The following is a 52,142-nucleotide window of genomic DNA, read 5'->3' as shown; positions in this document are numbered from 1 at the left end:
GACATCGAGCCGCTCCGCGTGCCGCGGGAGGGGCTCGATGTCCTCGCGCAGCATATCGTCGCCATGCTGGCGGCAGGCGACGGATGGGACGTGGCGCGGCTCGAGCGGCTGCTGGCGCGCAGCGACAGCTACTGCGGCCTGCCGCGCGAGAAGCTGGCGGCGGTGCTGGACATGCTCGCCGGCCATTACCCGTTCGTGCGCCCGCTCATCGCCTGGGACCGCGCCAGCGGCCGCCTCGAGCGGCTGCCGGCGGCTTCCATGGCGGCCCTTCTCGGAGCGGGCACGATCCCGCAAAGCACCGCCTATCCTGTGCATCACCATGAATCCGGCGTCCACCTCGGCGAGCTGGACGAAGAGTACATTCACGAATCCCAGGTCGGCGACGTGTTCCAGCTCGGCACATCGTCGTGGCGCATTCAGCGCATTCAGGCCGACCGCGTGTACGTCGCCGAAACGTCCAATCGCTTCAGCGAAATCCCGTTCTGGCGCGGCGAAGGCGCCGGCCGTTCGCTGGAGCTGAGCCGCGACGTCGGAAGGCTGTGGCGCGAGCTGGACGAGCTGCTCGAAGCGGAGACGGCGGACGAAGCGCGCAGCGCTGCAGCGGACGCGCCGCGAGCTGCCGGCGAAGCCGAACTTGCCGCCGGAGCCGGCGGCGCCATAACGCGCGCAGACGGACTGCCGCCCCTCGCCCCCGGCGAACCGCTGCGCTCCGCCTGCCGACCGGCGCGCCGCGTCATGGCTTGGCGAAACCTGCTTCATGGAGGAGGAAGCCGCCGCCCAGCTCATCCGGCTGGCGCGCGCCCAGCGGGCGCACACGCCGCTGCCGACGGACAGGAACGTCGTCCTGGAGCAGTACACCGACGAGCAAAGCCGCGTCCGCATCGTGCTGCACAGCTTGTTCGGCCGCACCGTAAACCGGACCTGGCTGCTGGCGATCGAACGCAAATTGGCGCTGCTTGGCATAACTCCCGTTCATAAGAACGCCAAAGACAACGGCATCGAGCTCGTTTTCCGCTACGGCGAGCGTATCCGCGAAGCGCGCAGCGCCGTCGTGGGGATGACGGCCGCGGAAGCGAGGGAGCTCGTCGCGGCGGCAGCCGCAGGCTCGCCGTATTTCGCCGCCGCGTTCCGCGAGCTGGCGGAGACGTCGCTACTGCTCAGCCGCAGCTTCACTCGCGTGCCGGCCTTCGTCAAGCGGCTGCGCGCCGAAGAGCTGCTCAAGGACGCTCTCCCGTTCAAGGAGCGGTTCCCCCTTATCGCCGAGGCGGTGCGCGTCAGTCTGGAACGAAAGCTTGATGTGCCGGGCATGGAAGAACTGCTGACCGGTCTCGAGACCGGCAGCGTCGCCTGGTCGATTTGCGAAACGGCCTACCCGTCGCCGATGACGGCGCAATACGAATACGATTATGTGCATGCCAACATGTACGATTCCGACGCCGTCCCGCGCGACGTGCAGCTCGAGCTGCTCGGGATCAGCCGCAAGCTGGCCGAGGAAGCTTTTGGCCCGGCGGCCTCCCCTCCTCTCGACCCGGACGTCGTCGCCGCAGAGCGCGCCCGCGCGGGCGAACCGCAGGCTGAGCTCGCCCACCCCGGCGATTTGATACGGCTGCTGAAAGAGCGCGGCGATTACAGCCGCGCCGAGCTGCTGCCTCTGCTCGGCGCGAAACGTACCGACGAATGGCTGCGCAGCGTGACCGCGGACGGCTCCGCGGCGGCCGTCAGCTTCAGCGGCGGCGAGGCCCGCTACGTGTGCAGCGATGAGCTCGCTCTCTATGAAGCGCTGCCGTCCGATGCGAATGCCGTCATGTTCGTTCTGAAACGATATGCGGACACTCGTTTTTCGTTCCGGGCGGACGACATCGCGCAGCGCTATCCGCTTACCCGGCAGCAGGCGGAAGCTTGGATCGGCGAAGCGGAGCGGCTCGAGCTCATCCAGCCCGCGCCATTCGCCGACAGCGCAGCCGAGCGGCTGTGGATGAGCGCCAAAACAGCCGCGCGCCTGATCCGCTTCTCGCTGCGGACGTTCCGCGCTTCGCGCGAAGGCTTGAACGCCGAGCGCTATGCCTCGGCTCTGCTGGAGCTGCACCGCGTAAGCGGCCCTGCCGCCGAAGGCGCCGCACGGAGCGGAGCGGCCGCCGCCGCAGACGATCCCGCCGCGCAGCTCAAAGAAGCGCTGCGGCCGCTGCAAGGCTGGTTCGCGCCCGTCGGCCAGTGGGAAGCTCTGCTGCTGCCCGCCCGCCTGCCCGGCTACCGGAAGGAGCATCTCGACCTGCTCTGCGCTTCGGGAGAGCTGCTGTGGGTCGGGCGCAAAGCGGATGGCGATAAGGAAGGCAGCGTCGCTTTTTTCCTCGCGGAGGACAAGGAGCTGTATCAGCCGCTCCTAAACCGCCAGCCGGCCGAGTCCAGCGCCCGTCCCGAGCTGCTGCGGCTGCTGCAAACGCGCGGCGCCAGCTTCCTGACGAAGCTGAGCATGGACACCGGGCTCGCGCCGTCCGCACTGCTCTCGCAGCTGCTGGAGCTCGTCTGGGAAGGGCGCGTCGCCAACGATCAATTCGCGCCGCTGCGAATCGCCGCGGAGCGTTCTCCCAAGCAAGCCGACCAGTTTCGCTCCGGACTAGGCCGCTGGTATGCACTGCCTGACGGCGCGGATGCCGGCGGCGCAGCCTCACTCCAAGCGGAAAGCAGTCCGGAAACGCCATCCGTTTCGTCCGCAGCGCAGCCTTACGAAGCATCCGCCCTGCGCTGGGCACGCCATCTGCTGGACAGCTACGGCATCGTCTCCAAGCCGCTCGTAGCGGTCCTTTGCCCTTTCTCGTGGGAGACGATGTCCGGCGTGCTGAAGCAGCTCGAGCTGCTCGGCCATGTCGTCCGCGGCCTGTTTATCCGCGAGCTGGAATCGGTCCAGTTCGCGCGCCAAGCTTCTTGTCCGCACTTGCCGATAAGTCCACAGTTGCTGCCTCTTCCGGCACCGCTGCGCCGACGCTGCTCTCGGCCTGCGATCCTGCCAACGGTTACGGCTGGCTGCTGCCGTGGCCCGCGCCGGGCAAGCTCGCCGGCTTCGCCCGCAAGCCCGGCAACTGGCTCGTCAGGCAGCGCGGCCGGTGGACGTTATGGCTGGAGAACGGCGGCCGCCGCATCGCCGCGCCAGAGCTGCCCGGCGTTCCCGCCGCTGCGGCGCCGGAACCCGAGCTGAAGGAGATTTTGCAGCAATGCATGAAGCGCCAAAGCTTGCGCAAAATCGTCATCGCACGTGGGACGGCCGGCCGATCGCCGATACGCCGCAAGCCTCCGCGCTGCAAGCGCTCGGCGCGGAGCGCGACCGGTCGAGCTTCGTGCTGTGGCCGAGCCAGCTCGGCTGAATCCGGGGCACACCATCGCCCGAAATAAGCGGGAACAGGCGGCTTGTGCACGCCCGCACCGGCGCACGTTTCCGCGCATCGCAAAAAGCAGCTCCGCCCAGCGCACTTTACGCGGGCGGAGCTGCTTTTTGCCAATTGGGCGTTGATCTGTTGTTAAACGGTGCCGGTCGCGCCCATTCCCGGGTCACATCGCATTTGTGCTGCTTAGGCGAACCCGGCGCGGAAGCCTGTAGGCAGTCTATGCCCTCGAGCATCTTCGCGACCTTTTGGCGCACGATGTTGGCTTGCTTGAACACTTCCGCGCTACCTGCAATAAAGCCCATGTTCGCTGAACAAAGACTGTATGGACGCTGATTTTCAGCAAAATGAAAATGCCGGCCGTTATCGCCTCCAAGGACGCTCTAGGCGAATTTTCGTCGTTATTCACGGAACACCCGGTCCTCATATGTTCATTCCGTCATATCGGCGCCTATCAGCGCCCCGCAAGACGCTGCATAGCGAAACCGGTTCTTTAAACGCCATTTGCCAAGCTGGTGCCGGTCTGATCCATTCACCGTAATCGCGCCTGCGTGTTCCTTCACATCGCCAACCGCCTGCCTGCAACGCTCCACGCCCGGAAGGAGAACCGGATTACGCCATCCTACTACGGCACGAGCGCTTTTCTCCCTGCAGAGAGAGACAGCCAAGCGCCAAGCGTAAGCAGAGCCTTTGCGTCCGTCGCCTTTACCCAAAAAACGCGTCGTCCTCTTCCTGCGCATCCGCGCTTACATACGTTTCTTCGCCGGCCTCGAGACAGCTCCAGGCCCCGGCCTCGTCGCCTTCCCTATCGAACGCAACATCTCTTTCGAACGGCTGCATACGGCGTCCCCTCCTCATGAAAATGATTCCGCTGCCCGCTCCACGCGGACCGCGCAAAGCTTGAACTCCGGCATCCGGCTCGTCGGGTCGAGAGCGTCGTTCGTCAGCTTGTTGACGCTCAGCTCCTCGCCCCAATGGAACGGCACGAACACGGTGCGCGGCTGGATGCCCTCCGTCACTTTTACGGCGAAGACGAGCGAGCCGCGCCGGCTCGTAATCCGCACCCGGTCGCCTACGCCGAGGCCAATGCGCTTCGCCAGCCAAGGGTGAATTTCCGCCACCGGCTCCGGCGCTTTTTTCATCAGCCCCGGCGTGCGCCGCGTTTGGACACCGCTCAAATAGTGGTTGCCGAGCCGCCCGGTCGTCAAAATGTACGGGTAATCGGCGTCAATCGGCTCGGCCGGCAGCTTCGGCGTAATGCCGGACAGCTTCGCTTTGCCGTCCGGATGCGCGAACCGCTTCGTGAACATGCGAGGCTTGCCCGGATGGTCCGGCGCCGGACACGGCCAGAACACCCCTTGCTCGCGTTTCAGCCGCTCGTACGTGATGCCGCCGTAATCCGCTTTGCCGCCCGCGCTCGCCCTGGCCAGTTCATTGAATACGTCCTCGATGCCGCCGTAGCGAAAATGCTCCCCGCGCCCGAGCGCTTCCGCGAGCTCGCATATGAGCTCGTAATCGAGCCTCGCCTCGCCTGGCGTCGGCAGCGCCCGGGCGCGGTGAAAGACGCGCCCTTCGACGTTCGTCAGCGTGCCTTCCCCTTCGAGGAACGACGAGCCCGGCAGCAGCCAATGCGCCAGCTTCGCCGTCTCCGTCTCGAACAGGTCGACGACGACGAGCAGCTCCAGCTTGCGCAGCGCCCGCTCCACGAAAGATGCGTTAGGGCTCGATACGACGGGGTTCGAGCCGAGCACGATCATCGCTTTGATCTCTCCTTCGTCGATCTTTTGCAGCATCTCGTAGGCCGACACGCCTTTGCCCGGCAGCTCGTCGGGAGCGATCCCCCATACCGACGCGACATGAGCGCGCGCTTCCGGATCTTCAATCGATCGATACCCCGGCAGCTGGTCCGCTTTCTGGCCGTGCTCCCGGCCGCCTTGCCCATTCGCCTGCCCGGTGACGGCGCCGAAGCCGCACCCCGCTGCCGACGTTGCCCGTCAGCAGCGCCAGATTGATGTAATTGAGCGTATTTTCCACGCCGTTCGACTGCTGCTCCAGCCCGCGCGCCGTCATCACGATGCCGCGCTGCGCTTTGGCGAAGCCGCGCGCGATCGTGCGCGTCACCGCCTCGAGCACGCCGGTCAGCTCCTCCACATAGGACGGCGTGTACGGCTTCACCGCTTCCGCGAGCTGCGCGAAGCCGTGCGTGCGCTCCTCCGTGAACTTGCGGTCGTACAGCCCCTCCTGCACGATGACATGCAGCAGCCCGTTCACAAACACCGAGTCAAAACCAGGCTGCAGCCGCACATGTATGTCGGCGAGCTTCGACGTCATCGTGTTGCGGGGGTCGATCGTCACGATGATTGCTCCGTTCTTTTTCGCCTCCAGCAAGTACGGCACCATGGTCGGCTGGCATTCGGCGATATTCGTTCCGGCGAGAATGATGTAGGAAGCAAGCGGGATATCGGACAGCGGAAACGTCATGCCGCGGTCGAGCCCGAACGCCCGGCTTGCCGCCGCCGCAGCCGACGACATGCAGTATCGTCCGTTGTAATCGATATATTTCGAACGCAGCGCGACGCGGGTAAACTTGCCAAGCAAATAACAGACCTCGTTCGTCAGCGAACCGCCGCCATATACGGAGACGGCGTCGCGCCCGTACTGCGCCTGGATACGCTGAATCTCGGCGGCGATGCCGCCGATCGCCTCGCTCCAGCCCGCTTGCCTCCAGCCGCCTCCGCTGCGGGCGAGCGGCGCTAGCACCCGCTCCTCATGCAGCACGTGATCGAGCGCGTTCAGCCCTTTCTGGCACAAACGCCCCGTCGCCACCGGAAAATGCTGGCTCGGCTTGACCGTCAGGCCCGCTCCCTTCTCGCCAGGCACGAGCTCGATTCCGCACTGCATGCTGCAGAAGCAGCAATGGGAGGAGGCCGCCGTCACAGGCAGCGCATTCGTCAGTGTGCTCATAGGTCCTCCTCCGTTACATTCGTCGTAGTTTCTATACCCTCCACATGGCCCGCATTTCCGGCCCGGCAAGCACGCCGTCCGCTTATACGAACGCACGTTAACACTAATGCCAATGCCCCGCGCCGACGAAGCCAATCCGTCCGCGCGACAGCGAAGCCGGTCCGTTCACCCGCCTATGATTCACGAGCCGGTTAAGCCGCGCCGCTCCAGCACCGTTTCCCAGCTGCCGAACGTGCGTGCCGCAGGCAGACCCCCCGCCTCGCTCCAGGCTAATGCGCCTCGCCCGGCACGGCGATATGCACCCGGCCGTTTTCGACCTTCGCTTCGTACGTGCGCACGCAGCCGTCGTCGGGCTTCTGCACTTCGCCGCTCGGCACGTGGATTTTGCGGTCGTGCATCGGACAGAACACGAACTCGCCCGATACGATGCCTTCCGCGAGCACGCCGTCCTTATGCGGGCACCTGTTATGGACGGCATGCACTTTGCCGCTCGTCAGCCGAAACAGCGCCAGCTCCAGCGCGCCGATGCGCACCGTTTTGCCCGTGCCGGCCGGCAACTCATCGTAAGACGCCACATCGACCCAGCGAACCTCGGTTTCCGCCAAATTTTCTGCACTTCTGTTCATCGCAAGTCGCCCTCCCGTTCAGTTCGCTTCCACCACGTCGTACAAGTCGCGCTTGATCGCATCGCTTGCGATCGCTTCCTTCCACGGATCCTTCGTTACCGACAGAGCGACGTCGATCCGCTCGCGCAGCTCCTTGCGGCGCGCTTCGTCCTGCACCACCTCGCGGATATGCTCGATGCCGAGGCGGCTTACCCATTCCGACGTGCGCTCGCCATAGTTGCCCGTTTCGCGGTAATATTGCAAATACGCTTCCGTGTACTCGATCACTTCCGCTTCCGTCTTGACCGTCGCCAGAAGGTCGCCGGCACGCACCTTGACGCCGCCGTTGCCGCCAGCGTACAGCTCCCAGCCGCCGTCGACGGAAACGACGCCGAGATCCTTGATGCCGGATTCCGCGCAGTTGCGGGGGCAGCCGGACACGGCCATCTTCACTTTCGCCGGCGTATTCAGCCGTTCAAAACGTTTCTCGAGGGCAATGCCCATCCCCATCGAATCGCCGGTGCCGAAGCGGCAGTAATCTTCGCCGACGCACGTCTTCACCGTGCGGATCGCTTTGCCGTAAGCGTAGCCTGACGGCATGTCGAGGTCGGCCCACATCGCCGTCAAATCTTCTTTTTTCACGCCGAGCAAATCGATCCGCTGCCCTCCGGTCAGCTTCACGGTCGGCACCTGGTATTTCTCCGCCACCTCGGCGATTTTTTTCAGCTCCGACGGCGTCGTCACGCCTCCGTACATGCGCGGCACGACGGAGTACGTGCCGTCCTTCTGAATGTTGGCGTGCATCCGTTCGTTGACGAAACGGGACGTGCGGTCGTCGCGGTAAGAGATCGGGTTGATCATGCCGAGATAGTAATTGAGCGCCGGCCGGCATTTGGAGCAGCCTTCGTCCGTTTTCCAGCCGAGCACGTTCATCACTTCCCGCACATGGGTCAGCCCTTGCTCGCGGATCGCCGCTACGACATCGCCATGCGACAGATCGATGCAGCCGCAAATCGTTTCCTTCGCCGGAGCGCCGGTGAACGCGTCGCCGAGCGTCAGCGCCAGCAAATCTTTGACGAGCGGCTTGCAGCCGCCGCACGAACGGGACGCGCCCGTGCAGTTTTTCACTTCCTCGGCGCTCGTCAGTCCCTGCTCCTTGATGGCGCTGCAGATCGCGCCTTTGCTGACGCCGTTGCAGCCGCAGACGATCGCGTCGTCGCTCATGTCGGTCGCGCCGCCGCCAGCCCCGGCTTCCGCTGCGGAATCGCGCAAGATCGCCGTTTTCTCCATGCCGGACACGTCCGTGCCGCTGCGAATCATCTGCATGAGGCGCGTGCCGTCGGCCGTATCGCCGAACAGCACGGCACCGATAATTTTGTTGTCCTTGATAACGACCTTTTTATAAATGCCGGAAAACTCGTCGTGAACGCGGATCGCCTTCGTGCCCTCCTGATCCTGGAACTGCCCGCCGGAAAACACGTCGACACCCGAAACTTTCAGCTTCGTATACACGACGGAACCTTCGTACGGCGCCGACTCGACACCGGCGAGCTTCTTCGCCAGCACCGCTCCTTGCTCGTACAGCGGAGCGACGAGCCCGTAAGCGACGCCGCGATGCATCGCGCATTCGCCGACGGCGTATATGCCGGGGATGCTCGTTTCCAGGTAATCGTTCACGACGATGCCCGGATTCGTCTCCAGCCCGATTTGCTGCGCCAGCGCCACGTTCGGGCGGATGCCGACGGCCATGACGATCAGGTCGGCGTCCGTTTTCGTGCCGTCCTTGAATTTGAGCCCCGTGACCCGCTTGTCGCCGAGTATTTCCGCCGACTGCTTTTCGAGCAAGAAGTTCATGCCTTGCGCTTCCAGCGCTTCCTGCAGCATTTTCGAAGCGGTCCGGTCGAGCTGACGCTCCATAATCGTGTCGACGATATGCACGACGTCAACTTTCATGCCGAGGTTCAGGAAGCCGCGCGCCGCCTCGAGGCCGAGCAGCCCGCCGCCGATGACGACCGCCTTCTTGTAGCGCTTGGACGCCTCGATCATCCGCTCGCAATCGGCGATCGTCCGGTACGCCATGACGCCATCCTTGTCGGCTCCCGACAGCGGGATCATGAACGGATTCGAGCCTGTCGCCAAAATCAGCTTGTCGTACGGCACCGTTACGCCCTTGTCGCTCGTCACCGTTTTCGCCGCCGTATCGACGGCCGTCACCTTGTGGCCGGCGTGCAGCGTGATATGGTTTTGCTCGTACCATTCGTACGTATTGAGGAAAATGTCTTCGACTTGCGAGTCGCCCGCCAGCACATACGACAGCAAAATCCGGTTGTAGTTCGGATAAGGCTCCGCGCCGAAAATCGTAATGTCGTACTTGTTCGGCGCGAGCTTCAGCAAATGCTCGATCGTGCCCACGCCGGCCATGCCGTTGCCGATGAGAACAAGCTTCTCTTTGTTGGTCATAGTAGTTCCTTCCCTTCTTCAGCTTGTTGGGCGTTTACGCCTTGGTCGCGTCCGGGTTCATATTGCCGCCGGAATGCAAGTTTGCCGCAGAGGCCGCGAGCTGGCTCACTTTGCCGCCGGCGCCGATCCATTTGCGCTTCCACTCCCGCTGCGCGACCGAGATGATAACGACGCAGCAGAGCGCAATAGCGCTCAAAATCAGGAAGCCCGGCGTGAATGAGCCCGTCGACTGCTTCAGGTTGCCGAGAATTTTCGGCAGGATATAGCCGCCGAGACCGCCGGCCGCGCCGACGATGCCGGTAATGATGCCGACTTCTTGCGGAAAACGTTGCGGCACGAGCTGGAACACCGCCCCGTTGCCCGCTCCCATGCACATCATGCCGACGAACAGCAGCGCTGTCGTCAGCCCTAGCGCCGGCAGCGTGGAGACGCCGGCAAGCATCAGGCCGATGACCGCATACAGCACCATCAGCATCCGGATGCCGCCCAGCTTATCGGACAGCCAGCCGCCGACCGGGCGGAAAAAGCTCCCGGCGATAATGCAAATTGTCGCGAAGTCGGCCGCCGTCACCGCGCCCAGCTTATACTGCGTGTTGAAGAAAATCGTCAAATAGCCCGCCATGCCGGAAAAACCGCCGAACGTCACCATATAAAAGAGACAGAACAGCCACGTATCTTTCTGGCTCAGCACCCGGCCGTAATCGGCGAACGTCTTCGGCGCGGGCTGGTTCGGGCTGTCCTTGGCCATGAACAGGAAAATGAGGAATACGATCGCGAGCGGGATGAGCGCCAAGGAGAACACGACGTGCCAGTCGCCGTAATGCTGTGCGAGCCGGTTCGCAAACAGCGTGCTGAAAATCGTGCCGCTGTTGCCGGCACCGGCGATGCCGAGCGCAAGGCCTTGATATTGCGGCGGGTACCAGCGGCTTGCGAGCGGCAAGGCGGCGGCGAAGCTGGCGCCGGCGATGCCGAGCATGAGGGCGACGAAATACATGTCGCTGAGCGAATTCGCAAATTGCCAGCCGAATATAAGCGGGACGACGGTCAGCACCATGCCGAGAATTCCCGTTTTTTTCGAGCCGATGCGGTCTGTCAAGTAACCTAACACAAGTCGCAAGATGGAGCCGCCGAGGGCCGGCAGCGCCACGAGGTTGGCTTTTTGTGCGGCGTCGAGATTGAAGTCTTTGGCGATAAGCACCGCCAGCGGGCCGAGCATGACCCAAATCATGAAGCTCATGTCAAAGTACAAAAACGCGCTGACAAGCGACCCTTTGTGCCCGCTTTGCAAAAACGACTTCCGATCCACCATTTCTCCCAGCTCCTTTTTTTCTAAAATGAAACAGAAAAAGCCCATCTGATTACGCAAGACCGCCGCAGCGCGATCGTCGTAAACAGACAGGCTTCATTGCCGTGTTGACACAACAGTGTGTCGACGTTTCAGGTTTGGGAAGAGCTCACTCCCTTGTGAGCCTCGTTACGGTCATTATATGCGGGAACGTTGTTTGTGTCAATAAACATAACACAAATTTTGATTTTGGCTCGTGTCAAATCGGTAATCGACAATTCTTAAGTCGTCGTGTTATATTTATTGTTATAAAACATAACATGAGCAGTGAAATTTATGCGGCGCCATGCCATGCTCCGTTTCATTTTGCTTGTGGGGGTTGTGACATGATCCAAACGTTTTTGCTCGTTGACGAATATCGGGACGTGCGCACGCGCTTCGCCCCGGCTCCCGCCGACTCCGATGGCGAAGACGCCGCCGGACCTGACTCCGGCGCCGCGGAGACGGTACCGGAGAAGAAGCTGCGCGATTTGGGGCTGCGCGTCATCGCCGCTTCCGCGGAGCCGCGCGAGTTCGCCGCACAGCTCGAGGCCGCGGATGCCGCGCTGCTCTCCGTGCCGGCCGAAGGACTCGCCGCGTGGCGCAAAAAAGTGCTCGCCTTGCGCCCTGTGCCGGTGCTGCTTTGGTGCGACGACTTGACATTCCCGAGCCAGGAGTGCAAGCTCGATGTAGAACTGGACGGCTTGCTGTCGGCAAACATGTCCGCTATCGATTTGCACGCCTCGCTGCTGATCGGCTTCAACCATTTTCTGCAGCGGCGCGAATGGCTGCAGGAGCGGGAGCAGCTCCTGTCGCGCCTCGAGGAACGCAAGTGGATCGATCAGGCGAAAGGCATTTTGTGCGAGATTAAAGGGATATCCGAAGCCGAAGCTTACGATTTCCTGCGCAAGCAGGCGATGAACGAACGCAAGCGGATGGTCGACGTCGCCACGTCGATCGTGAAAGTGTATCAGCTGCTGCAGGATCAGAACAGCAAGGGAGGGCGCAAAAGATGATCAATCTGTTGAAAGAAGTCGGCCGGGGCAAGCGCGGCGCCCGCGATCTCACGTACGAGGAAGCGCGCCGGGCGGCTGAGCTGATCGTAACCGGCGGGGCTACGCCGGCGCAGATCGGGGCGTTCCTCGTGGCGGAACGCATCAAAATGGAGTCGCTTGACGAGCTGCGCGCCTTCATCGATGCGCTGCGCGAGCGCGCCCAGCTGCACCGGATGGCGGGCGGCTTCGACTGCGCCGGCCCGTACGACGGGCGGACGCGCTCGTTCATGGCGACGCTGCCGACCGCTTTCGTGCTGGCGGCAAACGGCCTGCCGGCGACGCTGCACGGCAGCGCCGCGCTGCCGCCGAAGTGGGGCGTAACGCTGCCGGACGTGCTTCGCGAGCTCGGAGCCGCCGTGGAAGCGGCCGCCGCCGACACGCTCGCAGCCGCCGCAGATGTGTCCGGCTTCCTGTACGTGCCGTCCGAAGCGTGGTGCCCGCCGCTGGCCGAGCTGCGCGGCATCCGCGAGGAGCTCGGTCTGCGCACCGTGTTCAACACGGCGGAAAAGCTGCTGCGCTATTCGGATGCGCCGTATATGGCGGCAGGCGTGTTCCACGGCACCGTTTTCGAGAAAGTGGCAAAGCTCGTTATGGATCTCGGCGTAGAGCGCGGCATCATCGTGCAGGGAATGGAAGGGTCGGAAGACCTCGGCGTCGACAAGCGGACGCGCACGTATTTGATCCACGGCGGAGCGAGCGAGCTGTTCATCGTCGATCCGGAGCTTTACGAGCTGCAGGTCGAAGTGCCGGACGCAGAGTGGACGGCGGCCCGCCAAGCGGAGATGACGTTGTCCGTGCTGCGCGGGCAAGCGGAGCTGCCTTATTGGAACATGGTGCTGCTCAACAGCGCGGTGCGGCTTTGGATTGGGGAGAAGGTCGGCTCGATCGAGGAAGGCATATACCGTGCGCGCGCGGCGCTCGACGAAGGCAAGGCGCTCGCGGCGTTTGACCGCTGGAAAGCGGCACTCGCCGGCGCAGCGGTATAAGCGGCGGGGCGCGGTGGGAAGGCGACGTAAGTGAGCGAGACGGTGGTAGGTGCGCCGCGGCGCGGAGCCGCACCACAGGCGTGGCGACGTGAGCAGTGGGTGCGGTGTGTGACCGCAATCATGGTGCGGCGGGGTACACGGGCGAGAAGGCGCGACGTTGGCGCGGTGGCGTAAACGAGCGCAGCGATATATGCAGCGAATGCGAAAATGGGACATGGCCCGGCAAGCGGGACATGTCCCATTTTTTGTCGCTATCGGCAGGATGTGCCCCGCTCTTCCCCGCCTCCGAAACGCCCGCCCACAAAAATAACGGAACCAGATTCCGCTATTCGCCCAAACCGGAGCGATTTCCCCGACATAACGTACTTCTGTTCCGCTATCGGTGTCAAATCACCGGTCATATGAGGCTGATAGACGCTTTCGCAAGCAAATAACGGATTGCTGTTCCGCTAGTTTTGGGAAATAACGGGAAATGCCCACTATAACGGAACGTCGTTCCGCTATGGCCTGCAAGAGCGATTCCTGTTACCCGAATGAGCATTCATGCAACAACCGGAACTTCGGGCGTTTTCGCTGGACTGGTTTTCCATGCGCATATTCGTTCGGAGACTATCGACGGAGAGCCGCACTCAAACGGACCGAGAATCCTTTATTCGGTCTTTCTTTCCTGCTATGGGGGTTGAAGCGGACAGAGAATCTGCTATTTGGCGCTTCAATCGGGCAACGAGGCAGTATTCCCCGAAATAACGTCTCCTGTGTCCGCCTCGACGAAAAAAACGCCGTTTTGTCACAGATAACGAACCTGTAGTCCATTCACTCACATGACCAGTGGATTGTGCGACGGCAACCTGTAGTCTTTAGGAACGATATACTGGAACTGGAGCGCCTCCAAAGCAATCCTCAAACTACGCCCACTACGCCTCGTAAGCTCTCCGCACCGCGACCCGGTACGCTTGCGGCGATACCCCTTTGTGCTTTTTGAACAGCTGGCAAAAGTACGACGTGCTGAGCCCGCCGACCTCCCGCCCGATGTCCTGCACCGGCAAGTCCGTATTGGCCAGCAGGGCGCAAGCTTCGCGAATGCGGCGGGCGGCGATGTATTCGGACAATGTCGAGCCGGTATGGCTTTTGAACAAATGCGAAATATGGTAAGGCGACAAATGCAGCTCGGCGGCCATCGCCTCGAGCTCGAACGGCTGCGCGTACCGCTCCTCCAGCCAGTCGAGAATGCGCTCGACGTGACGGGACGCTTTCGCGGCGCCGCCCGCGGCTTCCTCGGCCGGAGGGAATACGTGCAGCTGCAAATGGCGCAGCAGCGCAAGCAAAAACAGCGCCCGCTCCTCTTCCTGCGGATCCCCGGCCGCCTGCCGCCGGGCTTCGTCGAAGCTGGCCAGCAGTTGCGGCAGTCGGTCGTCGCCACCGAGCTCGAACGCTTGCTGCGTCAGTGCCCCTTTCCAGATGCGCCGCAGAAAAGACTGCAGCTTCGGGAACGGAGCGGTATAAGAATCGGCGATGCGCGGATCGAAAGTAAGATTCGAACGGACGTAACGGACGCCTGCCTGCGCCGGAACCTCCACTTTATGCAGCTGATAAGGCTGAAAGCAGAACAGCATGCCAGGGCGCAGCGGATAACTGCGGCGCTCCATCGTGACGGAGCCGCAGCCTTCGTGCACGTACAGCAGTTCCACGCCTTGATGGGCGTGAAATCTGACCCAGTGCTCGCCTTTCGTTTCGCCGCGATATGACATCGCGAACGCATGCGGTCCCAAATCCATCGGCTGAATGAGATTCATGTTCTCTCCTCGCAGCTACCGTTATCGCCATATAGCTTCATTTTAACACAACAAAGCCGCTTGGAGACCGGATGCGTCAATTCAACTCGCGCAATTCGTTTAAATTCGGTTTATATTTATAACGTATCCTGTTGTTCCGAAGGAAGGTGATGAACCGTGTTCAAGCTGTTCAAGTTTTTGAAGCCATACTCCGCCTCTATAGGCGTCGTGTTGGCGCTTATGTTTTTGCAGTCCCTCTCTCAGCTGTATCTCCCTACATTAATGTCCGACATCATCGACACCGGCGTCATTCACGGCGATATCCCGTATATTGCGAAAGTCGGAGCGTTCATGCTCGTTGTCGCCGCAGCCGGCACCGTTTGCAACGTCCTGGCCGGCTATGCGTCGGCCCGCACGACGACGGGCTTCGGCACACTGCTTCGCGGCCGCTTGTTTTCGCAGGTGGAGCGCTTTACGCTGCACGAATTCGACAACATCGGCACGGCTTCGCTCATTACCCGCACGACCAACGACATCACGCAAGTGCAGCAAGTTTTATTCATGATGCTGCGCATGTTCGTCAGCGCGCCGATGATGTGCATCGGCGGCATCGTGATGGCCGTTTCCAAGGACGCGGCGCTGTCGCTCGTGCTGGTGGCGGTCATTCCCGTCATTGCCGGGGCTTTCTTTTTGATTGCCGGCAAAGGCGTGCCGCTGTTTAAAATGCTGCAAACCAAGCTGGACCGGCTCAATCTCGTATTGCGCGAAAATTTGACGGGGATCCGCGTCATCCGCGCCTTTAACCGGACGGACCACGAGCGGGAACGGTTCCACGAAGCCAATCGGGATCTGACCGCCACGGCGGTGAAGGTGACCCAAATTATGTCGTCCATGATGCCTGTTATGATGCTGGTGATGAACGTTGCCACCATCGCCATTATGTGGTTTGGCAGCATTCGCGTCGACCAGAACCATATCCAAATCGGCGATTTGATGGCGTTCATCCAGTACGGCATGCAAATTATGTTTTCGATGATGATGTTTTCCATGATTTTAATGATGATTCCGCGCGCGTCGGTTTCCGCCGACAGAATCAACGCGGTGCTGAATACCGTGCCGGAAATCGAAGACCGGGCGGATGCGAAGACGGCGGAGAAGCAGCTGGGCTTTCTGGAGTTTCGGCATGTGACGTTCAGCTATCCCGGCGCCGAGCAGCCGGCCGTCCGCGACATTTCGTTCGGCGCACGGCCCGGCGAAGTGACGGCCATCATCGGCGGGACCGGGTCCGGCAAATCGACGCTGGCGAACTTGCTGCTGCGGTTTTACGACGCGGACAGCGGAAACATTTTCGTGGACGGGGTCGATATTCGCGACATGAGCCAGGAAAGCTTGCGCGCCCAAATCGGTTACGTGCCGCAAAAAGCCGTCCTCTTCTCCGGCACCGTGAAGGACAACATCCGTTTCGGCAAAGAGACGGCCACGGACGAAGAGGTCAGGCGCGCCGCGGAAACCGCCCAGGCCGCCGATTTCATCTCCGCCATGCAGGACGGCTTCGACTCCGTCATTGCGCAAGGCGGCACCAACTTGTCCGGCGGCCAGAAGCAGCGCCTCTCCATCGCGCGGGCTCTGGTGCGGAAGCCGAACATTTATATGTTCGACGACAGCTTTTCGGCGCTTGACTTCAAAACCGACGCCAAGCTGCGCGCGGCGCTGAAAAAGGAAACGGCGGACGCCACCGTGCTGATCGTAGCGCAACGAGTCAGCACCATTATGGACGCGGACCGGATTGTCGTGCTGGACGACGGGCAAATCGCCGGTATCGGCAGCCATGAAGAGCTGCTGCGAAGCTGCGGCGTATACCGGGAAATCGTAGCTTCGCAGCTGTCGGAGGAGGAAATCGCATGAGCGAACAAAACAAAGCGCAAAGCCCGCGCCCCGGCGGCGGCCCTGGCGGTCCCGGATCCGGCGGACCCGGCGGACCCGGCGGACCCGGCTTCGGCAGAGGCCCGTTCGGCGGCGGCCCCGGCGGGATGATGATGCCGGTGCAAAAAGCGAAAAATTTCAAAGGAACGCTGCGCCGGCTGCTCGGCTACATTAAGCCGTATAACATGCGGCTCCTCGCCGTAGTCGCGATGGCCGTGATCGGCACATTGTTCAGCATCGTCAGCCCGAAGCTGCTCGGGGACGCCACGACCAAGCTGTTCGAAGGCGCGATGGCGAAGCTGCACGGCGTGGCAGGCGCCAAAATCGATTTCGCCTATATCGCGCACATATTGCTCGTCTTAGCCGGGCTGTACGTGCTAAGCTCTATTTTCATCTACATTCAGCAATTTATTATGGCCGGCGTCTCGCAGCGAATCGTATTCGATTTGCGGAACGAAATTAACGGCAAGCTGGCGCGTCTGCCTTTAAAATTTTACGATTCGCGGACGCACGGCGACATTTTGAGCCGCGTCACGAACGACGTCGACAACATCGGCACGACGCTGCAGCAGAGCATGTCGCAGACGATTTCGTCGATCATTACGCTCCTCGGCATTGTCGTCATGATGCTGACGATCAGTCCGCTGCTTGCTCTCATTACGATTCTTACGGTGCCGCTCAGCATTTTCGTGACGAAGAAGGTCGCCCCCCGCTCGCAAAAATATTTCGCCGCACAGCAAAAGACGCTCGGCGAGCTGAACGGCCACGTGGAAGAAATGTTTACCGGCCACAGCGTCGTCAAAGCGTTCGGGTTCGAGGGCAAATCGATCGAGAGGTTTAACGAAATTAACGGCAGGCTGTACGAGGCCGGCTGGCGCGCGCAATTCATCTCCGGCATTATTATGCCGCTCATGATGTTTGTCGGGAATATCGGCTATGTGCTCGTCAGCGTAGCGGCGGCATCTTGGTCACCACCCGCGCCATCGCGATCGGCGATATCCAGGCTTTCATCCAATATTCGGGGCAATTTACGATGCCGATTACGCAAATTGCCAATATGGCAAATTTGATTCAATCGACCGTCGCTTCGGCCGAGCGCATTTTCGAGCTGCTCGACGAAACCGAGGAAATTCCGGAGCCAGCCGGCGCCAAGGAAATCGCCCGGCCGCAAGGGAACGTAGCTTTCGAGCACGTCAAATTCGGCTACACGGCGGACGCGCCGCTTATCGAGGATATGAATATCAACGTCAAACAAGGGCAGACCGTCGCCATTGTCGGGCCGACCGGCGCCGGCAAGACGACGCTTGTCAATCTGCTAATGCGTTTCTACGAAACGAACGGAGGGCGGATCTCGATTGACGGCGTTGATATCAGGGAGATGAAACGGGGCAATTTGCGCAGCCTGTTCGGCATGGTGCTGCAGGATACGTGGCTTTTTAACGGCACGATCAGGGACAACATCGCCTACGGCCGCCAGGGAGCCACCGAGCAGGAAATCGTTCTGGCGGCGAAGGCGGCTTATGCCGACCATTTTATCCGGACGCTTCCCGACGGGTACGATACCGTTTTGAACGAGGAAGCTTCCAACCTGTCGCAAGGGCAAAAGCAGCTGCTCACGATCGCGCGGGCCATTCTCGCCGACCCGGCGATTCTTATTCTCGACGAAGCGACGAGCAGCGTAGACACGAGAACGGAAATTTATATCCAAAAGGCGATGGCCGAGCTGATGAAAGGAAGAACGAGCTTCGTCATCGCCCACCGGTTGTCGACGATTCGCGACGCCGACCTGATCCTGGTCATGAACCACGGCAGCTTGATCGAAAAAGGAACCCATCACGAGCTTCTCGCGCTGAACGGTTTCTACAGCGATTTGTACTATAGCCAGTTTACGGGCGGAAAGGCGCAGAAGAACGCCGTGTAAGTACGCGGGTGAGGCATTTAGGAACATGTTCGGTATTTAACGACTTTCATGACGCTGCTCGAGGTTCGTTTTGCGGAAACGCTCGTTTAGCGACCGAAAAGTCCGTGCAGAGAGAACAAAAGTCGTTACGAACGTACGTCTAGGCGCTAAAGCGCATGATTCGCCTTTTTGTTCCAACACAACGTCGTCGCAGCCGCAAATTAGAGAACATGGGCTTTATGACGAAAGACCATAAGCATTATGGCAAAAAAGAGCTCTCCCACAGTCATCCGCATGACCGATGGGAGAGCCTTTCTTTTGCCCGACCGAAGCATTGATATATCGCCCACCCGCAGTGAAGGAGAGCTACTCCCTGAGATTTTAACTGGAAAATCTCCCGAATTTTTGCCCATCTCTCCCCTTGTATGACCAACTAACCGGAAAACCTGCAGCTAATTTCGCCATTTTCCCGGATTGCTGCGAGCAAACGGGATTTTAGAGCCAGCTTTTCCAGTTAATCCCGCCAATATCCTTGTACTTCTCTCATTTACGGTACTTTTTCCAGCTATTTAATAGCCCGCAGTTTGACGGAAGGCACATTAGCTACAAGTCGCTCCACTTAAGAGCCGGCCGCCACAAAACGGCACCCGCGCGACAAGATATACGTTGACACTTCCCCCCGTTAGGCGTAATATTAGTACCAAGTACTAAAACCAGATTATAACCCACTTCCGGGAGGAGTACCTCTATGCCAAACGCCCCATTCGTCTCCAAAGCCCGCATTTCCGCGCTCGGCACCTACGTCCCCGAACGCATCGTAACGAACGACGACATGTCTCGTATCGTCGACACGAACGACGAATGGATCGTACAGCGCACCGGCATCCGAGAGCGCCGCTATGCGCGGGAGGACGAATACACGAGCCATATGTGCATCGCCGCCGTGCAAAACATGATCGACCGCCATGGCGTCTCCGTCCACGATGTCGACCATATTATCGTAGCTACGCATACGCCCGACTTGCCGTTCCCGAGCGTCGCCTGCCTCGTTCAAGCGCATTTTGGCATCCCCGCTGCCGGAGCTATCGATCTTAACGCCACATGCGCCGGCTTCGTGTACGGCCTGCATCACGCCAACGCGCTCGTTACGTCCGGGCTGCACCGCAAAATTCTCGTCATCGCCGCCGACACCTTGACGAAGATTACCAACTTCGAAGACAGAACGACATGCATTTTGTTCGGTGACGGCGCCGGCGCTGCGCTCGTAGAGCAGACGGATGGCGAAGGCGCGTTTCTGGCCCACCATCTCGGCTCCGATGGGACCGGCGGTCCGCAGCTGTACCGCACCGGCATCGCCGCAACGCTGAACGGGCAAGAGCTCGGCGGCAACGGCAAGCTTGTCCAGAACGGGCGCGAAGTGTACAAATTTGCAGTGTCGACGGTGCCAAAAGGCGTGGACGCCTTGCTTGCCCGGACCGGCTTGTCCTCCGCCGACATCGATGGCTTCGTTCCGCACAGCGCCAATACGCGCATCATCGAATCGATCTGCGAGCGCACCGGCATTCCGTTCGAAAAGACGCTGTGCAGCAACGAATATTACGGCAACACGTCGGCGGCGACGATTCCGCTGGCACTGCAGCTTGGCGTGGACGACGGCCGGGTGAAGCCCGGCGACCTGCTGCTGCTCTACGGCTTCGGCGGCGGCCTCGTTCATGCGGGGCTGATCGTGCGCTGGGGCTGACAGATTCCCTATATCCAAAATGTTGCCGCCGCAGCCTGCCGCTGCGGCGGCAACATTTTGCCCGGGCGTCAATTTCGGAGCGACAGCCACAGCCGCGCCACGTGGTCCGTTTCGTCGGTCATCGTCAGGAAAAAAATATCCCGCACGCGCGGGCTCGGCGTCAGCAAATACGTGTCGCGGTACCGCTTCGCCGCTTCAAGCGCCATAGCGATCGCCTTGCGCGCGCCGTCTTCGTAGCAGTCGAAAGTTTCCGCCGGTTCCGGCCGAACCAACGGATCCCGGCCGCGCAGTTCGCGAAAAAGGTCTTCCAGCAGCACGTAATGCTTGCGGTCTTCGGCCAGCAGCTCCTGCAGCTGCCTGGAGCAGGCGTCCTCGGGCGCAAGCTTGAGCAGCGAGCCGTACAGCCTGACAAGCGCCGCCTCCTGCCTGAGGCTCCATTCGAGCTGATCCAGAAAACGGCGCAGATCGCTGTAGTGAAACATCGCGACAGCACCGTTCGCGGCTAGGGCCGGAGATGTTTTGTACGGAGAGGTCGTCTGTGTCATGCGGTATCCTCCTCCTTATGTCGACCGATCCGCCATCCGGGGAAATCGGTGGTATTTTAGTATATGCCTTGCGGCTTGCCTACCCGGATAACAAAATGGCACGGGCTTGTCCGTTTTTGCCCCGCCGGGGGCTTCGGCGGCGTCGGCCAAACGATTACGCGGCTATTGCTCCTGCCGCGGCCGCCCCCGAAATGCCCGGGCCCGGGCTACGCCGCGACGCAGCCACGGCGGCGCCGGATGCAGCGAGCGCCGCCGGCCGGTGCGGGGCAGCACGCCGGCGATGCGCAACGCAAGCTGCCGCTGGTACCGCGCCAGCGCCTCCGCATGCTCGGCTATGCGCAGCGCCGTCTCCGGCGAAGCTGCCGCTACGTCGGCTGCACTCTCGACGATTCGCGCCAGCGCGCGCTGGCTGCGTGCGAGCGATGCGAGCATATCCAACTTAATCAGCTCCAGCTGTCGCTCAAAATCCGGTGTCATGCTATTTCCCGCCCATGCCGCCGCCGTACATCGCAGCTCCGCCGCCTTGCCCGTGGGGAGGGCCGATGCCTTCGGGTCCGTCCTGGCCGCCCGGCTCCTCCTGCCCGATCAAAACTTTCAAATGCTGGCCAAGCGACGACTCCATCCTCGTCAAACCGTCGATGACTTCGATCATTTGATCGTGTATGCCCATCGTCAGCTTCAGCCGCTCTTCGTAATCGTCCGTCTCGTGAGGCAGCATGTGCAGCGTAATCCAGTTGCGCACTTTTTCCGCTTCCGTCGCCTTCGCCCCCAAAATATCCGCGACCTCTTCCTGAAATCTTGTCACCGAATGCAAGATTTTGCGCAGCGAATGTTCCCTGCTCAAACGCCGATTCCTCCTCCCGCCGCTATTCGTCATGGCTCGGCTCGCTCAGCTCTTTGAGCGCCAGTTCCAAATGGATGACAAGCGCATCCTCCAGTTCGGCCAGACTGTTCAAATACGCGGTTACGCTTTTCGTCACAATTGAAGCGTTCTCGACGATTTCCTGAAGTTCACCGTCGAACGGCAACTCGTCGGGCATATGTGCGATAAGGCCGGACATATGGCAAACGACATGCTTCTCCGCCTCCATAATCCGAACGGCCTCCCGCTGCGATTCGGACAGATGGGCTATGGCGGCCGAAATTTCGCGCTGCACGGCTGTTCCTCCCTGCTTCTTCAATGAATCGATCTCTTCAATTTATGCGTTTCCCGGCAACCCGGTACCAGTAAGGCGCTGGCGTTTTTTCCAGTACAACGGCTGCATTTCAAGCGACGGCGCGGCGTCACAAAGCTCGCAACTTCCTGTTCATGGAAAAGACGGCCGCAGCGCGGCCGTCATGTCGGGCTGCTATTTTCGCAGGAAGCCCAATTGGTTACATCTTCAAGCCAAAAGCGATCCAATGCAGCATGCCTTGCGCCGCGTCCGCTCCCGGCCGAAGCCTGGCGACGCGCAGCATTGCAGCATCCCGTCCTTTCGCTTCGAGCGAAGCGAAGCAGTCGGAGCGATCGGTCATGGCTACGATCACGTAAGTGTCATCCGCGAACGGTTCGGGCAGCTTCACTTCGACGCTGACCTCCGCCTCCTCCACCTGCAGTTCGAACGATACGCTCCCCGCCAGTTGCAGTGCAGCCGGCGAACCGGCAGCCGCCTGCACGGGCGCAAACGTGAGCTTCGACTCGTCGACCGCGCCTTCCGCCAGCTTGCCGGCGGTAATGCTGCCGTCCGCAATGCGTTCGCCGGTGAGCCGCAGTTCACCCAGGTGCCGGGGCTGAATGGCCCCGTCCCGAATGTGCAGCGATTCTACCGACTCCGGCGCAAGATGGTCGCCTTGCACGGCGCGGGCCGCTAACTTGCTGCTGCTGACGCTGCCGTCAGCCAGCTTCTCGGACGTGACTGACGCCGGCTGCAGCGTATCGGTGCTTACAGCTCCGGCCGCCAGCTTATCTGCGGTGATTGCCTGCGGCTGGAGGTGGCGCGTCTCAATCGAGCCGTCCTGCATATGCTTCGCCTCGATGGAGTTCGGTACCAGTTTGTCGCTTGTTATGGAGCCGGCCGCCAGTTTCGAAGCCGTTACGGCGGCGTCCGTCAGTTTATCCCCGGACACCGATTCGGGAGCCAGCACGTGGGTAGTAACAGCATGAACCGCCAGTTCTTTGGTCGAGACGATGCCATCCGTCAAATGCAGACGCTGTATCGAGCCAGGCGCCAGCTTGGCCCCCGTTACAGATCCGTCCTGTAGCACATTGCCGCTAATAGCTCCCGGGGCGCAATGCTCCGTTGTCAGGCTGCCGCTGCGAATGTGGGCGGCTCCGACCGATTCCGGCGCAATGCGTTCAGCGGTAACGGCGCATTCCGCCAAATGGGCGGAACCGATTGCTCCTCGTGCGACATGCTCGCTCTGTACGGAGCCCGCTGCCAGCTTGGCGGAAGTGACGGCTGCATCGCGCAGCAGAGGCGTATCGATCGCCTGATCTTTCAAATGCTGCGGTCCAATAATGCCCTCGCCAATATGCTTCGATCCGATGGCCTCCTTCGCGATGTGGATGGCGGAGATGGCGCTTTTGCCGATATGCTCCGAGCCGATCGCTCCGCCGGCCACATGCTGCGAGCCAATCGCCCCTGGCAGCAGCTTCTCGCCGGGGATCGATTTATCGCGCAGCAGTTGGGCCGTAATGGCCTGATCCTGAATATGCTCTGCCTGCACGGCTCCGGGGACGAGATGGGCACTGCCGATACTTCGTTTGGCGATCTTGTCGCCGCTGACCGAGCTCGGCGCCAGTTGGTTCGCCCCAATTACCCCGTCGGCGATATGCTGCTTCCGGATCGCTCCCGGGGCGATTTTATCCGCAGTTACTGCTTCGTCGCGCAGCGTCCAGGTGGTGACCGCCTGCTCCTGCAGCTGCTGCGTGCCGATGGTGCCCGCGGCCAAATGCGAACCGCGCAGCGCGCCGTCGGCAATATGAGCTGAGGTAATGGCTTTGGCCATCAGTTCATTGCCGCCGACCGAGCCCGGGGCCAATTGCGCCGTCCCGACCGCGCCCTCGGCGATCGCCTCGGAGGTGATCGCCCCCCGCGCCAAGTGCCGCGTCCCTATCGCCTCTTCGGCGATTTTCGCCGCTGTTACGGCGCCGTCGGCGAGATGCTCCTCGGATATAATCGAATCGGCGAGATGGTATCCTTCAATCGTCTCCACCGGAATGTGCTCGGCCCGTATCATGCCCGCAGCGAGCTTATCGCCGCTGATCAAGCCCGGGGCCAAATGATAGGAAAGCACGGAGGCATGCGCGAGATGTGCGCTCCCGATTTGTCCCGGGGCGATGTGATGCTCCAGTACTTGATCCACCCCGAGATGATGGGACTTGACGCTGCCGTCCTGCAAATGTACGCTGCCGATGCAGCCTTCAGCAAGCTTTTCGGCGGTAACGGCCCCATCGGCCAGCTTGACGGCAGCGACCGCCGAATCGGCAAGCTTCGCCGTATCGACCGCGCCGTTCGCCAGTTGCACGGAACCGACGGCTCCGCTCTTGATTTTAACGCTGTCGACGGCTTGGTCGTCCAGCAGATCTCTCGTTACGACCAGCGGAGCGAGATGAATCGATTGAATGGCGCCGGGTGCGATTTTGACGGCATCGATCGTTTTGTCGGCCAGCTTGTCGGACGTAATGCTGTTCTCAATCAGCTTGTCGCCTGACACCGAACGGTCGCGCAGCTTCTCGCCGTCGATGGAAAGCTCGGCAATATGTTCGTTGTTGACCGCGCCCCGGGCGATTTTGCTTCGCGTGACGCTGGAGTCGGCCAGCTTCGTATGATCGATCGACAAATCCATGATCGCTCTTGCGCCAATGCTGTACGGCTTGATTTTGCGCTCGTCAATCGACCGATTGGCCAGCTTTTCCTCCGTTACGGCTTCATCGACGAGATCGTCGGTGTAGACGACGGCGGACGGTTTCGCCGATTTGCGTTCCGACAGCAGCAGCAGCGGAGACGGCAGCTTGACGGCAGACGGGGGCTTGACGGCGGTTGCCGGCTTGATCGCCGGAATGGCTTCCGCTTCCGCGGGTTTGCTGGCGGCGGCGGCCGGTGTCTGGACCGGTTTCGCTGATAGTTTGGCATCCACCGCTTTCGGCTCATCGCTCGCGTTCGCTCTCTGCCCTTTCTTGTCCGCCGCCTCTTTGCCGCTCTGCGCGGTTTTCCCCGTCAAGCGGACTGCTGATCTTTCCTTGTCGTGGATGTACTTCAGTTCATTCGTGCGGGCGTCCAAATATTGGAATCTTTTTCGTTTTTTCATAATGGGCCCCTTCCCCGAGATGTTTGTCACTGACAACATATGCGAATGTCCCTAGGGCAGTTGCCGTTCCGCGCCAAAATGTGCGAGTACCTAGGTGTTAAGCTGGCCGAAGGACGTCCGGCACATGGCTCGCCGTTGCTCCTCCTGCTTAGCGCCCGGACAGCGGTACCGGGGTGCGAGCAAAAGAAAAGCCCGATATCGGGCAGTGAAGCCGGCATCAAGCTTAAGACACCGCTATTGATCGCCGAGAGCGATCCAGTTCATTTCGCCGCTCAAGTGCGGCGCCGGCGTATCGCGAAGCAGCCGAACGACCGCGCTCTCCCGCGCCTTGCTTACGATGACCGTACGGCAGCCGGGTTCGTTCGTCGTCGCTACAAGCGCATAGCCGTCGTCTTGGAACGGCTCATCGAACGTGACGTAGATGTCAAGGCAGCGATCGAACGGAGTGAAACGGAACGGGACTAGCCCGTACTGCTGCAAGTAATGCGCTGAGGAAGCAGAAGCGTCGGCGCTATCCGGCCCTGGAACAGGCTGCGCTTCCGCGAAATCCGCCTGCTCTTGCGGCGGCGCATCGTGCAATTCCGGCTCTGTCGCCGTATCCGCCGGCGCTTCATTTTTAATGCTTACGGGTATTTCCGTATGCTCCTCCGGCACGACATCGATGACGACCGGGTGGTGCCGCGGCGAAACGATGCGAAGTTCCTCGCCGCTTTTCAGGACGCCGTCCAGCCCAAGCTGGAACGATTGTAAGACGTCGGAGAATCCGCTGGCGCGCTGGTCCGTCCAGCGGTCGAAACCGAGCAATTGTCCGAACCAGGAAGCGTTTCTCCGGTAACGGGGCTTCGGCTTGTCGATAAGCAAGAGCGGCGCCGACTGCGCCGCACGGCGGCTTTGCTTCGCCACGGCAGCGGCCATGCCGTCGCTCACATTAATTTTGGCGGAGGGATCGTTCTTTCGTTTATTCGTTTTCTTTGCCAGCGGCGTTTTGGCAGCCGGTTTGCGGGATCGGGTCTTCGGCTCGCCGTCGATCCGAATCGGCACCTCCGCCTCGTCGTCCAACCAATCAAGCTCGTTCACTAGCGGGTCGACAAACTTTCCCGTCCCTAACGTACGCGGTTTGCGTGGCTTGCTCATACGAGTTTCTCCTTTCCGGAAACACGATGCGTTTCCCGCCTGCGCGAACAGGCGATGTGCTCTTCTTGCGGCGTTCGCTTGCGCGAAACAGGCGGAAGGGAGCTCATCTCATCCCCCTATCTTATGCGGCCTCAAAACCGCTCGTATAGGCAGCTGCACAGAGACGTTGGCAGCGGCCGTTTGAAATTTGCCGAGGGGAAGGGTATGCTAAATGGCGGATGGCTGAGCGCCATTCCATAGCTCGATAATTGAAGGAGGGCGTACAATGAACTCTTTTCGCTTCCATAACCCGACGCAACTGATTTTCGGCCGAAACGCGGTCGATCAGCTCGGCTCCAACATAGCCGGTTACGGCAAGTCGGTGCTGCTCGTATACGGCGGAGGCAGCATCAAGCAGACCGGTCTGTACGACAAGGTGATGGCGCAGCTTCGCTCCGCCGGCATGGCCGTCCACGAGCTGGCCGGGATAGAGCCGAACCCGCGCTTGTCCACCGTTCATAAAGGCATCGAATTGTGCCGGCGGCACGGTGTCGAGTTCATTCTCGCGGTCGGCGGCGGCAGCGTTATCGATGCTGCCAAGGCAATCGCCGTCGGCGTACCGTACGAAGGGGATGTATGGGACTTTTGCATGCGCCGCGCCCGGATCGAGAAGGCGTTGCCGCTCGGCACCGTATTGACGCTGTCGGCAACAGGCTCGGAAATGAACGGCAACGCCGTCATTACGAACTGGGAGGAGAAACAAAAGCGCTCGTTCGGCTCGATTCACGCCTATCCGCAGTTCTCCATCCTCGCTCCGGAGCTTACGTTCACGGTGCCGGCGAACCAGACGGCGTACGGCAGCGTCGATATGATGTCGCACGTGTTCGAGCAATATTTCAGCAAAACGACCGGCACGCCGCTGCAGGAACGGCTTTGCGAGTCGATTTTGCAGACGGTTGTCGAAAACGCGCCGATTGCCGTGCGCGAGCCCGAAAACTACGATGCCCGCGCCAACTTGATGCTGTGCGGAACGTACGCCTTGAACGGCGGAATGATTTCCGTCGGCATGGAAAACGATTGGGCTTCGCATGCGATCGAGCACGAAATTAGCGCGATTTACGACATTGCGCACGGAGCCGGGCTCGCCATCGTGTTTCCGAACTGGATGAAATACGTGTATAAGGAGCGCATCGACCGTTTCGTCCAGTATGCCGAGCGCGTCTGGGCCATCGAGCGGGCCGGCCGCACGGACGATGAGATGGCGCTCGCCGGCATCGAGGCAACGCGCGCCTTCTTTACGAGCATCGGCGCTCCCGCCCGGCTCGCCGACGTCGGCATCGGTTCCGAATCGCTCGACCGGATGGCCGAAGAAGCTGTCCGCTTCGGGCCGATCGGCTCGTTCAAGAAGCTCGGCAAAGACGATGTACGCGCTATTCTCGAAATGTGCCTGTAACGGCGGAAAGTGCGAGGGCGCATAGCACAGGTTCGCCGAAACGGGGCGGCAGGCGGTGCGGCTTCGTTTGCGACAAGACGTGATGCCCTGGCTGAAGCCGGAGCGATTGGCGCGTGCTGTGAGAGCTGCATTAAAGGAATATAGTTCCGTTAATCGGTCAATTTCCCGATATTTCCCCAAAATAGCGGAAGCACGTTCCGTTATTTGCCTCGTTTGACCCGAAATTTCCGCATCTGACGCCATCGCGGTGCCGAATAACGGAACGGTATTCCGTTATTGCATGAATGTCGCGATCCATTGGCAGAATAACGGAACGATATTCCGCTATTGGGTGACTTGTCGCGATCCACTGGCCGAATAACGGAACGATATTCCGCTAAGCTTTTGCGAAAGGAGTTCGCGCACATGTTCGAGTCGATTTCCGATGGCGGGGACGAGGAGCGCTGCGGCGGCGCGGACTTGCAACCGGCTGCGGCCCGCACAATAGGCAAAATGCTGCTGACGGCCATGGCCGTCATCGCATTGGCGGCAACCGCCGCCTGTGCGCGGGCGCCCCAAACGCCCGGCGGAGCAGCGCCGCAGCCAGCGGAAAGCGCGCAGCCATACGGCGGAGCTGCGCCATCGCCAGGAGGGGGCGCGCAGCCGCCGACCCCGACCCCGCCCGGCACCGCTGTGCCGCAAAGCGGCTCCGCGTCGCCGGGGCCGGCGGCAACGCCTCCGCAGCAAGGCGCAGCGGCGCCCATGCCTGCGGCGGAAAGTGCCTCCGCCTACTTGTCAGCGGAAGCGCGGGCGGAGCTCGCCCGCAAATACGCGCAAGCCGTCCCTCGCGAGTGGGGCGAACGCGTCACGGGCGTCAAGCGCCGCCTCAAGACGGACGAGAAAGTCGTCGCACTCACGTTCGACGCCTACGGCGGCCCGCACGGAAGCGGCTACGACGCGAAGCTGATCGATTACCTCGTTCAGGAGAACGTTCCGGCGACGCTGTTCATCAACAGCCGCTGGCTCGCCGCGAATCCGGATACGTTCAAAGCACTGGCCGCAAATCCGCTGTTCGAAATCGAGAATCACGGTACGGCGCACAGGCCGTTGTCCGTAAACGGCAAGTCGGCATACGGCATTGCCGGTACCCGCTCGCCGCGCGAGGTGATCGACGAGGCGCTCGACAACGCGCTCCTCATCGAGAAGCTGACCGGCCGCAGGCCGAAGCTGTTCCGCACCGGAACGGCCTACTACGACGACGTCGCCGTACGCATTGTCGAGGACCTCGGTATGCAAGCGATCGGCTTCGACGTGCTCGGCGACGCAGGCGCCACGTTTTCCGCCAAGCAGATCGAGGCAGCGCTCGGTAAAGCAAAGCCGGGCTCCATCGTCATCGCACATATGAATCAGCCTTCCAAAGATACGGCCGCCGGCATGAAGCTGGCAATCCCCGAGCTGCGCCAAAAAGGGCTCCGCTTTGTAAAGCTCGGGGATTACGAGTTGGAATAGGGCATGCGAAAAAAGGAAGCCGTCCCCCTTCCCGGGAGGACGGCTTCCTTTTTCAAAAGCACCGGCCCTTACATCACAATGCTCAAAACAGCGAAGAAATGAAAGACCGAACCGCCAAGCACGAACAAATGCCATACCGCATGATGATATTTGAACCCCCGCCAGACGTAAAACACCGTGCCCACCGTGTACAGCACCCCGCCGACAAGCAAAAATACGAGTTCATCGGTCGAAGCATGAAGCAGAAGCGGCCGCCACGCGAACACAATGAGCCAGCCCATCGCAATGTACAGCAGCGTCGAAGTGAACAAAAACTTTTTGGTCAGGAACGCTTTGAACACGAGCCCGAGCGCCGCTGTGCCCCATACGACCCCGAACAGAACCCAGCCTGTTGCGCCGCGAATGACGGTGAGCAGCACCGGCGTATAGGTGCCGGCGATAAACAAATAAATGGACGAATGATCGAATATCTCGAACAAATCTTTCAGCTTCCCTTCGGGGAAGCTGTGAACGAGCGTGGACGCCAAGTAGAGCAGCAGCATCGTCGCGCCGAAAATCGTAAAGCTGACAACGTGCAGCGCGGTGCCATACAGGCTGGAGAAAATAATGAGCAGCACGAGAGCGGCGATGCTGAGCAGAGCGCCAAAGCCATGCGTGATCGCGTTCACCAGCTCTTCCTGCCGCGTATACGTATGCGTAGTAGCGATATGAATCCCTGCTTTCGTGATAGCCTTTCTTTTCATTGTAACGCAGTTTCCTGCCGCCGGCAAAAAAGTAAGGCTTGAATCAATTTTTTACCACAACGACATAGGAAATGCTTCAAAGACCCCGTGGCAAAGCCATGCATCAAATCTATGCGGACAAAAGGAGCTGCTCGTCCCCCGTCTAATGTCACAACGAACACAGGTAACGCTATTGAACACCAAATCGCGGGTTTACATTTTCTAACGAACTCAGCAAACTATATAGATCTGGTTTTCATACAGAATCGCTTTATCCTGATCGATTAAGGTTTCTCATGTTCGTTAGAGTCAAGAATACGCTAATTCTCGTGATTGCATAGCACAAAAAGCGTCCGGCGAGGGGTTGCCCCGATATCCGGATGCTTTTGCAGTACTGGGTTGCTCCGTTACAACCCCGTATTCGCGCGCACGACAATTTCCTCGAACTTCCTCGCGTCCGCCCGCTTCTTCGACAGCAGCGTGCCGACGACGGCGCCGATAAAGCCAAGCGGGATCGACACGATGCCCGGATTCGCCAGCTGGAACCACGGCTGCCCGGTGAGGATGGCCGCGCCCTCCTTCACGTTCCAGACGCTCGGGCTCGCCGCCACGAGCAGCAGCGCGCTGATCAGCCCGGCCAGCATGCCGGTCACCGCCCCGGCCGTGTTGAACCGCCGCCAAAAAACCGTGAACAAAATGACCGGCAAATTGGCGCTGGCCGCGATGGCAAACGCCACCGATACGAGAAACGCCACATTCAGCTTGCTGGCGGCGAACGCCAAAACGATGGACAGCACCGCAACGCCGACCGCCGCCCAGCGCGCTACGCTCATTTGCTCTTTCTCCGTCGTTTTGCCGCCGCGCACGATGTGGCTGTAGAAATCATGCGCAAACGCCGATGCGGCCGACAGAACAAGCCCCGTGACGACGGCGAGAATGGTGGCGAACGCGACGGCGGAAATAAAAGCGAAGAAGAAGTCGCCGCCCAGCGCTTTGGCGAGCAGCGGCGCAGCCATGTTGCCGCCTTTGTCCGCCGCCGTAATGGCGTCGTAGCCGACGAAGGCCGCCGCTCCGAAGCCGAGGAATACGGTCATGACATAAAAGATGCCGATCAGCCACGTGGCGTTTACGACCGAGCTGCGCGCCGTTTTGGCGTCGCGCACCGTGAAGAAGCGGATCAGAATATGCGGCAGGCCGGCTGTGCCGAGCACGAGCGCGAGGTTGAGCGACAGCGTGTCGAGCGGCACTTTGTACTTGTTGCCCGGGTTCAGAAACTTTTCCTTCAGCGGTGTTGCCGTTTTCATCTGCTCGAACATGTCGGAGATGCTGAAATGAAACTTCGACAACACGATAACGGACAAAATGAACGTCCCGCCCATCAGCAAAACCGCCTTGATGATTTGCACCCAGCTCGTCGCCCGCATCCCGCCCCACACGACGTATACGGTCATGAGCAGGCCGACGACAAGCACCGACAGCCAGTAGTCCCAGCCGAGCAGCAGCTTGATGAGGGAACCTGCGCCGACAAGCTGCGCTATCATATAGAAGGTAGAGATGACGACCGTATTGATCGCCGCGACGCCGCGCACCTTTTTGTCGTCGAAACGGGCGGCAATCATGTCGGCCATCGTATATTTGCCGAGGTTGCGCAGCGGCTCCGCCACGAGATACAGCACGACAAGATATGCGACGAGGAAACCGATGCTGTAAAAAAAGCCGTCGAACCCGGAAAGCGCAATCGTCCCGGCGATGCCGAGGAACGAGGCGGCAGACATGTAGTCGCCGGCGATAGCGAGCCCGTTCTGCCACCCGGTAAGGCCGCCGCCCGCCGTATAAAACTCATTCGCGGATTTCGTTTTGCGCGAAGCATAGTACGTAATGACGAGCGTCACAACCACGATGGCCAAAAACAACAGGAATGCGGAATTCATATGACAACCTCCGTATCGGATCAAATTGCGTTATCAACGAAGCCCTTGCTCGCGCTTTACCTCTTGAATGAGCGCGTCGAACTTGACGGCGCGGCGGGAATAGACGATGCAGAGCGCCCAAGTCATAATGAACTGCGCAAAGGCAAACAGCCACGCCCAGGAAACCGGGCCGAGTGCCGGAGCGTTAAGGAACGTCGTGTAAGACGTCAAAATCGGAAGCAGAAAATAGAAGGCAAAGAAAAAGACAGTCATCGGCACGAGAAACTTGCGCTTCTGTCTGAGCAGCTCCCGGAACTTGCCGGACTTTGCAATGTCCGTATAGTTAACGGCTTTTCTCTGCATACAATACCTCCGTCACATCAAATTAGTAAGCGCTTACAACTCTTTTTACTATGTATAGGTCATCCCGCTCAAAAAAGAACAGAAAAATTGGTTATTCGCGAAACAGCTGCAGCCAGCCGAGCGCCAGCTTGTAAATGCCGTAAATGGCCAAGTAGGCGGCTGACGCCTGCCACCACCGGTTCGACAAAAGCGGACGCAGGTCTTGTACCGGCATAACCCCACGGTCCAGTACGCTTACCACATAGGTGGCTGTTAGCACGGCGAACAAAAAGGCGCAGGCGAGCGCCGCCCCCTCGATCCAGCCGCGAAGCGCCGGAAATCCCCAGGAAGCCACGAGCATGAACGCCGGAGCCGCAGCCGCGCAAATCGCGATCCAAATTGCCACGAATTGTCACCTCTCCCCTCATCTTGCGCTTACAGCTTTGTTTTCATGCGAATTCGGCGCCAAAACGGCGGTTGCGTTGTACGCGCTTCTGTGGGAAGATAAGCGGAGAACGTCACGTATACGATACAGGAATAGGAGACTTCGCAAGCATCATGGCCAAATCTTTGTACCGACTCATGACCGAGCTGTCCTCGCGCAAGTGGGTGTCGCGCCTGACCGGCTCGCTCGCCAAATCGAGGCTGAGCCGCGGCTTCGTTCCCCGCTTTGCGGCAGCCTACAACATTCGCATCGAGGAAGCGGAAAAGCCGCTGCACGAATACGGATCGCTCAACGAATTTTTTACGCGCCGGCTGAAGCCCGGATTGCGCCCGATCGATCCGGACACAGAACAGCTCGTCAGTCCCGTCGACGCCCTGATCACGGGCATGGGTCCGATTCACGAAGGAGCCGTGCTAAACGTAAAAGGCCAGGATTATTCGGTCGAGGAGCTGCTCAACCATTCGCCGCGCGTCGTCAATTATAAGCATGGCTTCTGCTTCGTGCTGTATTTAAGTCCGACCGACTATCACCGCATCCACTCGCCGGCAACAGGCGACATTCTTGAAACGGAGCACGTGCCGGGCAAAGTGTATCCCGTGAATGAGTTCGGGCTTACGCATATGCGCCGCGTCCTATCCCGCAACGAGCGCCTCATTACGTTTTTGCGCGAAAAAGCCGGTGAAATTGCCGTCGTCAAAGTCGGAGCGCTGAACGTCAGCTCGATTCGCTACGTCGAGCCCCGCCCGCAGCGCGTCGAGCGCGGCGGCGAGCTCGCTTACTTCGAGTTCGGTTCGACCGTCGTACTGCTGACGGAGAACGGCATTTTCGAGCCGCGGCCGGATTTGCAGGTCGGCTCCCGCGTCAAAATGGGCGAAGCGCTGGGCCGCCTGATTAGACATGAGAAAAACTGATAGCGTAGCGTAATAACTTGGAAGAGGAGCGGCCGCGTTAAGCGGAAGTTTTTCAGGCTGCCCGAGAAAGAAAGGCTGCCTGAAGTTCTTATCGCCGATCGTAAAGTTCATATAGTAAATAAAAAAATCGCTCGGCTAAGCTTCTCAGGCCGGCGTTCATCGGAGAGGAGAAGATCGTTATGACCCCGCCATCCGGTTCGGCTGCCGCGGCCGGCGTGCCGTCACGGCCGCTTCCTTCCGGCAGCATGAAACAGACGGTGTATCGCATTTTGCTGTCGATCAGCCTTGTGCATTTGCTGAACGACTCGATTCAATCGGTGATTCCCGCGATTTTCCCGATTTTGAAAAACTCGATGCACCTGTCCTACACGCAGATCGGCTGGATTTCGTTCGCCATCAACTTTACCGCTTCCATAATGCAGCCTGTCGTCGGCATGTACACGGACCGCAAGCCTTCGCCCTACATGCTGCCGCTCGGCATGGCGTCGACGCTGCTCGGCATGCTGTCGCTCGCCTTCGCGCCGAACTATTGGACGGTGCTGCTGTCGGTCGTGTTCGTCGGACTCGGCTCGGCAGCGTTCCATCCCGAAGGCTCGCGGGTGGCCAGAATGGCTGCCGGTCCGCGCCGAGGACTGGCCCAATCCATCTTCCAGGTCGGAGGCAACTTCGGGCAATCGCTCGCCCCGATATTCACGAAGCTGATCTTCATTCCGCTCGGGCAGTTCGGCGCCATCTGGTTCACAGCCGTAGCGGGGCTGGCGATTATGGTGCAAATGTATATCGCTTCCTGGTACAAAGGAATTCTTGCCGTTACGGAACGGACCGTCAAAAGCGCTGACGCCCGCTCGATCGATCCGGAACGCAGCAGCAAAGTCCGCTTCGCCATTATCGTGCTCATTTTGCTCGTGTTTTGCCGGTCGTGGTACGGCGCTGCAATCGGAAGCTATTATCAATTTTATTTGCAGCACCATTACGGCATCTCGCTCGAGCGCGCGCAGGACTTCATCTTCCTGTTCGCCGTCGCCGGAGCGGTCAGCACGTTTTTCGGCGGCGCCCTGGCCGACCGTTTCGGCCGCAAAAACGTGATCTGGTTCTCGATGCTCGGCTCGGCGCCGCTGGCCATCCTGCTGCCGTTCGTCAGCCTCGGCTGGGCGTACGTGCTGCTCGTCCTGATCGGCGTCATCATTTTGTCAAGCTTTAGCGTCACCGTCGTTTATGCGCAGGAGTTATTTCCCGGGAAAGTGGGGACGGTATCGGGTCTTATCGTCGGCCTCGCATTCGGTCTTGGCGGTGTCGGCGCGCTGGCGCTCGGCAACCTGATCGACAAGTTCGGCCTGGATACGATTATGATCGTCTGCGGTTTCTTGCCGCTGCTCGGCGTGCTGACGTTCCTGCTTCCGTCCGACAAAAAGATCCGCGAGTGGACGAAAGAAGCGTAAGCCGTCCGGAAACAAAAAAAGCCTGAAGGATCAGCGAGCGCTCGCTGTCTTTCAGGCTTTTTCCGCTGCGCGGATTCGCAGATCGCCTCATCGAGCTGACCTAAGTTTGCCGTTGACCAGAACGTATGTTTCTGTTATGATGTGGATACACTTTCCTGCCGGACGTTTACCAAAGTCGTCCGTAGCAGCGGCTCATGAGGAGGACGAGCGATGTCAACGCCAATCAACCCGCTGCAAGTTCGGCTGGAGCCTTGGTCCGAAGCCGACCTGGGCTTGCTGCGCCTTCTCAACTCTCCCGAAATGACCGAACATCTCGGCGGTCCGGAAACCGAGGAGCAGATTAAAGCTCGCCACAAACGGTACCTTGAGACCGGCGCCATGTTAGCGATCGTAATAGGCCCGAATCGCGATACTGCCGGCAGTATCGGCTATTGGAGCAAAGTCTGGCAAGGGGAAGACGTGTACGAGATCGGCTGGGGCATCCTGCCGCCCTATCAAGGCAGAGGCTTGGCAACCCAAGCCGCCACCGCCGCTATCGCCTTAGCGCGCGCGGAGCGGAAACACCGGTATATCCATGCTTTCCCTTCCGTTGACAATCCGGCGTCCAACGCGGTATGCCGGAAGCTCGGCTTTGCGCTTGCCGGGGAGTGCGATTTCGAATATCCGCCCGGGAGCACGATGCGATGCAACGACTGGAAGCTGGATCTCGAAGCGCTGTCCAGCCCCGGCTGAACGTTTCGTTACAGAACGCCCTGCCAAATTCCCGCTTTTTCCGCGGTCGATTTCATCCTTCGCTTGCTTTCATAAAGAATGCGCTCTTCGTCAAGCGTCAATACTTCCCGATTTCTCATCACCAGTTTGCCGTCAATAATGACGTCTTCGACATCTTTGCTAGTCACCGATTCTACGATCATGTTGATCAGGCTATGGGCGGGAGAAATGTGCGGCTGGTCGATATTAATCAAGATCAGGTCCGCTTTTTTCCCCTCTTCCACCGTTCCGATTTCCCGCTCCAGCAGCAATGCTTTCGCGCTGCCCATCGTGGCCATTTTAACCAGCTCTTTGGCGGGCAGCACGACCGGATCGAATACCGGGAGCCCCCAGAACACGTGAATGCCCGAGCGGAACACCCTCATTTCGTCGAACAGGCTTAAATTGGAAGAGGACGCGCCATCGCTGCCCAGACCGACGTTCATTCCCATGCGCAGCATTTGCGGCGTCTTGGGAATGCCGTGGCTGTTGAAATTGACGCGCGGGCAATGCACGATGTTCACGTTCCGTTCTTTTAACAGCGCCAATTCGGCCTCGGAGTAGACGACGTTGTGAGCCGTCAGCAGGTTCGGCCCTAAAGCGCCGAGGGAATCCAAATATTCGGCAGGCCTTTTTTTGTACGTTTCCAGGCAGTACCGTACCTCGTCGCGGTGCTCCGCCAAATGGGCGTGCAACCCCGTGTTGTATTGCCGGGCCTTTTCCGCGGCAGCCTGGATCAGTTCGGGCGAACAGGACATCACCTGCCTGATTCCGAACCAAATGTGAATTCGTCCGTCTCCCGCACCGTGGTACGTCTTGTACAGCCACTCGTTGTTATCGATAATCTCTTGCGCACTTTGCTTCATCGAATTCGGAAGAAAATCCCCGATATCGATCGCCGAGCGCGTGATGGCGGCCCTCATGCCGGATTCGACGGCGGCTTCTACCGTTCGCTGCATATGCACGCCGCCGGCGTCGGCGAACGCCGTCGTTCCGGATTTGATCATTTCCAGACAGCTCATTTGCGCGCTGACCCGAACGTCCTCCTCGTCGAGATTCCCTTCAAAAGGAACGAGAATGCGCGACCAGATCATCGGCAGTTCGTCCATCGTCCTCCCCTTCAGAAGCTGCTGGCAAGTATGCGTATGCGCATCGACCAATCCGGGCATACACAGCTTTCCTTTGCCATCCAGCGTATGCTCAGGCTCATATTTGGCTTTCAGCTCTTCATATGTGCCGATTTCGACGATTCGCGAACGATGAACTATAATTGTGCGGTGTTCCGCTATCTCGAAATCAGGGGTCATCATGGCGGCGTCTTTAATTAACATATCGCATTTCATGAGCAGGTTTCCCTCCATATTTCCGTCTTGTCCTCTATATAAGAACACCGTTCTCCATACCGATCAAAAAAAATGTTGCCTTTAATGTTGCCTTTATAGCGGCGGTTACGTTCCGGGCACTCGTCGCTGCCGCCTCGCGTCATCGGCAAACGGCATCGCGTTCCCTTAAAGGCTCTTACATCACAAATACAACGCGCTAAATGACATGCGCAAAGAAGCTCTTCATAAAACGGTCGGCGTCGACTTGTACGCATACGAGCGTCGTCGGCTCCGCGGCCCGGTATAAATCTTCCGTCGTTCTTCCGAGAGCGTTGTCTTCCAAGTCGACCTTGACGTTCATCGGCACCGTTTGCACGAGATCGGGATAGACCGCCACGCCGACCGCAAGCGGATCGTGCAGCGCACAGCCTTTCAAATAAGGGTGAAGCTTGCTGTACGCATCCAAGTAAAATTCGGTAAAGCGGGCGAAAAATGCGCTCGCCGGCGTCCCCTTTTGCTTCCACTTCGCAACGTCGGCTTGCGTGAGCAGCGTTTTTCTCGTTACGTCCAGCCCTACCAGCGTGATCGGTAAGCCCGATTCCAGAACGAGGCCGGCCGCTTCCGGATCGATGATGATGTTCGCTTCGGCAAATTTGGTGACGTTGCCCGGCGTCATGACGGCTCCGCCCATAATGACCACTTTGCCGACCATGCCGACGATTTCCGGCGCTTTCGTAATCGCGGCGGCCAAATTCGTCAGCGGGGCGGTGGCTACGATCGTGAGCTCCTTTTGGTGCTTGCGAATCTGGCAGATGAGATAATCCACCGCGTGCTCGGACGAAGCAGCGGGTGCTTCCACCGGCCCTAACGTTTCGCCAAGGCCGTCGTTGCCATGAATTTTGCCGCTGTATTCTCTTGAGCGCTTCAACGGTTTTTCCGAACCTCTGTACACGGGAATATGAGCTGCACCCAACGCTTCGAGAACTTTGCGCGAATTGCGATACGAATAATCGACCGGCGCCATGCCGTAAGTCGTCGTCACGCCCAGCAGCTCGACCGCCGGCAAAGAGACGGCGTAAGCGATAGCCAAAGCGTCATCGATTCCCGTATCGACATCCAAAATCATTTTTACCATGTTCTCTCCTCCTTGCTTATGCCATCCGTTCGTTATGCGTTCTATTCCATAGCCGGTGCGCTCTCTTTTTTTTCGCCGCTCTTCCTTGCCGTAGAAAACGGCATACAGCACCATGCCCGCTACCAGCATCAACGAGAACAGCAAGCAGGTGTTGCTGTAGAGGTGGACATGCTTCAGCCCATGAGGTACGGGCAGAAGCGTAAAGTTCAGCGTGTCCTGCGAAATTAGAATGGCGACCAAGGCGACGAACAACGAAAGTACGATTTTGGTGATCAAGTTATAAACGCCCATGCTGACGCCGACTTTATCGTCGGGCAGAAGCCCCGTAAACGAAGTGTAGAAGCCGGAGTAAATAATGGTGTAGCCGATGCCGAACAGAGCGAGCGCAATCCACATCCATACGATATTCATCCCTAAGCATATCGCAAACATCAGCATCCCGGCCAGCACGATGGCGGATCCGGCATAAAACGCCTGCTGCTTCCCTATCCAATTCGTGATTTTCCCGGCCAGCATCCCGGAAATAAAAGCCCCGAAGTTCGCGGGAATAAACATCAGCCCGATCACTTCAATGCCTGCCGAATACACGTCGCGAATGAAGAACGGGAAAATAAAGAAAAACGCCGATTGCACGGAATAGATCAAAATCGAGACGAGCAGCAGCGGCTTGTACGTTCGAATTCGGAAAACGGACAAGTCCAATATCGGGCCCGTGCGTTTCTTGGAATAATAGATAAAGAATAGAAGAATTGCGATTCCAACGAGTCCGATCGCCATATTCTTTTTCGTGACCGCCAATATGAGCACGGTCGAGAGCGCTGTCAAAATGATGGCGCCGACGACGTCGAGCTTTCCCTTTTTCCCGGCATCGTTCGGAAGGTACTTGAAAAATACCGGCAGCGTAATGAGGATGACGAGCGGGAGCAAAAACGAGAACGTCCAGGACAAATATTTGGCGACATAACCTCCAATAATGTGCCCGATCCCCGCGGATAACTGGTACATGGCCGTACCGTAGCCGAGGTACATAGGCTGCCGCTCTTTCGGAACATATCTCCGTACCAGCACGATAAAGCAGCCCGGTATGACGGCCGCGCCTATGCATTGAACGGCTCTGGCCACAACGACCAGCACAAACGAAGATTGAACGGCGAAGCGAGCAGGGAACCGGCCGCAAACGCAATGACGCCGAACAGGAACAGCTTGCGGAAAGACAGGCTATCGGACAGCGCCGCATAAACGGCTCCGCCTACTCCCAAAATAACTCCGCCGATCGTAACGACCCAGCTGACGGTCCCGGGGCTGATCGCGAAATCGTCGGCAATTTTCGGGGTGACGAGCGAAAACACGTTTTCATTGAACACTTGCATGAACAGCAAAAAGATGACCCAGGGCATGGCGATTAAAACGAGCTTGGCATTTCGGCGGTCTTGCTCCAATTGATCGTGGTGATCCATCTTCGTTCACTCCCCCAAATAATTTTACGAGCGCTGCAACTGTTCCCGACCTTTGCCGGCATAACCGGCGTAAGCAAATGGCAATGGATCACCTCCTTATCCGAGTATAGCCAAGAAACCGCTATCATCATTTCGGATTGAACACGACGTTTTTTGTCCCTATATGCGGAACATCGTTCTTATATGGGTTTAAAAAAATTTGTTATCTCGCTCCGAGTCTTTTGGATATATGGTCCGCCGCGGCTTGGCACTGCCGCAATAAGCTATCCGCAATAGGGCTCATGCGAAACTCCAATCCGGAAATGGACAAGCCCGCCACAACGTCTCCTTCATGATTTCGGATCGGCACCGCGATTCCCATGCCCCCGAGCGAAAAATCGTTGGCGGAAATACAGTACCCCTGCTCTCGTATGTCCTTCAATTGCCGCAAAAGCTCGTCCGGATCGCTGATTGTATAGTCCGTGAATTTGGGCAAGCCGCCGGAGATGATTTGATTGATTTTGTCCTGCGGCAAATAGGCGAGCAATATTTTGGTCGTAGCGCCCGCATGCAGCGGAACCCGTTTGCCCAGCGGCGAAGTGTACCGCACGCTCTGCGAGCTTTCCACCTTCTCGATGCAGATGCCTTCCAGACCGTCGACAATCATCAGCATGACCGTCTCTTTCGTGCTTTCGCACAGCTCTTCCATGATCGGCCTTGAAAGCGTTCGCAAATTCAGCTGATTGCCGGCAACGACGCCTAATTCAAACACTTTGATCCCCAGCGTGTATTTCTGGGTTAGCGGATGCTGGACGACGAATCCCCGGTGCTCCAGAGTAACGAGCATGCGGTGAACGACGCTTTTGTACAAGCCCAGGTATTCGCTTAGCTCGGTTACCCCCCATTCGGGCTTTTCGATCGTGAAGCATTCGAGCATTCTCAGCATGCGATCCCCGGTTTCGAGGATTGCCGTTTTTTTAACGTTGGATGCCATCTATTCTATACCTCACGTCCTCGAAATAAGAACAACGTTCTTGTTATATGAATTTTCCTTCATTATAGGTTTATTAAGCAGGGAAATCAATATGTTTTCTGCTTCCATGCTGCAAAATGGCGCGGAAACCGTGTGCCGGGTTTCCGCGCCATTTTTGCCTAAACTTCGCCGTGCCCTTTATCGCCTCTGCGACCGCGGCGGGCGACGCCGGAGTCGATAGCCGCCTGGATGACGGCCTCGCGCACCAGCTCTACGACGTTATGATTGAACACGCTCGGGATAATGTAGTATTCGTTCAGCTCGTCTTCCCTGACGACGGAAGCGATCGCTTTGGCCGCTGCCAGCTTCATCGCCTCGTTAATCCGGCTCGCCCGGCAGTCGAGCGCCCCACGGAAAATGCCGGGGAAGCACAGCACGTTGTTGATCTGGTTCGGATAGTCGGAGCGGCCCGTCGCCATGACGCGCACGTACGGCTCGGCTTCCTCCGGCGTAATTTCCGGCGTCGGATTCGCCATCGCGAACACGATCGGGTCTGCCGCCATCCGCTTCACGTCTTCTACGGACAACACCTTCGGGCCGGACAGCCCGATGAATACGTCGGCCCCCTCGATGACGTCGGACAGCTTGCCGCGCAGGCCGTGCGGGTTCGTATGCTCCGCGTACCATTGCCATGCTTCGTTGGCGTACGTTTCGCCGCGCACGATAGCGCCGGCGCGGTCGACGCCGACGATGTTCGTCACGCCGGCGGCGAGCAGCATTTTCGTGCAGGCGATGCCGGCTGCCCCGATGCCGCACACGACGACTTTGCAGTCCTCCAGCCGTTTACGCACAACTTTGACGGCGTTCAATAGCCCCGCCAGCAGGACGACGGCGGTGCCGTGCTGATCGTCGTGGAAGACCGGAATATCGAGCTCCTCGATAAGCCGCTGCTCAATCTCGAAGCAGCGCGGCGAAGAAATGTCCTCCAGATTGATGCCCCCAAAAGCGGGCGCGATCGCTTTCACCGTGCGGATAATTTCCTCCGTGTCCTGCGTGTCGAGACAGATCGGGAACGCATCGACGCCGGCCATTTGCTTGAACAGCATCGCTTTGCCTTCCATCACCGGCATCGCCGCCTCCGGCCCGATGTTGCCGAGGCCGAGCACGGCCGTCCCGTCGGAGACGACGGCGACCGTGTTGCGCTTGATCGTCAGCTGATACGCTTTGGACGGATCGTCGTGAATGGCCATGCATACCCGGGCGACGCCGGGCGTATAGACGCGCGACAGATCGTCGCGGTTTTTGATCGGCATTTTCGGATTCATCTCGATTTTGCCGCCAAGGTGTACGAGGAAAGTCTGATCTGAAACGTTGATGACCTTCACGCCGGGCAAGCTTCGCAGCTTGTCCACAATGGCGTCCGTCATTCCCGAGTCGCTGACGTGTACCGTAATATCGCGGATCGTTGTCGTCTTGGTGGCGCCGCTCACGTCGATCGCGACGATGTCGCCGCCCCGGTCGCCGATCGCCGTGGCGATTTGGCCGAACGTGACAAGCTCCTTGTGCATTTCCAAACGTAAAATAACGCTCGTGCTGGCTCCGGTATTCCCCGCCATCGATATCACTCCAAATAAATATGTGTAAGTTGCGGAACCGCCGCTGCCTCACATGGCAGCGCGCTTTCGCAGGCGAAAGCGTCCCCTCTCATCATAGCGGTTCCGGCGGCGGAGAGCAAGCGGCGGAAATCGTCATATCTGTGAATTGCGCGATTATTTATCGCTTGAGAACGAAACGAGGAACAAAGTGTCAAAAAATAGGCGCGAATACCTATCCCGAAACAAAACCGGTGCATTTTTTTATCGCCACAGTGACGTGCATTGGCGAAGATGGTATAATATCTCGAAAGCAAATTTGCGGAAGGTGGCACTCCTGTATGAACCCTCTGGCCAGGCAGCTCAACGAAACGCTGGAACGCGAAAACAAACACGTATACGAGATGCTGTCCAAGCTCGGCAAAGACATCTATTTCCCGAAAGAAGGCATTTTGAGCCAATCCGCCGAAGCGAAAAACAAAGCGACCAAATATAATGCCACGATCGGCATCGCTACCGAGAACGGCAAGCCGATGCATCTGGCTTCGATACAAAACACGCTTTCGGCTTACGCGCCGAAAGATTTGTACCCGTATGCCCCGCCGGAAGGCAAGCCGGAGCTGCGCGCCGCATGGCGCAGCAAAATGCTCGAGGAGAACCCGTCGCTGCGGGGCAAATCGTTCGGCAACCCGATCGTGACGAACGCGCTGACGCACGGCCTCAGCATTGCCGCCGATCTGTTCGTGGGCCAAGGCGACAGCGTCATCATCCCCGATAAGAACTGGGAAAACTATGAGCTGACGTTCGGCATCCGCCGCGGCGCGGAGCTGGTGTATTACCCGCTCTACAACGAGCAGGGCACATTCAACGCGGCCGGCTTGCGCGACGCCATTTTGGCGCAGCGGAGCAAAGGCAAGGCGTTCGTCGTGCTCAACTTCCCGAACAACCCGACCGGCTACACCCCGAACGCTCAGGAAGGCCGCGAGATCGTCGCCGCTGTTCAAGCTGGCGCTGAAGCCGGCATCAACGTTGTCGTCGTCACCGACGACGCCTATTTCGGCTTGTTCTTCGAAGATTCGTTGCACGAATCGTTGTTCGGCCAGCTGGCGGGCCTGCATCCGCGCATTCTCGCGATCAAGGTCGACGGCGCGACCAAGGAAGAGTACGTCTGGGGCTTCCGCGTCGCTTCATTACTTACGCCGGCGAAAGCGCCGCTCTTCTCGCCGCTCTCGAGCAAAAAACGATGGGCATCATCCGCGCCACCGTATCCAGCTGCTCGCATCCGTCGCAAACGTTCGTGCTGCACGCGCTCCAGTCGCCGGACTTCGCCGCCGAGAAGCAGGAAAAGTTCAGCATTATGAAAAGCCGCGCGAACCGCGTCAAGGACATACTCGACAGCGGACGCTATGACGACGCCTGGGACTACTACCCGTTCAACTCCGGCTACTTTATGTGCCTGAAGCTCAAGACGGTCGACGCCGAGGCGCTGCGCACCCACATCCTTGACAAATACGGCGTCGGCACCATCGCGCTGGGCGAAACCGACTTGCGCGTAGCGTTCTCCTGCACGGAAGAAAGCAGTATCGACGACTTGTTCGCGATCATCTATCAAGGCGTGAAAGACCTGGAGAAAGTCGCCAGCCCGGCGAAATAAAGAACCGCACGCGAGCGAACAAGGCTCCTATCCCTCGTATGAACGAGGATAGGAGCCTTTTTTGCCTGCTGGCGAAACGAGCTTTGCAGCGTAAAACTTGAAGGGCCTCCATCTCCGAAATTATTGGGCTCCCGATCCAAGCATTTTCACTATTTACAAACCGACAGTCTATTTTTATAATGAAAGCATACACCTTTATGCGAGCTGCGGCGAAATCCAAGGAGGAATTATTGTTGAAAAACGCGGACCGCAGAAAACAAACGACCCGGCAATTGCTCGATGCGGCCAAAGAACTGTTGCAGGAAAAAAGCTGCCACGCTATCACGATGAAGGACATTACGGAAAGATCGAAACTGTCCAAAGGAGCTATTTTTCATTATGTGAGGAGCAAGGACGAAATTTTCGCTTGGGTGCTGCAGGAGCAGCTGGAAGAGATGAACGATCAATTCATGAACGAGGTGAACCGGCCGCAAAAAAGCTTCGAAGGCCCGATGCAAACCATCGCCGACAACCTTCAAACATTGGGAGATGCGCATAACGTCACCAACAAGGTTCTCGTCTATTTGCTGGGCAAGGAGGACGAACCGGGAGTCGCCGAAGTGCTCCGGCACTTTTATGAGCGGGCCGTCCAATTTTCCAGGCAGTGGATATCGATCGGCCAGAGGCACGGGGTTATTCGGGAATCGGTAGATCCGGACAAAACGGCCGAGATGTTCGTTTTGCTATCGCTCGGTCTCAGGGTCCGCTCCTCCCTTCAAATCGGCGCATCGCTCTTCACAGCGCAAGATTTGGCTTCATTCATGTCCGGCATGTTGAAAAAAACATAGATGTCAAACGAAAGGAAGATGGTGTTTATGAATTTTTGGCTGCTGCTGCACGTGATCGGCGTCGTGTTGTTTGTCGGAAACATCATTACGGCTGCGTTTTGGAAAGTGCGCGCGGATGCGCAAAAGAATGCTGCAATCATTCACCATGCCGCAAAGAACGTCATGTATGCCGACTATGCGTTCACGCTCCCGGGACTTGTATGTATCGTCATTTCGGGAATCGCCATGGCCGTCCAAGCGAATATATCCATGCGAGGGTTAAACTGGCTTTCGCTGTCGCTAATCTTGTTTGCGGTCACCGGCATAGTCTGGCTGGCCATCCTCATTCCGCTGCAGCGCGCCATGATCCGCCATAGCGCCGCTTGCATCGAGTCGGGAGCTATATCCGGCGCCTACTCCCGAGCATCCCGCTTATGGGCTGTATTCGGCACGGTCGGAACTTTGCTGCCTCTGCTTATTCTATATTTCATGACTACGAAAAGCTTCTAAATCTCATGGGACTCGGCATGGCACATTCATCCGCAGCTTGCTGCAGGCCGGGTTTCTTGCAGCTGCCCTAACGGCCCGTTACTTCCGATTCATGCCAAAAAGGGACATTCATCGCAGCTGCGACGGATGTCCCTTTCCGGTCATTCTAACCTTTTTCTTCTATATCATCTATCGATTATTGCACAACAATCGTTGTGACCAGATTATCTTTGCCTTGCAGCTGTACGGCATGGCCGTTTGTCAGCAGTTGGGCGTTGCCGACGATTTTCACGTCATCAGAAACGTTGTACGTATTCGTCGTCGTCGTGCCATTCACCGTCTGCTGGATAACGATTTGCGAGATGCTGCCGTTGTTGTTGACGTTGTAGTAGCTCAGCGTGCCGTCGGCGGTGAACGTCTGCTGGTTGTCGGTGCGCTGCAGCACTTCGACGTAAACGACGACGCCGTTTACGGTGCGAACGCGCACTTCGTCGCCGACTTGCAGCGCGCTCGGAGTTACCTGTGCGCCGCCGCGGAATACGAACGTGTTCGGATTCAGCGTGTAGGTGAGCGTCTGGCCGTTGTTCGTCAGCGTCAGCGTGTTGTTATACACAGCGGCAGAGACAGTGCCTGTAGCCGCATCGTTGTTGCTGTCCGGCAGCTGGTTGCCGGTGCGGTCGAGCAGTGCCGCGATTTGGGCGCGGGTTACCGGCTCGTTCGGACGGAACGTATTGTCTTCGAAGCCGTTGACGAGACCGCGCTCGACGGCGACGGCGATATAGCCTACGGAGCCCGCCGGGATTTTGTCCGCATCTTTGAACGTCAGCTTCGTGTTCATTTTGGCCTGAGCCTCGCTGTCGAGGTTGAGCGCCTTCACGAGCAGCGTCGTCGCCCACAGGCGGTCCGCCGGCTTGTTCGGCTGCACGGCAGTATCGCTCTCGGCGAACAGGTTATGCTCGGCCGCAACGGCGACATAGCCGACTGCCCATGCCGGTACGTCTTTCGCGTCTTTGAAGTTCAGCTGCGTTTGCATTTCGGCGGCGGATTCCGCTTGGTCGCGCAGCCCCATAAGGCGAACTGCGGCGGTAATCGCCTCGATGCGCGTCACTTTGTTGTAAGGCTTGAACGTACCGTCTTCGTAGCCTTCGAACACTTGCTTGGAAGCGAGGCTTGCAATGTAGCGCATCGCCCAGCTCACGTCGGCGGACTTCAGATCGTCGAACGAAAGCTTGATTTGAATTTCGCCTTTAGTATGGCCGTAAGCTTTGCCCGGAGGGAATTTGTCCCACTTATTGTCGTCGCGGTCTTTCGCGAACGCGGCAGTGCCGCTTCCTAACATGATTGCCAGTGCCAAGCTCGTTGCTGCAACTTTTTTCATCATCATTGGTTTCATCCTCTTCTCTCTCCTCTTAGTCATGTGGTGTTATGTAATGAAGGGGACCTCGCGAGTGACCCGGTTATGATATAGCCATTCGCCCTCGCGGATTGCTTTTGGGGGGTAGCGAAATATTTGCTCTTTTGGTTTTGTAAAGCGTTCCCTGGACATGATAGACTATGGATAACAGCACTACATATATAAAGGAGCCCGCCCATGCGCCCGACCGCTACATTTGCAAGAAGTTTGGCCGCCATCGTTTTCAGCATCGTCATGACGGCTTGTTCGTCTGCCGGAGCAGGCAAAGCGCCAAGCGGCGACGAGGCGCTCACGAGCCAGGCGAAGCCTGTCCGGACGGCGGAGCATGTCGACGGCCAGCAGCCTGCCGCGCCTCAACTTAGTGTTAACGAAGAAGCGAAGCTGCCGCAGGAGCAAGCCGACGTCGTGCTGATCGGAAGCGAGCTCGAGGGCTTGTATTTGGCCCGGGCGGCGGCGGACGAAGGGCTGACGGTACGCATTCTGGACCCGCGCGCGGCCTTCGGCGGACAAGTGCTGCAAGGAGAAATGCTGTTTCTCGACGCGACGACCGACGGGCACGGCAAATCGCTTGTGCAAGGCCGCGTCAAAGAGCTGTTCGACGGCTTCCAGAGCGGGAAAATCCGCAAGCTGGCAGAGTTCAAACAGTACTTCGACAAGCTGGTCAAAGGGATTCCGGTCGAATCCGGCATCCGCATCCAGCAGATCGATGCCGCCAAACAGCCGGACGGCAGCGAGCATATCGCCGATATCGTCTATACGGACGGCGGCGGCAAACAGCGCCGGATCACTGCGCGCACATGGGTTGACAACAGCGACTTCGCGGCGCTCGCGAGCCGGCTGAACGTCAAGCGGCTGCCCGGACTGGAATCGTTCTACGGCCAATCGCGGGTTGAATATATGAGCTCCGGCTACATGATGAAGTTCAAGAACGTCGATTGGAAAACGTGGATGAACACCGTAAACGCAATGAAGCCGGACGAAAAGAAAAAGAAATTCGGCACCGCGTACATTACGGACAATTACGCGCTTGTGTTCGACGCCGTCACCAAAGCGTACAAGCCGACGAACGACCGCCTGTTTTTGCGCGGCCTGAACGCAGTCAACCAGCGCGACGGGGAAGTGCTCATCAACGCGCTGCTGGTGTTCGACGTCAATCCTGCCGACGACGCCTCGGTCGCTTCCGCCATGGAGCTCGGCAATAAGGAAATGCCTTACATTTTGGACCATTTCCGCAAAACGTTGCCCGGCTGGGAGCATGCCGAACTGAACGGCTTCCCCGCTTATCCATACATTCGCGAATACAACCATTACGAAACCGAATATACGCTGCAAGTGTCCGACCTGCTTTCCGGGCGCATGTTCCCGGACAATGTCAGCATCGGCGGCTACCCGCTCGACTTGCAAGGCATCACGAGCAACAAGTGGGGGATCGAAATGGGCCGCCCCGACAAATACGGCATGCCGCTGCGCAGCTCCTGCTGAAAGGCTACGACAACGTCGTGCTTGCCGGCAAAAATGTAGGCTCCTCCGCGCTCGCCTTCGGCAGCGCCCGCATTCAGCCGAACACGAGCGCGGCGGCGGAATCGATCGGCGTTCTGCTCGGCGAGCTGCGCGGTACAGGCTATAAGCTGACGAACGTGCCACCGCAGGAAATGGCACGCGTCCAGCAGCTGCTGGCGACCAAGCATCACCTGAAGGTGACCGGCATAACGGGCGAAAACAAGCTGGCCGGCTGGACCGCCGACGAGCTGCGCAAGCTGGACAGCGGCGAGATCAACTTTACGACTTATAAGCACAAATAAAGGCAACGCCCTCGATCGGAGCCGTTTGAGCGGATCGGGGGCGTTTTTCGTCTGAGGGATGACGTATTAGCGAAGCAGAAAAACCCATAACAGAAACAAAGCCAGCGCAATGACGACCACCATCGCAGCCGCCTTCAACCATTTGTACAGGAACGTTGCCGTCTTATAGTACGAGCTTTGAAACGACTCTTCCCGCCGAATCCAATGTCTAAGCGCCGCAAGCGGGAACGCGATGAGCGGGACGAGCACCCATGCAAGCTTCGGAAGCAATAGGTGCAGCAGCACGTGAGTGCCGATGAATTCGAGCGATTTATACAGGGTTTCCATACATCCACCTTTTTTGTGATCGTCCTTCTTTACATATCGGCCAAGATTAGGCTATGTATGAATGCCTGAATGCATATGAAAAACCTGCACGATCCGTGGATCGCGCAGGTTTTTTGCTTGTAAACACTTATACTGTCGCTTATAATGACGATAATCACTTATATTTACTTACAAAAGCTTATTTATAGGCGGTGAAACCGGCGCAATGTATCAAGAAGAACGTTGGATTGCCATATTGGACTATTTGCAGCAGCACGGCCGGATTAGCGCGGACGACATTTGCGAGCTGTTTCAGGTGTCGCGGGATACGGCGCGGCGCGACCTCGTCAAGCTGGAGGAGGACAAAAAAATCGTCCGGACGCGCGGCGGCGCCATCCTGCCGACCTTGACGAAAGAAGTGCCCCGCTATGCCGAGCGGCTGCAAGCCGAAACCGGCAGCAAGCAGGAAATCGGCAGGCTGGCGGCAACGCTTATCCAGGACGGCGATTACTTGTTCATGGACTCGTCGACAACGGTGCGCTGGGCGGCAGAGTATATGTGCAGCAAACGCAACGTCGTCGTAACGAACTCGGTCGATGTAGCGATTACGCTCGGCGATAAGGCCGACGTGTCGGTGCATTTGCTCGGCGGCATTTTTCATGGCGACCAGCATACCGTCTACGGGGCCCGTACCGTCGCGATGCTGGCCGATTATCAAGTCGACCGGCTGTTCGTCGGCACGTGCGGCATTACCGTCGACGGGCTCACTTCGCCTTATGAGGAAGAAGGCTATATGACCCGGGAAATGATGCGCCGCGCCGATCAAGTCGTCGTGCTGGCCGATCATTCCAAATTCGGCAAACGGCTGTTTCACCGCTTCGCTTCGCTGGCCGACATCGATATCGTCGTTACGGACCGGATGCCGGAGCCGCAGCTGCTCGAAGCGCTGCACCATCACCAAGTGGAACTGATGCTGACGGAATCGCAAGGAGGACAACAAAAATGATCAAACTGATCGTTAGCGATTTGGACGGAACGCTTCTCGACCATGAAAAGAACGTGCAGCCGCGGGAACGGGATTTGCTGCACCGTGCGGCCGAGCAAGGCATCGCGCTTTGTCTGGCGTCAGGGCGGCTGTACGAGGAAATGGCGCATGTCGCCCGCATGATCGGCTTGGAGCCTTACATCATCTCGATCAACGGCGCATATGTGTATGGCGCAGGAGAACGGCTGCTGTATCAGGCGGCGTTCGAGCAACTGCTGGCCGGGGAAGTGCTGGCCGCGGCGCGCGGCTTCGACGTCGGCGTGCTGGCTTGTACGGGAAATACGAATTTGGCGCCGGAGGAAAACGACATTGTGCGGCACGTGAACCGCCGGCTGCTGAAACCGATGACCGTGCGGCCGGACTTGGCCGAAGCTATTCGTGACGATCACGTCCGTTTGTGCAAGTTTTCGTTCTTCGGCGACATGCCGGAGCTGAAACGGCTGCAGGCGCACGTCGAGAGCACGCTGGGAGGCCGCGTCACGACGTACGTGACGGATGTCGACTGCATGGATGTGATGCCTCTCGGGGTAACGAAAGGAGCCGGACTTGCGATGCTGCTTCGCGAGCTTGGGCTGCGCGGGGACGAAGCGCTGTGCATCGGCGACTCGTTCAACGACATCTCGATGTTTGAGGTAACGCCGCACAGCTTCGCCATGGCGGGGAGCGACCCGCTTGTGCGCCAGGCGGCCGCGCATGAAGCGGCCCGCGTCGCAGATGCTGTGGAATGGGCGCTCAGGCAAAGCGAGGGGGCCCGGCGATGAAACGGCTGCTGTGGATCGGTTGTCTCGCCTATTTGCTCACCGGTTTCACGCACGTTATTCTCGGCGCCGTGCTGCCCGAGCTGCTGCAGCATTACCGAGGCACGTACAGCGACGGCGGGCGCATCGTTTTCGTCGAGTTTGCCGGATTTTTGTGCGGGGTGCTGCTCGTTCCGCGGCTGGCCGGGGTTTTTAGTCGGCGTAGGGTACTGCTTTTCGCTGCGGCTTTACTCGGGGTCGCGGAGACGTGCTTGGCCTTGCTGCCTCCATGGGGCATAGCGATGGCGCTGGCCGGAGTCGCAGGCTTCGGCTTCGGGCTTACCGAAGCGGGTATCGGCACGTTCGTGCTTATCGCGGCCAAGGAGAAGCAGGCGGTGGCGATGAGCCGGTTGGAAGTGTTTTTCGGGCTCGGGGCTTTGGTTATGCCGTTCGTGTCCAGTTTTCTCATATCGCAAGGACTGTGGAGTTGGCGTCTTGGAGAGATTGGCGTAACTACGCTTCCGTTACTTGTAACTTGAGACCGAAACGCTTAATACCGGGATTGCACTTCGCTCGACCCGTTAGGATAGGGGGCGGGGTGATGAGCGTTAACGGTACTGCGTTCCGTTAACCGGATATTTCCCGGATATTGCCCAAAATTAGCGGAATAGTGTTCCGTTAAGCTAAGAAATATGCGGGTTTTCGCGCAAAATGGGGCACTTTTGGAGGGATTAGCGGAACCACGTTCCGTTAACTTGTGCTCGATCCGCCTTACAGGCTGGGTTAGCGGAACTACGTTCCGTTAACCTCCTTGCGGTCGAATCGCTTTACCGACGCGCGTAGCGGCCCTGTTATTACTCGCGGGAGAACCGTGACCGGCCGGTGCAAACGAATCGCTTATCCCCGCTAGCGCAACGAACGGCTAAATATGCCGGCACAACGAAACGACATCCCGCTTGCTAAGAGTTCCTGCAATGAATGTGACTTGTGAAGATCTGGTAAGCATTGGCACGGAGGCAAAATGTGAGCGACGTTTGGCGTACTGCTATCCGTAGGCCGGGTACCACATTCAGAGCAAGTCTTACATTGATTTTAACTAATGTAAAGCAATCAATTGTCGTCCAGTCTGACAAGCGGCGTGTATGGCCCGTATGGAGAAGTGACAAATTCGCAACGGACAACGGAGCCGTTATTTTTGTCCAAACGGCACATTTTCAAATGTAACGGACTGACGCGACGTTAATTCGCAGTAAACGGTTTAAATCAGCGGTTTGAGCATCATATAACTGCATTTGGGTCCGTAAAAACGTCAAACGGAAGCAAGCAGATGAAATAACGTCTCCTGAGTCCGTCCCTTGCACCACCGCTTCATGATCAGGTAACGTGGTCCTGTGAACGAACGCCGTTTATGGAACGATCTACTTTCTGCAACCACTCGATACGCTATTCCGCTGCGACGGTGTCGCTCGGCACCGCGGCTCGCCTATCGGCATGAGCCACACCGTGCGTGCCGCCGCCGGCTGCGAACGATGCTGCCACAAGCAGCGCTAGCATGAGCGCCATCGCTGCGGCGAAGCTCCAGACAGCGGAGGCGGCGCCGAAAACATCCATTGTTCGGCCGACGAGCAGCGGCAGCAGCGAGCCGCCAAGGCCGCCAGAGGCGATGAGCAGTGACGTCGTACGCTCGGTATGCTCCGCTGGCAGCAGCCGGTTCGCATAAATAAGCGCCACGGCGAACATGCCTGCCATCAGCAGCCCGGAAGCAAGCACGAGCGCGAAAGCGCCAACGAGGCCGCTTGTGAAGGCAAGCGCTATAACTCCGCTGGCAGCAGCCGGTTCGCATAAATAAGCGCCACGGCGAACATGCCTGCCATCAGCAGCCCGGAAGCAAGCACGAGCGCGAAAGCGCCAACGAG

General features: G+C 58.9%; 43 protein-coding genes and 4 pseudogenes. 21 read left to right on the top strand and 26 right to left on the bottom strand.

Features of this window, described 5'->3' with window-relative positions; genetic code table 11:
• The 3 genes and pseudogenes from SD70_RS38570 to SD70_RS36315 all read left to right on the top strand — a co-directional run.
• Positions 1–978: pseudogene (locus SD70_RS38570) on the top strand (hypothetical protein); the annotation flags it as partial.
• A complete protein-coding gene (locus SD70_RS24530) occupies positions 881–3,193 on the top strand; it encodes an Lhr family helicase (protein WP_231571502.1) in 2,313 nt (770 codons plus the stop codon). The pseudogene SD70_RS38570 and the gene SD70_RS24530, both read left to right, overlap by 98 nt.
• Positions 3,194–3,209: 16 nt before the next feature.
• Positions 3,210–3,359, top strand: coding sequence for a hypothetical protein (locus tag SD70_RS36315; protein WP_156158171.1), 150 nt, complete (start codon positions 3,210–3,212; stop codon positions 3,357–3,359).
• A gap of 449 nt (positions 3,360–3,808) precedes the next feature.
• On the opposite strand, the gene SD70_RS39435 is transcribed toward SD70_RS36315, so the two are convergent.
• The 7 genes from SD70_RS39435 to SD70_RS24505 form a co-directional block, all read right to left on the bottom strand.
• The gene (locus SD70_RS39435) at positions 3,809–3,940 is read right to left on the bottom strand and encodes a hypothetical protein (protein ID WP_269432526.1); all 132 of its coding nucleotides are present in this window, start codon (positions 3,938–3,940) and stop codon (positions 3,809–3,811) included.
• A 142-nt stretch (positions 3,941–4,082) separates the two neighbouring features.
• Positions 4,083–4,217: a hypothetical protein gene (locus tag SD70_RS39430; protein ID WP_269432525.1), complete on the bottom strand. Its 135-nt coding sequence runs from the start codon at positions 4,215–4,217 to the stop codon at positions 4,083–4,085.
• Positions 4,218–4,231: 14 nt separating this feature from the next.
• Positions 4,232–5,185, bottom strand: a complete 954-nt coding sequence (locus tag SD70_RS39925; RefSeq protein WP_331436835.1) for a molybdopterin oxidoreductase family protein — start codon at positions 5,183–5,185, stop codon at positions 4,232–4,234.
• Between the two features lie 70 nt (positions 5,186–5,255).
• Positions 5,256–6,341 carry a molybdopterin oxidoreductase family protein gene (locus SD70_RS38560; protein ID WP_331436834.1) on the bottom strand — a complete coding sequence of 362 codons (1,086 nt, stop codon included), beginning with the start codon at positions 6,339–6,341 and terminating at the stop codon, positions 5,256–5,258.
• A 269-nt stretch (positions 6,342–6,610) separates the two neighbouring features.
• On the bottom strand, positions 6,611–6,967 hold the full coding sequence (nirD, locus tag SD70_RS24515) for a nitrite reductase small subunit NirD (RefSeq protein WP_394298012.1): 357 nt from the start codon (positions 6,965–6,967) through the stop codon (positions 6,611–6,613).
• Between the two features lie 18 nt (positions 6,968–6,985).
• The gene (nirB, locus tag SD70_RS24510) at positions 6,986–9,406 is read right to left on the bottom strand and encodes a nitrite reductase large subunit NirB (RefSeq protein WP_041050554.1); all 2,421 of its coding nucleotides are present in this window, start codon (positions 9,404–9,406) and stop codon (positions 6,986–6,988) included.
• Positions 9,407–9,440: 34 nt separating this feature from the next.
• On the bottom strand, positions 9,441–10,715 hold the full coding sequence (locus SD70_RS24505) for a nitrate/nitrite transporter (RefSeq protein WP_394298011.1): 1,275 nt from the start codon (positions 10,713–10,715) through the stop codon (positions 9,441–9,443).
• A 362-nt stretch (positions 10,716–11,077) separates the two neighbouring features.
• Here SD70_RS24505 and SD70_RS24500 point away from each other — a divergent pair, with 362 nt between their 5' ends.
• Both SD70_RS24500 and SD70_RS24495 read left to right on the top strand, forming a co-directional pair.
• Positions 11,078–11,746: an ANTAR domain-containing response regulator gene (locus tag SD70_RS24500; RefSeq protein ID WP_082053628.1), complete on the top strand. Its 669-nt coding sequence runs from the start codon at positions 11,078–11,080 to the stop codon at positions 11,744–11,746.
• Complete coding sequence (locus SD70_RS24495; RefSeq protein WP_041050552.1) at positions 11,743–12,771, top strand: anthranilate phosphoribosyltransferase; 1,029 nt, start codon at positions 11,743–11,745, stop codon at positions 12,769–12,771. Before SD70_RS24500 ends, SD70_RS24495 begins: the two co-directional genes overlap by 4 nt.
• Positions 12,772–13,685: 914 nt before the next feature.
• Here SD70_RS24495 and SD70_RS24490 read toward each other — a convergent pair.
• Entirely contained in the window at positions 13,686–14,564 is an 879-nt protein-coding gene (locus tag SD70_RS24490; protein WP_041050551.1) for an AraC family transcriptional regulator, read from the bottom strand.
• Between the two features lie 156 nt (positions 14,565–14,720).
• Here SD70_RS24490 and SD70_RS24485 point away from each other — a divergent pair, with 156 nt between their 5' ends.
• From SD70_RS24485 to SD70_RS24475, 3 genes and pseudogenes are all read left to right on the top strand, one after another.
• The gene (locus SD70_RS24485; RefSeq protein ID WP_041050549.1) at positions 14,721–16,448 is read left to right on the top strand and encodes an ABC transporter ATP-binding protein; all 1,728 of its coding nucleotides are present in this window, start codon (positions 14,721–14,723) and stop codon (positions 16,446–16,448) included.
• Positions 16,445–18,387, top strand: a pseudogene (locus SD70_RS24480) (ABC transporter ATP-binding protein). The gene SD70_RS24485 and the pseudogene SD70_RS24480 overlap by 4 nt, the downstream one beginning before the upstream one ends.
• Before the next feature lie 727 nt (positions 18,388–19,114).
• Positions 19,115–20,107, top strand: a complete 993-nt coding sequence (locus SD70_RS24475; RefSeq protein ID WP_041050547.1) for a ketoacyl-ACP synthase III — start codon at positions 19,115–19,117, stop codon at positions 20,105–20,107.
• A 68-nt stretch (positions 20,108–20,175) separates the two neighbouring features.
• Here SD70_RS24475 and SD70_RS24470 read toward each other — a convergent pair whose 3' ends face one another.
• The 6 genes from SD70_RS24470 to SD70_RS24445 form a co-directional block, all read right to left on the bottom strand.
• Positions 20,176–20,652, bottom strand: a complete 477-nt coding sequence (locus SD70_RS24470) for a ferritin-like domain-containing protein (RefSeq protein ID WP_052487842.1) — start codon at positions 20,650–20,652, stop codon at positions 20,176–20,178.
• Between the two features lie 162 nt (positions 20,653–20,814).
• Positions 20,815–21,129, bottom strand: coding sequence for a hypothetical protein (locus tag SD70_RS24465; RefSeq protein ID WP_052487841.1), 315 nt, complete (start codon positions 21,127–21,129; stop codon positions 20,815–20,817).
• 1 nt (position 21,130) lies between these two features.
• Positions 21,131–21,496: a hypothetical protein gene (locus SD70_RS24460; RefSeq protein WP_041050545.1), complete on the bottom strand. Its 366-nt coding sequence runs from the start codon at positions 21,494–21,496 to the stop codon at positions 21,131–21,133.
• A 22-nt stretch (positions 21,497–21,518) separates the two neighbouring features.
• Positions 21,519–21,809 carry a hypothetical protein gene (locus SD70_RS24455; RefSeq protein ID WP_041050543.1) on the bottom strand — a complete coding sequence of 97 codons (291 nt, stop codon included), beginning with the start codon at positions 21,807–21,809 and terminating at the stop codon, positions 21,519–21,521.
• A 217-nt stretch (positions 21,810–22,026) separates the two neighbouring features.
• A complete protein-coding gene (locus SD70_RS33910) occupies positions 22,027–24,942 on the bottom strand; it encodes a WIAG-tail domain (protein ID WP_052487840.1) in 2,916 nt (971 codons plus the stop codon).
• Positions 24,943–25,176: 234 nt separating this feature from the next.
• Entirely contained in the window at positions 25,177–26,076 is a 900-nt protein-coding gene (locus SD70_RS24445) for a WIAG-tail domain (RefSeq protein ID WP_041050542.1), read from the bottom strand.
• A 265-nt stretch (positions 26,077–26,341) separates the two neighbouring features.
• Here SD70_RS24445 and SD70_RS24440 point away from each other — a divergent pair, with 265 nt between their 5' ends.
• A complete protein-coding gene (locus tag SD70_RS24440; protein ID WP_041050541.1) occupies positions 26,342–27,508 on the top strand; it encodes an iron-containing alcohol dehydrogenase in 1,167 nt (388 codons plus the stop codon).
• A 405-nt stretch (positions 27,509–27,913) separates the two neighbouring features.
• Complete coding sequence (locus tag SD70_RS33905) at positions 27,914–28,996, top strand: polysaccharide deacetylase family protein (RefSeq protein ID WP_052487839.1); 1,083 nt, start codon at positions 27,914–27,916, stop codon at positions 28,994–28,996.
• Between the two features lie 68 nt (positions 28,997–29,064).
• Here the strand turns inward: SD70_RS33905 and trhA are convergent, their stop codons facing one another.
• The 4 genes from trhA to SD70_RS24415 form a co-directional block, all read right to left on the bottom strand.
• Positions 29,065–29,703, bottom strand: a complete 639-nt coding sequence (gene trhA, locus SD70_RS24430; protein WP_041050564.1) for a PAQR family membrane homeostasis protein TrhA — start codon at positions 29,701–29,703, stop codon at positions 29,065–29,067.
• 422 nt (positions 29,704–30,125) lie between these two features.
• Entirely contained in the window at positions 30,126–31,649 is a 1,524-nt protein-coding gene (locus tag SD70_RS24425) for a solute symporter family protein (RefSeq protein WP_041050540.1), read from the bottom strand.
• Between the two features lie 33 nt (positions 31,650–31,682).
• Complete coding sequence (locus SD70_RS24420; RefSeq protein ID WP_041050539.1) at positions 31,683–31,991, bottom strand: DUF485 domain-containing protein; 309 nt, start codon at positions 31,989–31,991, stop codon at positions 31,683–31,685.
• Positions 31,992–32,082: 91 nt separating this feature from the next.
• On the bottom strand, positions 32,083–32,376 hold the full coding sequence (locus SD70_RS24415) for a hypothetical protein (RefSeq protein WP_041050538.1): 294 nt from the start codon (positions 32,374–32,376) through the stop codon (positions 32,083–32,085).
• Positions 32,377–32,528: 152 nt separating this feature from the next.
• On the opposite strand from SD70_RS24415, the gene asd reads away from it, so the two are divergent.
• The 3 genes from asd to SD70_RS24400 all read left to right on the top strand — a co-directional run bounded on the left by asd (position 32,529) and on the right by SD70_RS24400 (position 35,497).
• The gene (gene asd, locus SD70_RS24410) at positions 32,529–33,326 is read left to right on the top strand and encodes an archaetidylserine decarboxylase (RefSeq protein WP_041050536.1); all 798 of its coding nucleotides are present in this window, start codon (positions 32,529–32,531) and stop codon (positions 33,324–33,326) included.
• Between the two features lie 179 nt (positions 33,327–33,505).
• Positions 33,506–34,765: an MFS transporter gene (locus SD70_RS24405; RefSeq protein WP_041050534.1), complete on the top strand. Its 1,260-nt coding sequence runs from the start codon at positions 33,506–33,508 to the stop codon at positions 34,763–34,765.
• A gap of 210 nt (positions 34,766–34,975) precedes the next feature.
• A complete protein-coding gene (locus SD70_RS24400; protein ID WP_041050532.1) occupies positions 34,976–35,497 on the top strand; it encodes a GNAT family N-acetyltransferase in 522 nt (173 codons plus the stop codon).
• 8 nt (positions 35,498–35,505) lie between these two features.
• On the opposite strand, the gene SD70_RS24395 is transcribed toward SD70_RS24400, so the two are convergent.
• The 5 genes and pseudogenes from SD70_RS24395 to SD70_RS24375 all read right to left on the bottom strand — a co-directional run bounded on the left by SD70_RS24395 (position 35,506) and on the right by SD70_RS24375 (position 41,997).
• Entirely contained in the window at positions 35,506–36,858 is a 1,353-nt protein-coding gene (locus SD70_RS24395) for an amidohydrolase family protein (protein ID WP_041050531.1), read from the bottom strand.
• Between the two features lie 196 nt (positions 36,859–37,054).
• Complete coding sequence (locus SD70_RS38555; protein WP_231571498.1) at positions 37,055–37,963, bottom strand: nucleoside hydrolase; 909 nt, start codon at positions 37,961–37,963, stop codon at positions 37,055–37,057.
• Positions 37,964–38,290: 327 nt separating this feature from the next.
• Positions 38,291–39,342, bottom strand: a pseudogene (locus SD70_RS38550) (MFS transporter); the annotation flags it as partial.
• Between the two features lie 289 nt (positions 39,343–39,631).
• Entirely contained in the window at positions 39,632–40,402 is a 771-nt protein-coding gene (locus tag SD70_RS24380) for an IclR family transcriptional regulator (RefSeq protein ID WP_052487838.1), read from the bottom strand.
• 158 nt (positions 40,403–40,560) lie between these two features.
• Positions 40,561–41,997 carry an NAD-dependent malic enzyme gene (locus SD70_RS24375; RefSeq protein ID WP_041050527.1) on the bottom strand — a complete coding sequence of 479 codons (1,437 nt, stop codon included), beginning with the start codon at positions 41,995–41,997 and terminating at the stop codon, positions 40,561–40,563.
• A 317-nt stretch (positions 41,998–42,314) separates the two neighbouring features.
• Here SD70_RS24375 and SD70_RS24370 point away from each other — a divergent pair.
• The 3 genes and pseudogenes from SD70_RS24370 to SD70_RS24360 all read left to right on the top strand — a co-directional run bounded on the left by SD70_RS24370 (position 42,315) and on the right by SD70_RS24360 (position 44,943).
• Positions 42,315–43,627 (top strand): annotated as a pseudogene (locus tag SD70_RS24370) (aminotransferase class I/II-fold pyridoxal phosphate-dependent enzyme).
• A gap of 233 nt (positions 43,628–43,860) precedes the next feature.
• Entirely contained in the window at positions 43,861–44,454 is a 594-nt protein-coding gene (locus SD70_RS24365) for a TetR/AcrR family transcriptional regulator (protein ID WP_041050525.1), read from the top strand.
• Between the two features lie 27 nt (positions 44,455–44,481).
• On the top strand, positions 44,482–44,943 hold the full coding sequence (locus SD70_RS24360) for a DUF2269 family protein (RefSeq protein WP_041050524.1): 462 nt from the start codon (positions 44,482–44,484) through the stop codon (positions 44,941–44,943).
• A gap of 175 nt (positions 44,944–45,118) precedes the next feature.
• On the opposite strand, the gene SD70_RS24355 is transcribed toward SD70_RS24360, so the two are convergent.
• On the bottom strand, positions 45,119–46,315 hold the full coding sequence (locus SD70_RS24355; RefSeq protein ID WP_041050522.1) for an S-layer homology domain-containing protein: 1,197 nt from the start codon (positions 46,313–46,315) through the stop codon (positions 45,119–45,121).
• 198 nt (positions 46,316–46,513) lie between these two features.
• On the opposite strand from SD70_RS24355, the gene SD70_RS24350 reads away from it, so the two are divergent.
• Both SD70_RS24350 and SD70_RS38545 read left to right on the top strand, forming a co-directional pair.
• Complete coding sequence (locus SD70_RS24350) at positions 46,514–47,818, top strand: FAD-dependent oxidoreductase (RefSeq protein WP_052487837.1); 1,305 nt, start codon at positions 46,514–46,516, stop codon at positions 47,816–47,818.
• A complete protein-coding gene (locus SD70_RS38545) occupies positions 47,758–48,138 on the top strand; it encodes an FAD-dependent oxidoreductase (RefSeq protein WP_231571497.1) in 381 nt (126 codons plus the stop codon). Before SD70_RS24350 ends, SD70_RS38545 begins: the two co-directional genes overlap by 61 nt.
• A 66-nt stretch (positions 48,139–48,204) precedes the next feature.
• On the opposite strand, the gene SD70_RS24345 is transcribed toward SD70_RS38545, so the two are convergent.
• Positions 48,205–48,465 carry a hypothetical protein gene (locus SD70_RS24345; RefSeq protein WP_041050519.1) on the bottom strand — a complete coding sequence of 87 codons (261 nt, stop codon included), beginning with the start codon at positions 48,463–48,465 and terminating at the stop codon, positions 48,205–48,207.
• A gap of 205 nt (positions 48,466–48,670) precedes the next feature.
• On the opposite strand from SD70_RS24345, the gene SD70_RS24340 reads away from it, so the two are divergent.
• From SD70_RS24340 to SD70_RS24330, 3 genes are read left to right on the top strand one after another with little or no spacing between them, the layout of a single operon-like run.
• Positions 48,671–49,450 carry a DeoR/GlpR family DNA-binding transcription regulator gene (locus SD70_RS24340; RefSeq protein ID WP_041050517.1) on the top strand — a complete coding sequence of 260 codons (780 nt, stop codon included), beginning with the start codon at positions 48,671–48,673 and terminating at the stop codon, positions 49,448–49,450.
• Positions 49,447–50,250, top strand: coding sequence for a Cof-type HAD-IIB family hydrolase (locus tag SD70_RS24335; protein WP_041050516.1), 804 nt, complete (start codon positions 49,447–49,449; stop codon positions 50,248–50,250). Before SD70_RS24340 ends, SD70_RS24335 begins: the two co-directional genes overlap by 4 nt.
• Positions 50,247–50,765, top strand: a complete 519-nt coding sequence (locus tag SD70_RS24330) for an MFS transporter (protein ID WP_052487835.1) — start codon at positions 50,247–50,249, stop codon at positions 50,763–50,765. The genes SD70_RS24335 and SD70_RS24330 overlap by 4 nt, the downstream gene beginning before the upstream one ends.
• A 904-nt stretch (positions 50,766–51,669) precedes the next feature.
• Here the strand turns inward: SD70_RS24330 and SD70_RS24325 are convergent.
• A complete protein-coding gene (locus SD70_RS24325) occupies positions 51,670–51,996 on the bottom strand; it encodes a hypothetical protein (protein WP_041050514.1) in 327 nt (108 codons plus the stop codon).
• Positions 51,997–52,142: the final 146 nt, after the last annotated feature.

It is taken from the genome of Gordoniibacillus kamchatkensis (assembly GCF_000829455.1).
GTDB lineage: Bacteria > Bacillota > Bacilli > Paenibacillales > NBRC-103111 > Gordoniibacillus > Gordoniibacillus kamchatkensis.
This window is presented reverse-complemented; position numbering and strand designations above follow the sequence as displayed.

Coding starts and splice junctions, on each gene's coding strand:
- SD70_RS39430 (WP_269432525.1), bottom strand. CDS start 4,217: ATGCAGCCGTTCGAAAGAGATGTTGCGTTCGATAGGGAAGGCGACGAG.
- SD70_RS24395 (WP_041050531.1), bottom strand. CDS start 36,858: ATGAAATGCGATATGTTAATTAAAGACGCCGCCATGATGACCCCTGAT.
- SD70_RS24505 (WP_394298011.1), bottom strand. CDS start 10,715: ATGGTGGATCGGAAGTCGTTTTTGCAAAGCGGGCACAAAGGGTCGCTT.
- SD70_RS24400 (WP_041050532.1), top strand. CDS start 34,976: ATGTCAACGCCAATCAACCCGCTGCAAGTTCGGCTGGAGCCTTGGTCC.
- SD70_RS24440 (WP_041050541.1), top strand. CDS start 26,342: ATGAACTCTTTTCGCTTCCATAACCCGACGCAACTGATTTTCGGCCGA.
- SD70_RS24355 (WP_041050522.1), bottom strand. CDS start 46,315: ATGAAACCAATGATGATGAAAAAAGTTGCAGCAACGAGCTTGGCACTG.
- SD70_RS38560 (WP_331436834.1), bottom strand. CDS start 6,341: ATGAGCACACTGACGAATGCGCTGCCTGTGACGGCGGCCTCCTCCCAT.
- SD70_RS24335 (WP_041050516.1), top strand. CDS start 49,447: ATGATCAAACTGATCGTTAGCGATTTGGACGGAACGCTTCTCGACCAT.
- asd (WP_041050536.1), top strand. CDS start 32,529: ATGGCCAAATCTTTGTACCGACTCATGACCGAGCTGTCCTCGCGCAAG.
- SD70_RS33910 (WP_052487840.1), bottom strand. CDS start 24,942: ATGAAAAAACGAAAAAGATTCCAATATTTGGACGCCCGCACGAATGAA.
- SD70_RS24465 (WP_052487841.1), bottom strand. CDS start 21,129: ATGACACCGGATTTTGAGCGACAGCTGGAGCTGATTAAGTTGGATATG.
- SD70_RS24425 (WP_041050540.1), bottom strand. CDS start 31,649: ATGAATTCCGCATTCCTGTTGTTTTTGGCCATCGTGGTTGTGACGCTC.
- SD70_RS24345 (WP_041050519.1), bottom strand. CDS start 48,465: ATGGAAACCCTGTATAAATCGCTCGAATTCATCGGCACTCACGTGCTG.
- nirD (WP_394298012.1), bottom strand. CDS start 6,967: ATGAACAGAAGTGCAGAAAATTTGGCGGAAACCGAGGTTCGCTGGGTC.
- SD70_RS24500 (WP_082053628.1), top strand. CDS start 11,078: ATGATCCAAACGTTTTTGCTCGTTGACGAATATCGGGACGTGCGCACG.
- SD70_RS36315 (WP_156158171.1), top strand. CDS start 3,210: ATGCATGAAGCGCCAAAGCTTGCGCAAAATCGTCATCGCACGTGGGAC.
- SD70_RS24470 (WP_052487842.1), bottom strand. CDS start 20,652: ATGACACAGACGACCTCTCCGTACAAAACATCTCCGGCCCTAGCCGCG.
- SD70_RS24495 (WP_041050552.1), top strand. CDS start 11,743: ATGATCAATCTGTTGAAAGAAGTCGGCCGGGGCAAGCGCGGCGCCCGC.
- SD70_RS24445 (WP_041050542.1), bottom strand. CDS start 26,076: ATGAGCAAGCCACGCAAACCGCGTACGTTAGGGACGGGAAAGTTTGTC.
- SD70_RS24360 (WP_041050524.1), top strand. CDS start 44,482: ATGAATTTTTGGCTGCTGCTGCACGTGATCGGCGTCGTGTTGTTTGTC.
- SD70_RS24405 (WP_041050534.1), top strand. CDS start 33,506: ATGACCCCGCCATCCGGTTCGGCTGCCGCGGCCGGCGTGCCGTCACGG.
- SD70_RS38555 (WP_231571498.1), bottom strand. CDS start 37,963: ATGATTTTGGATGTCGATACGGGAATCGATGACGCTTTGGCTATCGCT.
- SD70_RS24490 (WP_041050551.1), bottom strand. CDS start 14,564: ATGAATCTCATTCAGCCGATGGATTTGGGACCGCATGCGTTCGCGATG.
- SD70_RS24375 (WP_041050527.1), bottom strand. CDS start 41,997: ATGGCGGGGAATACCGGAGCCAGCACGAGCGTTATTTTACGTTTGGAA.
- SD70_RS24340 (WP_041050517.1), top strand. CDS start 48,671: ATGTATCAAGAAGAACGTTGGATTGCCATATTGGACTATTTGCAGCAG.
- SD70_RS33905 (WP_052487839.1), top strand. CDS start 27,914: ATGTTCGAGTCGATTTCCGATGGCGGGGACGAGGAGCGCTGCGGCGGC.
- SD70_RS24330 (WP_052487835.1), top strand. CDS start 50,247: ATGAAACGGCTGCTGTGGATCGGTTGTCTCGCCTATTTGCTCACCGGT.
- nirB (WP_041050554.1), bottom strand. CDS start 9,406: ATGACCAACAAAGAGAAGCTTGTTCTCATCGGCAACGGCATGGCCGGC.
- SD70_RS24380 (WP_052487838.1), bottom strand. CDS start 40,402: ATGGCATCCAACGTTAAAAAAACGGCAATCCTCGAAACCGGGGATCGC.
- SD70_RS24420 (WP_041050539.1), bottom strand. CDS start 31,991: ATGCAGAGAAAAGCCGTTAACTATACGGACATTGCAAAGTCCGGCAAG.
- SD70_RS24350 (WP_052487837.1), top strand. CDS start 46,514: ATGCGCCCGACCGCTACATTTGCAAGAAGTTTGGCCGCCATCGTTTTC.
- SD70_RS24475 (WP_041050547.1), top strand. CDS start 19,115: ATGCCAAACGCCCCATTCGTCTCCAAAGCCCGCATTTCCGCGCTCGGC.